This window comes from Providencia burhodogranariea DSM 19968, assembly GCF_000314855.2.
GTDB classification, from domain to species: Bacteria; Pseudomonadota; Gammaproteobacteria; order Enterobacterales; family Enterobacteriaceae; genus Providencia; species Providencia burhodogranariea.
The window spans coordinates 1,015,993-1,073,663 of sequence record NZ_KB233222.1 but is presented as its reverse complement, the minus strand read 5'-3'; the positions used below and the strand labels follow the sequence as shown (position 1 = coordinate 1,073,663).

Genomic DNA, 57,671 nt, shown 5'->3' with positions numbered 1-57,671 from the left:
TCGACGCTAAAGCTCGACGATAAAAACCAAAACCAATTAATTCGACCAAATCCTCATCGGTTAAATTTTGTTCATTGCTACTATTTAAATTAAATTCATCTAGGTCACAACGCCAAAAAAGATCTCGTGACAATAATTGTTCTGCTCGTTCACAAAGGCGTTTTGCTTGTACTGATAGTGGTAAAATAGCCATGCCTGTGTAGCAACCGCTACTCGCTTCTAAGTGACTCCCCACTCGAATTAACCTATAGCCTGCTTTTTGCCAAAATCTCAGTAACTCGGGGGTTAACCCAAAACTTACCGATACAAAATCCATTTCTAGTGAAGCTGCCTGCTGTTTTTGTGCTTCAAGTAACTGTAAACCAGCCTTCTGGCGGCGATGCGCTGCGCCAACTGCAATACGCATGGTTCGCAGCGATTTCATCTGAGAGGCAAGTGGAAAATAACTATGAGCAGCGAGAGATTGCACAACTAAATTTCCTCTAGGACGCCGAATACCCGCCCAAATTTGCCAGCTTAGTGTGTTATCCAATTCACCTTCTTCAACCATCCATAATGCTCCTATCAACTGAGAAGCAGATTTTACCATCATAAATTGCTGGCGGCTTGCATCGAGTAAACGGCGTAAATCAAGGGGAGATGTTCGATAATGAGCACTAGTGAGAAGTCCATAAAAATCATTTAGCTGTATCGGGTCATTCACCAATGTTAGCTGAGTAACAGGTAAAACTTGCCATGATGTATGATTGTCGTTAACCATTTCTGGTTCTTGCAGCAGCAATGCCTGATTGAGCCAATTCTCTAGTGGGTCGTTAACTGCCCATCGAATAGGCTCAATCAAATCAATCGCTGTAAAATCATTAAGTTGAGCACAAAATTTGTTAACAAAACCACGTCCAGTTCCCTCATAGCCATCAACTGTCGTCGTCAATAAAACACGCGGAAAATAATCGATCATCTGCCGTAAAATATAAGTTGGTATTACAGCGGCTTCATCAATAATTAGCCAATCTGCTGTAACCTCTCCACCATTCTTACAATGACGTAATAATTCGTCTGGTGCCCAAAATGTAATTGGTTGACCTACATGTCTTTCGAGAATTTCTGTCGCCGCTTTAGCTGGTGCGCTACACCAGCATTCACCTTGCCACTGCTTAACTAACATACCCGCAAGTGTCGACTTCCCACGACCTCGTGGCGCTATTACCCCCCAAACACCCTTTTTTGCGGATAATAATTGATTTAACGCGTGTTGTTGAGCGACCGTGGCCATCCCTGTTGGAGGCTGCCAATACGGAGGGGCAGGCATGAGTGAAAACTGTGGATTATGGTTTTGTTGCCAAACTAAAACATCAGATTGTGCTTGAATAATTCGTTGTAGGTGGTGCACAAAGTTTGGTGTCGGAATAATGCCATGCTGTTCATTCCAACGTGCACTATCAGTATCGGGTTGTTGTGCCCATAAACTTTGGGGAGGCGTGCATAAAATAAGTAAACTACCCGCCTTTAATGTGCCCGCCAGCATCGCTAACGCTTCGCTATGAAACCCTTCTCTTGCGTCAAAAATAGCATGCAAAAACTCTCGACCTAATAATAAATGCGCTTTATTAGCAGGTATTGCTCCCGTAAGTGTCGTCGATAACGTCAGCCAGTCACCTGAAATATCTGATTGAATATAATCAAGTCTATTTTCTATCCATCGGCTTTCACCGGATAAAACCAATAAGCGTCGATAACCAGAATCACTTAATTGAGCGCATATTTCAGGAAGTGAATTATTCATATATTCGCTAAGATTTACCAATCAATAATGATAAGATCCCCGCAGCGATAAGTGGCCCAACTGGCACACCGCGAAATAAGGCGACTCCAATCACAGTACCAACAAGTAGACCTGCCACCGTTGAAGGCTGATGCGACATTAATGTAACACCACGACTTCCAAGCCAAGAAACGGCAATACCAATAACAATAGCAAGTATTGATTTCCAATTTAGAAATGAGCTTAATACGTCATGTGCTGAAATTTTGCCACTCGCGATAGGTGCCATCACGCCTATCGTTAATATGAGAATACCAACCGTTAATCCATATTTTTCTACCCATGGAAAATAATTATTTAATGGCGTAATTCGGACCACTAGCAAAAATAGCATTGCTAAAGTCACTGTCATATTATGACTAATTATTCCAAGACCAGCTAAAACCAGTAAAATTATCAAGGTCGGATCGACTTGACTCATAGCATATTCCCTGTACAACACGCTGTCTTACTTACACAATCAGCGAAAATAAAATAATTATGGCTCATCTTATTGGCTCACTGCGTAAGAAGCAAACCTAACCGCTTTCTATTACTCAAATATTCTACAAATAATCTCTCAGCTTATTTGCTAAAGAAATCAAAACCACTATTACTTAACAAACTTGAAAATTTTGATTAGCATAAGGTAAGCAATAAATTGATTTTTATTAATCTTATGGTTCACTTAATACAATGCTATCTCCCAATCCTCAAACGGTGGTTCGATTTTGAATGATGCATCACAATAAGCTCGAATATAATCTGTTGCCCTTTTTTGTGCATGAATAAAATTTAATACATTTCCATCACTATCGAGTTCCAATGTATTGATAAATATTGCATATCCCTGTTCAATAGCACTCGGTTCATCGCCATAGAGAGAGAGATAATCAATACCTTCCAGCATATAATGTGAACCACTTGCCATAAAATAACTAAACGTTCGTATTGCACTGCTAACACTATGACTCAATTGCATTATCTAACCTTTAATTCTAATTTTTAGCAGTAAACGTATTACAGCTGTTTAAATCGCCTGTTTCAAAGCCTTTTTTAAACCAAAAATAACGCTGCTGTGAAGTTCCATGTGTAAAACTATCTGGGATGACTCGCCCTTGGCTTTGCTGCTGTAATCTATCATCACCAATAGCTTGAGCGGCATTTAATGCCGATTGAAGATCACCGTCATCTAAAATACCTTCTTTGTTCATGTTGTATCCCCAAACGCCAGCAAAGCAGTCAGCCTGTAATTCCAATTTCACTGAGAGCTTATTAGCATCTTTTTGACTCATACCTTGCTGCTGCCTTCTCACTTGTTGCTCAATACCTAACAAGTGCTGAACATGATGACCAATTTCGTGAGCCACGACATAACCTTGTGCAAATTCACCACCAGCACCAAGCTTTGTTTTCATATCGTTATAAAAAGAGAGATCGATATACACTTTACTGTCTGCGGGACAATAAAATGGTCCCATAAATGCTTTACCTTGCCCACAAGCCGTTGTCGTTCCGTTGCGGTAAATAACCAGTGTCGGTTGCTGATACTTCTTACCTAATTTATTAAACTCTGACTGCCAAACATCCTCTGTTGAGGCAAGCATCACGGAGGTAAAATCAGCAAGTTGTTCGTCTTGTGGGCTAAGCTGTCTATTTTGAGTTTGTTGTTGGTTTGTTGTACCAATGGGCTCTCCAGTTACTAGACCTGTAAGATCAATACCATAATAACCTGCAACAACAATCACTATTAGGATCACGACTCCACTTTTACCTCGTAGAGGAATACGCATTCCGCCTCTCGATCTACCAAAACCATTTGATGAATCATCAGATCGTCTATCTTCTATATTGTCGCTACGGCGACGATTTTGCCAACGCATGCCCTCCCCCCTTCATGAGTAAATAAGTGACTCGTATGTATCTTGAGCTATTCAAGGTTCATCGCAGTTTAAGTCTAAAGTCTGTAAAATTTGGTTAATCATTTTTATTCAGATATCGCCTTTAGTTACTCATAAGCGACATTACATCATTTTGCCAAATTGACTAATAACCATTATCGATATTTATTCCTTACCTATTAAGTAGATAACTTGCTTATGACTAACTCCGTGTCGATAAATAGAAATAGCGTGTAATTTTAATCGAATAATCAATAGAAAACACTTCATCAATGATATCTCTATTATTGTCACTTACAATAATAGAGATTAATCTATATAAAATTACTATAACTTATTACTTCACAGCATTTCTACCAATGGATAAGCCGTGTCATATTCAACTCACTAATAATTTTAGGATAATAAGAATGAGTTTACCTTTACTTCCCACCTCGAATGCTCGCTATCTAGCCCTTCGTTTACGCCCAGGTGAAGATGTTATTCCAACACTGCGAAAATATGTTGAACAAAATAATTTACAGGCTGCATTTATTGCTGGATGTGTTGGCAGCTTAACTCAGGTAAGCCTACGCTTTGCTGGCCGTGAAGATACTCAAGAAATAGTGGGTAAATATGAAATAGTGTCACTCATTGGTACATTAGATCCTAAAGGTGAACATTTACATCTGGCAATTTCTGATGAAAACGGCCATATGCAAGGTGGCCATATGATGGAAGGTTGCACAGTTAGAACGACTCTAGAATTAATCATTGGTGAATTAGACGATATCAGTTTCACTCGTGAGTATTGCGAACTCTCTACCTATGAAGAGCTGGTTCCTACTGCCCGCAATACTAAACAAGCTTAGCTCTCCCGTTTTTATTTACTAAGGATTGACATCGTCATGACAAAATCACCTCTCATTTCCAGTCGTACTTTGGTACTCATTGTATTTTCTATTGCCATTAACATGCTTGGTGGGCAAATAAGCTCTATGATTAAATTGCCCATATTTCTCGATTCTATTGGCACATTAATCTGTGCGCTTTTAGCTGGGCCTTGGGTCGCATTATTTACGGGTTTATTGACCAATTTATTGTGGGGATTACTCAGTGGTCCTATTGCTGCGGCTTTTGCTCCGGTCGCGATGATGATTGGTCTTAGTGCAGGCTTACTTGCTCGTGCGGGTGGTTTTCGCACATTTCCACGAGTCATTCTTTCTGGTGTCGTCATCACCTTTGCACTAATGATAGTCGCGGTCCCTATCCGTACCTATTTATTCGCTGGCACGACAGGTAGTGGTGCTGATTTCTTCGTTGCTTACTTTCATGCGGTTGGTGATAACTTACTTGAATCCGTTGCAATTACCGTATTAGGCGCAAATCTCGCAGACAAAATACTGTCAGCCTTAATTGCATGGCTACTTGTTCGTCGTTTACCACAGCGTGCACAGAGAAACTTCCCGAATATGGCGCAGGTACGATAAGCATGCACCCTTTTACCTCGCTGACGTTATGGTTTTGGCTCAGCGCATCTGTTGTGTTATTACCCTTTGGCTGGCCTTTAATTATCATCGGCCTGGTAACATTTATGGGCCTGCTAACATGGCGGGCCTCACGCTATCGATGGCGTTTTGTGGCTTGGTTTATGCTACCAATGGCGGCAGGACTTTGGCTTATTCATAGTGGCTGGTTAGCTTATTGGATTACTGGAGAGGTCTCTATCCATACTCAACAAGAAAAAGCGCTGGCCTTGTGGTTTCGGTTATTAACTATCATCAGTGGTGCTCAGTTATGGCTGCAATTTGTCCCGACAGGAAAATTTATTCGAGCACTGTTAGCAAGTCGATTACCCTTAAGTTTTTCCTACCTATTAGCAGGACCTTTATTGTTTTTGGAACAACTACGTCAGCAATTAAATAGTATCAAAGAAGCACAACTTGCTAGAGGTGTCCCCTTTGATGGAAATATTTGGCAAAGATTCATCTCATTACCTGCACTATTTTTACCTCTCGCTACACAGGCGTTGAGTGATCTCACCATTCGAGGTGCTGCACTTGATATGCGTGGTTTCCGCACAGCGGCTAAACGAACAACGTTAGATGCCCCAAAGGACACGCGCTTTCAGGCTATTTTACGTTACAGCATTTTAATCGTAATTTTAATCGAAGGAGGGATCCGCTGGTGGTGGTGAATTTTCAGCAAATGGGATTCACACCAAAAGGTGCTGAATCCACGTCACTTGGCCCAATTGACGTCCAATTAGCCGCTGGAGAATGGCTAACTGTGTTAGGTGGTAATGGCAGTGGTAAAAGTACTCTCGCACAACTATTGTGTGGCTGGTTTCCCGAACTATTGATGGGGCAATTAGATGGTATAGCCGAGGTATTTTCTCAACCTATATCCGAAGAGACACTTGCCACACTGAGTGCCCATCGTCAACTAGTACAACAATCTCCCCAACTTCAACTCTCTGGATGTACTTTTAGTGTTGAGCATGAAGTCGCTTTTGGTCCCGAAAACCTCGGATTACCCGAAGAGGAAATTATACAACGAGTTAATGATGCAATCACCTTGACGAACTGTGAAAAATTGCGTCATCGACATCCTGTGACACTTTCTGGTGGAGAAGCACAACGAGTTGTATTAGCCAGCGCACTTGCTATGCGCCCTAATCTATTATTATTAGATGAAGCGTTCAGTCGCCTTACCCCCAAAGCAACTCATACACTGCTAATTCAACTCAAACAATATTCACAACAAACAGGTTGTTGCGTAATTTTATTTGAACGCAACCTTCTCCCTGCAATCAGCTTTTGTGACAAACTAATGTTACTTAACGCTGGAAAAATTATTGCTAGTGGTGATAGAACAACGATATTTCCATCAACTCAGACAAGCATCAACATGCCTGATGCTTGGCGAGCGCTTGGCCACTTAGTGAGCCAAAACAATTGGAAAGCTGCCATTCCAAGTGATGACAATGCCTTGCTTCAAGCATTTAAGGATAATCATGCTACACCTCGATAATATTTCCTACCATTGGCCTAATGCTGCTCAAGAGACTATTTCTCAGCTTTCATTGAATATCGCTACGGGTGAATGGGTTGCTCTAGTTGGCGATAATGGTGCGGGTAAGTCGACGCTGTTACGCCTTACTGCGGGTTTATTACATCCAACTCACGGCAACGTCAAGCTTAATGGAAATAAGCTTTCTCAGTATAAAGCGGCACAACGGGCTAGTCATATTGGTGTGTTGTTTCAAGAAGTTGAAAAACAAGTTTTTTATAGCAGCGTAAAGGATGAAGTCGCATTTGGTCTTCGCCGTCAAAAACTACCTCCTCATGAGATTGAGCAGCGGACATTAGACGCGCTTGAAATCTGTAATTTGCTTGATGCTGCTGACACACATCCTCTTGATTTAAATACCGGTCAACGACGAATGGTTGCAGTAGCCAGTCTCAGCGCTATTGCGCCTAAAATTTTACTACTTGATGAGCCTAGCCGTGATTTTGATGCATATTGGTTGGAATGCTTTGAGCATTGGCTAGAAATGCAACGAGCAGCGGGTACAGCTATATTGGCTATCAGCCATGACCTTGATTTTGTTGCCCGCCATTTCGAGCGTGTTATTCATTTATCGGCAGGAAAACTGATTGATGATGGCGCGCCTGAAACCGTTTTGCTACATCCTGATTTACAGCCTGACTCCGTACTACCTGCCCCCACTCTCTATTCATTAAGTCATGCACTTAATCTTGAATTAGAACATGATCCTAAACGGTGGGCTGAAAAGTTTATAATTTAGTTGCTTTAATTCCACATAATTAACCGCAAAGATATCCCGAATTACATAAAATACGATGCGTATTCGGGGTATCTAAGAAGCGACAACATTATGGGTTCACTTCACTAAAGGACGGGGTTTTACAACCCACCGGATAAGGGATAACTTAAAGCTGTAAATATATAAGAGCATGTTCAATCAAGGTTAATAATCACTCAATAAAATAACTAATAGAAAGATGCAACTTTCCTTTTTACTGTATTATCTTATACTTGTAAAAAGTGTAAATTTAAAAGAGCTTCAAATGACAACAATGAGAGAACAACTCACATTACCTGCAAATGCTGATAAACTACTCCTTCATTCATGCTGTGCCCCATGCTCTGGTGAAGTAATGGAAGCACTCCAAGAATCAGGCGTTAATTATACAATTTTTTTCTATAATCCAAATATTCATCCTAAAAGAGAATATTTAATCCGCAAAGAAGAAAATATACGCTTCGCTAAGAAACACAATATTCCTTTTGTTGACGCTGATTATGATACTGATAATTGGTTTGATAGAGCAAAAGGCATGGAGCAAGAACCAGAACGTGGAATTCGCTGTACTATGTGCTTCGATATGCGTTTTGAACGCACTGCCTTATATGCCGCTGAGAATGGTTTCTCTGTAATATCCAGTTCGCTTGGTATTTCTCGTTGGAAAAATATGCAACAAATTAATGACTGTGGAACTCGAGCTGTTGCGCCTTATCCTAATATGGTTTATTGGGAATATAATTGGCGAAAAAAAGGCGGTTCAGCGCGAATGATTGAGATCAGCAAACGTGAGCAGTTTTACCAACAAGAATATTGTGGCTGTATTTATTCATTAAGGGATACCAATAAACATCGTAAATCCCAAGGTCGAGATTTAATTAAAATAGGTGTTCAGTACTATACGCCTTAGCCATCAACAATCCCCTCTTTCAAGCCATCCTTTTCATGATGGCTTTTTTATTGAATTCTCATTTATATTATGACTCGAATTCAATAAAAAAACGGGAACACAACGTTTCCCGCTTCATCTTAACACTAAAAAAATTAGTCTAAATTCACACCAATACGACGGGCAACTTCTTCATAAGCTTCAATTAAACCACCTAAGCTTTGACGGAAACGATCTTTATCCATTTTATTCATCGTTTCTTTATCCCATAGGCGGCTGCCATCTGGAGAAAATTCATCGCCAAGAACTACTTTGCCATTAAATAGACCAAACTCGAGTTTAAAATCGACTAAAATTAACCCAGCATCCGCAAAAATTTTCGATAGCACTTCGTTTGCTTTATAACTTAAACGCTTCATTTCAGATAAGTTTTCTTTGTTTACCCAACCAAACGTTTCACAATACGATTCGTTAACCATTGGGTCGTGTTTTGCATCATCTTTTAAAAATAAATCGAACAAAGGTGGGTTTAAAATTAGCCCTTCTTCAACACCTAGGCGTTTAACCAAAGAACCTGCCGCACGGTTACGAATAACGCATTCTACAGGCACCATCTCCAGTTTTTTGACTAATGCTTCAGTATCAGATAACAATGCTTCCATTTGTGTTGGAATACCTGCTTCTTCTAACTTACTCATAATAAAATGGTTAAACTTATTGTTTACCATCCCTTTACGGTCGAATTGCTCGATGCGCTCGCCATCGAGTGCTGATGTATCATTACGGAATTCCAGAATCAAACGGTCAGGATCCTCTGTGGTATAAACTGTTTTTGCTTTACCACGATACAACTCAGCTTTCTTTTGCATCTTACACACTCCAGAGATGTGATTATTCAATTAGGATATCAATCTGCAAAATGACAACAGCAGATTCAGATAAGTAACAGTAGAGCCCTAAAATCGGCGGTTCATTGTTACTTTTCTGCTCTGTTTCAGTAAGTTACTCTAACATTGAACTTGAAAGGCTAACTGACTGATATTCAATATTTTATCTATTATCGCTAATTATGATAATAAAATTTACGCGCAGACGCAAACGATTACTTAATCATGTGCAATGATTTTTTTTTCATTAATTTAGAAAACTTTCTATTGTTTTTTTGCAATCATCATTAAGCGTTCAAATCATTTTGGATATGGATAGTATGTTATTTTAAATCATAAAAAAGCCATATATTGAAGTGACCGCAATATTTGGATAACCAATTACTGGGGTCTTTTTATATCAAAACAAAACTGTGATTTAAAAATTATCATTGCAAACTAATATCTAGCAGAGGAAGCATCCTGAAAGCCTTCAAAAATAACAATTAACTCATTCACTATCGTTCGTATCTCGATAGCGAATGAGTAGAAAGTCTATCCACTCACCATTATTTACTTATATAATCAATTAGTTATAAACCTCAAGGTCACTAAAAATGCACATGTAACTTTAGTCACCTAAATGCTAGAGAATGAGATGTTTTGATTAACAAAAGCGCAAAAAAAACGTTACATAGTGACCAAGGCTGGCAATACCGAAATTGTCATTATCAGAAATGTATCATGGCTACCATTTCAAGATGCCGATGAATTGATGGATAAAATTGAAGAATATATAAAGTATTAAAACATCAAACAGATTAAAGCCAAATTAAAAGGCCTGACTCCGATTGAATATCGAAATCAGGCCTCACAAGCCGATTAACTAAAAGTGTCCAATTATTAAGGGCACTTCAATTTTTTAGAACAGCGGCTTCTTTTATAATCAAACGATTATTTTTTACTAACTTTACTGAAAGCGGCTTTCAATACAGCAACCATATCATCATTTTGTTTTTGAGTTAATGGTACGCCTTTAGTGTTAATAAACTGTAAGCTACTACGGTTATTCAAATCACCCACTTGAACTTTATAATCCGCTTCAGGAATTGATGGGTCATCAATGCCTAAATCTTGCCACTCAGAACTGCTTAAGCCTTTATAAGTGACCACAACAGAACCCGTTGAACGGCTACGGTCACCAACTTTCATTCCCACACTTTCAAACGTATGTGGTAAACGTTCCCACACAGCATCAAATGGCGCACGAACGATAACAACTGGCAAGCCTGTCGAATCACTACCGGTCTGAACATCAATGATGCCATACGCGTTCTGAATGCTATTTTTATTAGAGGTATCACGCAGCGCATACAAACTATCGGTTAATTCGTTTAACAGTAATTTGTTATAACGCTGAATTTCAGCTTGATCGGTAATTGTTTCAGTACCTTGACGTAAGCCTAAATTAGTTACTGTCAGTGCAATCATGCCTGCTTGCGGCTGTACAGTCACTTTATGCCGACTTTCTAGTGGGACATCTTCATCGGCACGATCCCATTTAACCCAGTCAGTTTCAATCGAACGTGAACCGTCATCTTTAGATGAAACAGGAATATTACGCTGTTCCAAAATCATCGCCACTTGAGACCACAGTGCACTATTTTCAGGTGTATTATCAAGCAACAAACGGCTTGCTTCTGCGCTATCTTCAGTACGTGAACCCGCTAATTGCGAGATAGTGAGTACTGGAGGACGAATATCTAGTGCTTTACCTACCGCACCTGATGAGGTGATTTTAGGGATTTCATACTCACCATTTTGCAGTGGTAATGTCATTCCCTGAGGTATATTCAACACTTTCAATGGCGCGGCATCGAGATATTCTTCGTTACCGCTGACCTGACGTTTATAGCGCTGATCGCTGGAGCAGGCTGCCAGTAACACAACAAGTGACAGGCCAGCAACCTTCATAACCTTCGATTTTTGCAATAATGTTGCCATTAAAATTCCCTAAATTTTACAGTAGCCCAGCGAGTTTTAGGGCCTCTTCCACTTTTTGTTGGCCTGATACTGTTAACGGTGTCATTGGTAACCGTAATGTATCGTCGGAGATCAGACCAAGGCGGTGGCAAGCCCATTTCGCTGGAATTGGATTAGGCTCAACAAATAACTGCTGATGCAAACCCATCAGGAGTTTGTTTAATTCACGAGCCTCAGTATATTTGCCCGCAAGCGCTAAGTCACACATTTTTACCATTTGTGCGGCAGCAACGTTAGAAGTTACTGAAATTACACCTTTTCCACCCAATTGCATGAAGTCGAGTGCGGTTGCATCATCACCTGTGAGCAGAACAAAATTATCATCAACCAGTTCTTTGATTTGGTGAACCCTTGCTAAGTTCCCCGTTGCTTCTTTAATTGCAACAATATTCGCCAATTTAGCTAAACGACCTACCGTTTCAGGTAGCAAATCACAACCAGTACGTGATGGTACATTATAGAGAATTTGAGGCAAGCTTGTGTTTTCTGAAATTGCTTTAAAATGTTGATATAACCCTTCTTGTGATGGCCTATTATAATAAGGTGTCACTGTCAGGCAACCAACAACGCCTGAGTTTTCAAATTCTTTCGTTAGCGATATCGCTTCTGCGGTTGCATTCGCACCCGCACCCGCAATAATTGGAATACGTCCATTAGCCAGTTCAAGCGTCTCATGAACCACATCAATATGTTCTTTATGATTTAAAGTGGCTGATTCACCCGTTGTCCCAACAGACACAATAGCAGAGGTACCGCTTTCAATATGGTACTCGACCAACTTTTTCAAGCTTTGCTTATCCAAACGCCCTTTTGAATCCATTGGTGTGATGACAGCGACAATACTGCCTGTTAAAAATTCTTTATAATTTGTGTTTGAATGAGACATACCAATACCCCTTAAATTATGTAGACTCCATGGTACGTTTTCATTTCAAAGAAGAAAACCACCCAAACGCAGGTTTTTAATGAATTTTGTTAATACCACCATGATTAACTTAAATAGAAGTAATAATTCTCAATCATTCTTCTCAAGAGTGAATCAGCGCACTTGGCAGAATCTCATTTTTATGTTTTCCTTACCAATATCAGCAAGCAGATTTTCATGCTTGAATTATTTAAGTTACAGAGTGAATCTGCACAATAAGAAAAAGGAATAGACTTTGCTTAAGACAGAACAGCAATTTCTTGTAATTACTGCACTGGGAACAGATCGCCCTGGCATTGTAAATACAATTACACGTCTTGTGAGCGAATGCGATTGTAATATCGAAGACAGCCGTTTAGCCATGTTTGGTAAAGAGTTCACTTTCATCATGATGCTTTCAGGAAGCTGGAACTCGATTGCACAGATAGAAGCGACTCTACCTCTAAAGGGCGCAGAACTTGAGCTACTTATCGTAATGAAACGTACTCAAAGTGTCCAAACATTAGATTACCCATCAACAATAACCGTCAATGTAATGGTAGATGATGCACCTCGCATCGTAGAACAATTTACTAACTTATTCACCACCCAACATTGTAACATTGCCGAACTAATCTCAAAGACACAACCAGCAAAACATGACATGCCCGCCCAGCTTGAAATTCAAATCACTGCGCATCATCCTCTGGATGATAATGGCATAATTATAAAGAATAAATTTCAACAACTATGTACAATACTCAACGCCACAGGCAACATAAGTATTGTTAATAATCCAAAAATGCAAAGTTAACGGAGATATATGTAATGAACCCATTGAAAGCCGGTGATAAGGCACCTCAATTCAGCCTTTCTGATCAAGATGGTGAAATCATCAATCTTTCAGATTATCAGGGTCAACGCGTATTAGTTTACTTTTACCCTAAAGCTATGACCCCAGGATGTACCGTTCAGGCATGTGGCCTGCGCGATGAAATGGATACTCTCAAGCAAAAGGGGGTTGAAGTTTTAGGTATTAGCACAGATAAACCAGAAAAACTGGCTCGTTTCGCTGAAAAGGAAATGTTGAACTTCACGCTTTTATCAGATGAAGATCACCACGTTTGCGAGCAATTTGGTATTTGGGGCGAAAAACAATTCATGGGTAAAACTTATGACGGTATCCACCGCATCAGTTTCCTTATCGATGCTAATGGAAATATTGAACATGTGTTTGATAATTTCAAAACCAGCAATCACCATGAAATAGTGCTTGAGTACTTAAATTCTCACGCTTAAGTTAATTTGATAGGGTTGTTTTGTTTAACACAACCCTTTCTATCTTTGCTCTCCATTAATCGTTTAAAAACAGACTTACTCACAATTTGTGACCTCATGACATTATTTTATTTAGCCGTAATATATAAAATATTCAACACTATCTATTGTGGCACCTCAATAGCACCTCGACAAACATGAATTTAACTCAATCAAAAAAATAAGCAATGCCCTGCTTTCTATTCTATAAATTAAAGTTCATTAAATGATTTATAACCTTGTGCACTTTCTGCCGTACAAACTCCGCGAAGCACTGCTCGAGCAACAACTTCTGCGGCTAAGAGTCCTACAATATTAACGGTTGATTTGACGCCTCCGACAGTTGCAGCAAAGAGAGTATCTCCATCACTTGTTGTGTGGATAGGGTAAATTGTTCGGGCTAGACCATCATGTGCCATTTGTGCAACTTTCGTCATCTCAGCCTTAGTCAACTCGGCATTTGTACAAATTATTCCAATCGTTGTATTTGCTAATTTTGTTTGCAGACTCTCACTTGACTCAATCATCTCAGCCTGAATATCCAACAAATTTCCAGCGGCATCACAAGCGCCTGCAATAACTTTTCCATTTAAAGGATCACGAATTTCACCTACCGCATTAACGACTATCATGGCTGATACTATTAGGCCATTTGACAAGCTAACCGTGGCTGTACCCAATCCTCCTTTCATTGCTTTATCAAACCCACAAATTTTACCAATCGTCGCACCTGTTCCAGCACCAGTATTGCCATTTATGGTTGGGGAATTGGAAGCATTCTTTGCTGCTAAATATCCCATATGATGATCAGGTCTGATTTTAGGATCACCAAAGTTGAGATCAAAAATAATTGCTGCTGGTACAATCGGTACTTTCACAAAATCGAGATCATACCCTTTTCCACATTCCTCAAGATACTGCATAACCCCACCCGATGCGTTAAGCCCATATGCAGAGCCACCACTGAGCATTATCGCATGCACTTGTTGAACAGCATTTTCGGGTCTTAGTAGGTCTATTTCTCGAGTTCCCGGCGCACCGCCACGAACATCAACACCGCAAATAGCACCATTTTCGAATATGGCAACGCTACACCCAGTCATTTTTTCTTGATCCTGAGCATGTCCTACTGTGATACCAGGAATATCAGTCAGACTTCCTTCACTGTAAGAGAAAGTAACTTTAGTTTTATTGTTCATGACAGACTCTTTTCATAAAATAATTTAGGAGCGAATTTTTCTTGCAAATTCTATTTACTGTGCGCAACGAATACGCCCCTATTCGACATAGGTTACTAAAATTTTGTTCACAATCGCTGCGCAAAATATCTTCTTTAATATAATGAGGCTGGTAATTAGAATTAATAGCAATTCAAATTTTCACGTAATTCAAACACATATTCAATATACCAACGAAACATCGTTTTTTGAATCAACATTGTTTCATATTAATATATGACATTGGGTTACTTGATAAACAATAAAAGGAAGACATGACCACCAAATTTGATTAATACCTTTGGCGAGCAAAATAAATTTAGGTTATGATTGGGCATCAAAAGAAAAAAGAACTATTGTTGAAATTACTAATAATTCCCAATCCATTAACACAGTACTAATGATAACTCGCAGATAGTAATAAATATAACTTCAAGTTAAACGGATATATAAATATTTGTATGGAGAATAAATTTTGCCATCTATGCCTAAAGAAAATAGCAAAGTAATCGATAATAGTAAAAGTTTAAATAAATATTGTTTTGCAATAGCTCACCCATCAAAATTAGATAATAACCACCAACGTTTATCTTGTCATTTAAATAATGTTTCGAGATTAACGGCTCGTTTTTCTACTAAATGTGGTAATTCATCCGCAGGTGAAATCATCGGCTTACTACATGACTTCGGTAAATATAGTTCCGCATTTCAACAATATATGCAGTTGATTATTTCTGAAAATAACAATAACTATAATCCAGATAAAGATGAGGTTGATTCGAAAAGTTTAAAGGGGAAAATAGACCATTCAACTGCTGGAGCACAATGGCTTACCGGTCAATTAGGTAAAATTCGGCATGAAGAATTTAAACATGATAAAAAATTATCCGAAGCTGCATTGGTTAGTATTAAAATATTATTTTTGTGCATTGCATCGCATCATAGTGGATTAATAGATAACTTACCCGAATTAAATGCATCATCAAGTGATTTTCATAAAAGGATTCAAAAAGGTGATGCGGAAACACATTTAACTGAATGTACAAAGAATATTGATGATGAAGTATTACTGTTAGCTAACCAAATTATTCATGACAATTTTTTAACACAACAAGCAGAATATATTTATCAACTGTGGAATCAACATAACTTAAGCGATATTGAACGAGATTTTTATATTGGAATGTATACTAAGTTTTTATTTAGTTGCTTAATTGATGCTGACCGAATTGACAGTGCAGATTTTGACATCCCTGAAAATAAGCAATATCGACATCAGCAACCAGATTGGTCAATTGCATGTGAACGTGTCGAGTCATTTATTTCTAGTCTTAAAATAAGAAATAATATAGACACTATCCGAGCGAAAATATCTGACAATTGCCTTAATCGCTCAACAGATAGCCGAGGAATTTACAGTTTAACCGTTCCAACGGGTGGCGGGAAAACTTATGCCAGCTTACGTTTTGCCGTGAATCATGCGAAAACACATCAACTTGATCGAATTTTTTATATTATTCCTTATACCTCGATTATTGAACAAAATGCGGATGCCATTCGCAAAATATTAGAACGAGATAGCGATGCTGCCCCTTGGATTTTAGAACATCATTCAAATTTAGAACCTGAAATTCAAACATGGCGAAGTAAGCTTGCTAGTGAAAACTGGGATGCTCCGATTGTATTAACAACCATGGTTCAATTTTTAGAATCGTTATTTGGTAGCGGTACACGCGGGGTTCGCCGTTTGCATCAATTAGCGAATTCAGTGTTAATTTTTGACGAAATACAAACACTTCCAATACGGTGTGTTAATTTATTTAATAATGCGATTAATTATCTTACTCGGCATTGTGGCGCGACCGCGGTTATGTGTACGGCCACTCAACCGTTATTACATCACTTACCTGAAGAAAAAATATCTTTTGGTCAGTTGGCATTAGACGATGAAAATGAACTAACACCGAATATACAAGCGTTATATCAAGAGCTTGAACGCGTTAATCTTAAGAATTGTGTTAAAGATAAAGGTTGGAATGTTCAAGAACTTAGTGTGTTGATAAAACAAAAAACCATAGAAAAAACAAATTGTTTAGTTATTGTTAATACAAAAAAATGGGCGAAAAATTTATTTCAAGAAGCAAAAAAAATATTACCTAATAATTATGGAATTTACCATTTGAGCACAAGCCAGTGCCCTGCTCATAGAAAAAAATTATTAGATGAAATTAGAGCGCGACTCGATAATAATTTACCAACATTGTGTGTTAGTACTCAATTAATTGAAGCGGGTGTTGATATCGATTTTAATTGTGTTATCCGCTTTAAAGCTGGATTAGACTCAATCGCGCAAGCCGCTGGGCGTTGTAATCGCAATGGGCGCTTAGATAAAGCCGAGGTATTGATAGTCAATCCCGATAATGAAAACCTCAATATGTTGCAAGATATAAAGTCAGGTATTGCTGCAACTGAGAGAATATTAAATGAGTTTCCAGAAAACAAATTATTATCACCAGAGGCAATGACACAGTATTTTGCGTATTATTTTTATGACCGACATAATCTAATGCATTACCCAACAAAAGAAAATTCATTAATATCAATGTTAAGTTCAAATAAGTTCAATATTAGCGCATTAAACCATGCACAAATTCAGCAAAAATTTATTGCCAAAAACATTCTACCCATTCAATTAAATCAGTCATTTATGACCGCATCAAAAATATTTAAAGCCATTGATGCTCCCACTCAAGCCATTATTGTACCTTATAATGAAGAAGCAAAATCTATTATTGAGGATCTATTAGCTTTAGATAAAAAATTTGATAGTCAGGAATATCGACAATTATTAAAACAGAGTCAAAAATACAGCGTCAATTTATTTCCCAATGTATGGCAGTCATTATTTAATAATCAAGCCATTTATCCGATATCAGATGATGAAGCCGTTTATTGCCTTCATAACGAATATTACAGTCAAGATTTTGGTGTCAGTGCAGAAAGGTGTGGAGATCAAGAGTTTTATATAGCGTAAAAATATTGCTTTTTGATAGCTGAAAATATAGCAAGGAGATTCAGTGAAAAATTCAATCAGTTTTCGATTATGGGGGCGATATGCATTATTTACTGACCCTATTACTCGAATCGGGGGAGAGAAATGTTCTTATCATCTCCCAACGTATGAAGCGATAAAAGGAGTATTAAAATCAATCTATTGGAAACCCACTTTAATTTGGTATGTTGATCGTGTCCGTGTGATCAAGCCCTTACAAACTCAGACTAAAGGCACTAAACCAATTAATTGGAATGGTGGAAACTCGCTCGCTTATTACACGTTTTTACATGATGTTGAATATCAAATAGAAGCGCATTTTGAGTGGAATGAACATCGCCCTGAATTAGCAAAAGATCGCGTTGATGGTAAGCATTTTTCTATCGCTAAACGCATGTTAGAAAAAGGCGGTCGACAAGATATCTTTTTAGGCACCCGTGATTGCCAAGGATATGTCGAGCCGTGTGAATTTGGTTCCGGCTCCGGTGCTTATGACCATATTGATGAGCTTGGCTTTGGGTTAATGTTCCATGGATTTGATTATCCCGATGAGACAGGCAAAAATGAATTATCCGCCCGTTTTTGGCGAGCTGAAATGCGAAATGGCATCATTGAATATCCGACCCCGAGTCATTGCGAAGTAAATCGTTTTATTCGTGATATGACAGCGAAAACATTTGAACTTGATGTTAACCAACAATCCGTTGACCAGACGGAGGGCATGCTATGAGTTGGATAGCAAAATTATATGAAACTTATGAACACGCTCAGGAACGCTATGCGGATTTACCGATTGATGAGCAAGTAATGCCTGTCAGCCATACCATACAAAATGCCCATATCCATGTCATTCTAGATGGTAATGGAAATTTTATTAATGCTGAGGTGATTGATAAAAAACCGATCATTATTCCTGCAACAGAATCTTCTGCGGGCCGAGCGAGTGGATTAAGTGCACATGCGCTTGCGGACAAGCTACAATATGTCGCTGGTGACTATGCGAAATTTGGTGGTATAAAAAAATCGGGTTTTGACCTCTATCAAGCACAGTTAACAGAATGGGTAAACTCAGGTGATAGCCCTAATGCTGTAAAATCTATCCTTACCTATATCAATAAACGTAGTTTAATTTATGATCTTATTGAAAAACACATTCTATATGTGAAAGATGGTGTGTTATTAACTCAATGGGAGTCAGATGAAGAACAACCCAATTTATTTAAACAATTACCAAAAGAAAAAGGCATTTTAGATCAAGGAGCTGCACTTGTTTGTTGGAGTGTTCAAGTTAAAGGTATCCCTCAGTCAAAAACTTGGTTAGATCGAAAAATTCAGCAAAGTTGGATTGACTTCGATAGTAAAATAGGTGGTGGCATTGATGTTTGTTATGTTTCGGGTCAGTCATTACCTAAAGCGACGAACCATCCTGCAAAATTACGCCATAGTGGTGATAAAGCAAAATTAGTTTCAGCCAATGATACCAGTGGTTTTACGTTTCGTGGGCGTTTTGCAAATAGCGAACAAGCGAATAATGTGAGTTTTGAAGTGACTCAAAAAGCACATAATGCATTGCGGTGGCTAATTAATCGTCAAGGCTTTCGAACAGATGAGCAAATTTATGTTGCTTGGGCTGTTTCAGGAAAAGAAATCGCTGAACCAAAACTGGAAGAAACTGAAGAGTTTGATTTTAATTCAATGTTTGATAACAGTAATGATGACAATTCAGTCAATCACCTTAACGATCTGGGTGCAACTTATGCAAGTGAACTAAACAAATATTTTTCCGGTTATTTCTCTATTGATGGTTTAGACACACATGAACAAATCGCCATCATTGGATTAGATTCTGCAACGCCAGGCCGTATGAGTATTATTTATTATCGAGAAACAATAGCCCAAGAATTTATTGATAGATTACATAAATGGCAATTAGATCTAGGGTGGTGGCAGCGAAAAAAAGCAGAGGATATCAATAATAAAGGTAAGACCCAATTAACATGGTCATGCCATGCCCCTGCATTATTCAAAATATTAAATGCAGTTTATGGTGATGTTTTAAAATCATCCACATCATTGAAAAAAAATCTTATTTCTCGTCTTTACCCCTGCATTGTAGAAGGTCGCCCCCTTCCCATTGATATTGTCAATTATGCATTTGAACGAGCCATTAATCGGGTTGCTTATAAATCGGATGAAACATGGTTGTGGCAACAAAATATCGGTATTGCGTGTTCGCTTTATAAAGGATATTGCAAACGAACCGCAAATAAACAACAAAATAGGGATTATGATATGGCATTAAATACAACTTATCGTTCACGTGATTATCTATTTGGTCGTTTGTTAGCTGTAGCAAATAAAATAGAACAATTTGCTCTATCAATTGGTGAAGGAAACCGATTAACAACAGCCGAACGCTATATGACTCGATTTGTAAACAAACCCGCACAAACATGGTTAGCCATAGTCAATGCATTACAACCTTATCAACAGCGATTACATGCAAAATATCCTAGCTACGATAATGCATACAAATCACTATTATCTGAAATAACAGATCTTTTTGAGATTGATGATTTTAAATTAGATAAGAAATTAACACCTGAATTCTTATTAGGTTTTCATAGCCAAATGCTATGGCTTGAACAACATAAATTATCTGAAGGCAAATGGATAATAAAAAATAAAGAATCAAATTCCGAATCACAAACAGTATCAGACACTATTTAATTGAGAGATAACCATGAGCTTAGAAAATAAAATTGATTTTGCGATTATTTTTGACGTCCGTAATGCTAATCCGAATGGTGACCCACTAAATGGTAATCGCCCACGTACTGATTATGATGGATACGGTGAAATTACGGATGTTTGTCTTAAACGTAAAATTCGTGACCGTTTACAAGATGACGGCGAGGCTATTTTTATCCAATCCGATGAAAAGAAAATTGATGGAATGCCTAGTTTACGAGAGCGAGCAATCTCCGATGAGTTTGGTTTAGGTAAGAATGTTTTTGATACCAAAAAAACATCCATTGAAGATGCAGCAAAATTAGCCTGTGAAAAATGGTTAGATGTGCGCACATTTGGTCAATTATTTGCATTTAAAGGAACTGGCAAGGATGGCGTTTCTATTGCTATTCGAGGTCCGGTCACATTACAAAGTGCTTTTAGCATTGAGCCGATAAATATAACAAGCACACAAATTACAAAGAGTGTAAGTGGTGAAGGTGATGGCACTAAAAAAGGTTCTGATACCATGGGAATGAAACACCGTGTTGATAATGCAACTTACGTTACATATGGTGCAATATCGCCACAATTAGCAGAAAAAACAGGGTTTAACGATGACGATGCTGACAAAATCAAACAGGTATTAGTTCGCTTATTTGAAGGTGATGCCTCATCCGCTCGTCCTGAAGGCTCAATGCGAGTCACACATTTGGTTTGGTGGCCACATAATTCGAAATCAGGTCAATATTCCTCAGCCAAAGTACATCAAACACTACGTGATCATATAGAAAAGAATCTCCCACTAGAAACTAACGCATTAAATGAAAGCTTAATTAATGCATTAAACGGGTTAACCGTTGAAATAATAGAAGGATTCTAAAATATGATTGAGGATCGCCTTATCGCTATTTCGGCTTTACAGCATTATTTGTTTTGTCCTCGTCAATGCGGGTTAATTCATTTAGAGCAGATATGGCAGGAAAACTTTTTAACGGCTCACGGCAGGCAACTGCATGAGCGTGTTGATAATGGCGATCCTGAAACACGGAAAGGTATTCGTTTTGAGCGAGGGATCTCTGTTAGTGCCCCTGAAATAGGGCTAACAGGGAAACTTGATTTGCTAGAATTTGATATAAAAAATAAGCGCTATTGCCCTGTTGAATATAAACGAGGAAAACCAAAAGCAACTGATGTTGATAAAGTTCAGTTATGTGCCCAAGCACTTTGTATTGAGGAAATGACACAAACAAAGGTGGAAATTGGCGCATTATGGTATTGGCAAACACGTAAGCGATTGGATGTTCCCATTGATAATGTGTTAAGAAATAAAACAACATTATTAATAGGTAAAATTAATATCATGTTATTAAATGGAAAAACACCGGAACCTATCTATGGAAAGCATTGTACCGCTTGCTCACTCAATGAAATTTGCCAACCTGAGTTAATCACGAATGAACATTCTCTTCGCTATCAAAAGGCGCTTTATGATCTGAGAAATGATGAATGAAAAAATTACAGAATTGTTTATATATCACCAAAGATGGCGCTTATTTACATAAAAAACGTGAAACGCTACTGATTGAACAGATTGTTGAAGGTGAACGCGAAAAACTTTTACAAATACCTATACACTCGATTGGTAGTATCTTCTGTTTTGGTAATATTATGGTTTCCCCACAATTATTAGGTTTTTGTGGGGAAAGTGGAACACACCTTTCTTTCTTTGACCGCTATGGCAAGTTTTTAGCAAACGTTGTGGGTAAACAATCAGGTAATGTTTTATTACGCCGTCAACAATATCGCGTTGCTGATGAGCAATCCATTTTTATTGCTAGAAATATAATTGTCGCTAAAATTCGCTCATCAAGAGTTTTATTACAGCGTCATGGACGTAATCACGGAAAAACACCAACTCTCTTATTTGCGATTAATCGATTGAAGCAAATAATTGAGCAATTAGCTGCACAAACGGAATATGAGAAAATATTAGGATTAGAAGGTGAAGCAGCACAGCATTATTTTTCAGCATTTACTAATATGATAAAACCAAATACAGATAAATCATTGTTTAATGGACGAAGTCGTCGACCACCCAAAGACCCAGCTAATGCGGTGCTATCACTACTTTACTCAGTACTTGGAAATGAAATTAGTGGTGCACTGCAAGGTGTTGGCTTAGATCCCCAAGTGGGCTTCTTGCATAAGGAACGCCCCGGCCGTAATAGCTTAGCACTTGATCTGTTAGAAGAGTTTAGAAGCTTTATCATTGATAATTTAGTCTTGAATTTGTTTAATCGTAAACAGTTATCGCATCGCGATTTTGATACGAATTGTTTGGGTGGCGTCACTTTAAAAGATGATGCACGTAAACGTGTTTTTCAAGCCTATCAAGAAAGAAAGCAAGAAGAAATAACGCATGATTTTTTAAATGAAACGATTCAAATTGGTCTACTACCACATGTACAGGCGATGTTACTTGCTCGACATATTCGTGGTGATATTCAGAATTACCCCCCTTTTTATTTGAGAAAGTAATCATGATGATATTAGTTGCTTATGATGTTTCATTCGATTCTGAAGATGGCCCTAAGAGACTCAGGCAATTAGCAAATGTTTGTTTAGATTATGGAGTAAGAGTGCAATACTCTATTTTTGAATGTGAAATCGACCCTACTCAATGGATTAGTTTTAAATCAAGATTATTATCCATATTCGATTCAGAAGTAGATAGCTTACGTTTTTATAAGCTTGGTAAAAATTGGCAAAGTAAAGTGGAACATCACGGAGCAAAAGCAGCAATTGATATTTTTCGTGATCCATTAATATTATAGCGCTAATCTGTTGTTCTCATGATTTTCCCGCTAGGTTAGCGCGTTCTTAACTAATTAAAATATAATACTAAATTTTTTAGCATTTATTATTAGCTATAACATATTCCGTGTTATAAACCGATTAGCGATTTGAGGTAAATATTGCTAAGCTGTATGCGCCTGTACAAGCAGGCAGTCGCACCTCACGCAGGTGCGTGGATTGAAACATCTAAAGCTATAAACATAAAACCATTTTTGTAAGTCGCACCTCACGCAGGTGCGTGGATTGAAACTGCGCTGATCCATTTGAGCAAGTTTGATGGCTTGTCGCACCTCACGCAGGTGCGTGGATTGAAACTGAATCGCACTACTTGATACTTTGTAGTGATTCGTCGCACCTCACGCAGGTGCGTGGATTGAAACCCTGCATTAGATGCCTCCCGTTGGCTTTTTGCTGGTCGCACCTCACGCAGGTGCGTGGATTGAAACCAGTACCAAAAGCGTATCAGAAAAAATATGGAGTCGCACCTCACGCAGGTGCGTGGATTGAAACTTCATAAAGCTAGCTGGTGGCTCAGGATCTACGGTCGCACCTCACGCAGGTGCGTGGATTGAAACCAGTTTACACCGAATCGTAGTTTAACTCCTAATTCGTCGCACCTCACGCAGGTGCGTGGATTGAAACATTTTAAAGCCCTCTCGTTTGGTGTATGCGTATAGTCGCACCTCACGCAGGTGCGTGGATTGAAACGTAAAAGACGTGTTTCCTAAATTTGCATCAACAGTCGCACCTCACGCAGGTGCGTGGATTGAAACGCAATACCTCTGACATGTATGATAATGATGTATGTCGCACCTCACGCAGGTGCGTGGATTGAAACGAGTTAGCTATCTAATGAAAAGGACTCGTTAATGGTCGCACCTCACGCAGGTGCGTGGATTGAAACAATCAAAGATGAAGTTATACATGAGTTATTGCCGTCGCACCTCACGCAGGTGCGTGGATTGAAACTCTCGCCACTCGCTCAGCCTCTTCTTTTGCATGGTCGCACCTCACGCAGGTGCGTGGATTGAAACGGCTGAAAGTAATACATCTGAAGCTGAAGAGGCGTCGCACCTCACGCAGGTGCGTGGATTGAAACTAGACTTGCAGTTTCAATGATGGATCATGAAAAGGTCGCACCTCACGCAGGTGCGTGGATTGAAACTGCGTACATCTATCAAGCCAATGGTACGAGCGCAGTCGCACCTCACGCAGGTGCGTGGATTGAAACAATTCCATTGAATAACATGCAATATGGCGCGGCATGTCGCACCTCACGCAGGTGCGTGGATTGAAACGCTTACTGGGAAAATGCTTGAGCTAATCGGTATGTCGCACCTCACGCAGGTGCGTGGATTGAAACTCAGTAAGTATCTAGATAGATTTACTCTCGCTCTGTCGCACCTCACGCAGGTGCGTGGATTGAAACAAGAAAGATTGGTACAACGCCATTGTGCGTGATGTCGCACCTCACGCAGGTGCGTGGATTGAAACTTTTATATTGAGCATCATCATCTCCGCAATCTTGTCGCACCTCACGCAGGTATGTAGGTTACTGGCATAGATTACAGAATGCATGAATTCAGGCTCAGCTTATTTGCTGAGCCTGTTAATTTTACTGATACCCTGAAAAATTAGGCTAAAATTGCAATTGTTGTTGGTAAAGATGATAGTTTTCGTCATCAAAGCAGACAAAAATCACTGTCTTGGGTAGTGCATTATCAGCTAAATAATGCATCACAGTTTCACATGCAACTTGTGCGGCCAACGCTTTTGGAAAATGATAAATGCCAGTACTAATATTAGGAAATGCGATAGTTTCAACTTGATTCTGACTGGCTAACTTTAAACTAGACAAATAGGCTTTCTTTAGTATTTCTGTTTCATTATGAGCACCATCCTGCCAAACAGGCCCCACTGTATGAATCACATATTTTGCAGGCAATTTTCCACCCGTGGTAATAACCGCATCACCCGGATGGCAACCACCCTGCCTTGCTCTAATTTGGCGGCATTCATCAAGAATTGCAGCCCCACCAGATCGGTGGATTGCCCCATCAACACCACCGCCTCCTAAAAGTGAACTATTGGCGGCATTGACAATAGCATCAACTTCTACTTTAGTAATATCACCTCGTTGAAGCTCAATTCTTGTTTGCATATGATCTCCACTATTACGATGAAACATTATTATCAGTGATATCTTCCGGCCAAGCATTAATCACAGCTTTAATCAATGTTGCCAACGGGATAGCGAAAAAGACGCCCCAAAAACCCCATAAACCACCGAAGATTACGACAGATAAAATAATGACAAGTGGGTGAAGATTAACCGCTTCAGAAAATAGTAATGGAACAATCACATTACTATCCAAGCCTTGAATAATAAGATAAACAATAATTAATGACCAAAAATCACTACCAATTCCCCATTGAAACAGTGCTACGATGACAACAGGAATCGTAACAGCCACAGCACCAATATACGGAATTAATACAGATATCCCCACTAATACTGCTAATAATACAGAATACCGTAAATCAAAATAGGCAAAGCCTGCATAAGTAAAGATACCTACAATAACCATTTCAATGATCTTACCGCGCAAATAATTAGTAATTTGCTGGTTCATTTCCAGCCAAACTTTTCCTACCAATAAACGATTTCTTGGTAATAGCTTTTGCACACTGCGAATAATTTTTTGTTTATCTTTAAGTAAGAAAAACATCATTAATGGCACAAGAACGACATAGATAGCCAACGTAAATATGCCGATCAATGAAGCAACTGACATTTTAACAACCGATTCCGCCATTGTTGATAAACGGCTACGCAAATTATCAGCCATCATATCGATAATACCCGCGTCCACTAATGCGGGATAACGTTCTGGTAATTTTTGGGCGAACTCATTAAATCGATTAACCATGCTTGGTAAATCAGAAACAAGGTTTAACCCCTGCTGCCATGCTGTTGGTGCAATAATTAAAATAACCATGGCACTTATTCCAGCAAACAAGGTCAAAATGATACTTACTGCAACAACACGCGAACATCCAAGGCGTTCAAGTAAATGAGTTGGCCATTCAAGTAAATAGGCCAAGACAATAGCCATCAATAAGGGAGCTAATATATTGCTGAAAAAAAAGATGATACAGAATCCGGCGATAAGCAAAGTAAACAGTGCAACAGCCTGTGGGTCAGCAAAACGTCGTCGATACCATTGTAATAACATATCCAGCATTTATGCGCTCCTTGAAAATTAATGCTTTAAAGACAGTTCCTAAATTAACGAAAATTATACCGAATAAAAGACTTTACGGTAGCTTTTGCTATCATGGATTGATCTCAAAATTAATCGTTGTACGGGATGCAATTGTTTCATGAATAAAAAACTGAAAAATCCACTTCTGGTTTTGTTGATAGCAGCGTGCTTCAATGTCGCTGTATTTCCCGCATATAGTGCAGTTGAAGATACCCTGCCGGATATTGGCACAACTGCGGGCGGTACTTTGAGCATTAATCAAGAAATCATCATGGGTGATGCTATCACTCGGCAAATTCGTGCCAGTACACCATTGATTTATGACCCACTTCTCAATCAATACATCAATAAACTTGGGATGCGGCTGGTTAAAAATGCCGATTCGGTCAAAACTCCCTTTAAATTTTATTTAGTCAATAACCCAAATATTAACGCTTATGCCTACTTTGGCGGTAACGTAGTGCTTCACTCTGCCCTATTCCGTTATAGCCAAAATGAGAGCCAATTGGCTTCTGTTATGGCACACGAAATATCCCACGTTACTCAGCGCCATCTAGCTCGTATGATGGAAGACCAGAAAAGCACAACACCGCTTGCAATTGCTGGTACGATTGGTTCTTTATTATTGGTGATGGCAAACCCACAAGCTGGTTTTGCAGCATTAACAGGGACTTTCGCAGGTGTTCAACAAGGCAGAATTAGCTTTACTCAAGCCAATGAACAAGAAGCTGACCGAATAGGGCTTCAAACCCTTAGGAAATCCGGTTTTGACCCACATGCCATGTCTGATTTTATGCAAGTTATGTCAGATCAGACTCGGTATATGTCAAAGCCTCCTGAAATATTGCTGACTCACCCACTACCCGATAGCCGTTTAGCTGATGCACGTAACCGCTCTTATCAGTACCCTAAAGTCGTCGCGCCTTCTTCTGAAGATTTTATGCTAGCGAGAGTGCGTATTCTATCAATGTATACCACTGGACAACAGCATGTATTAGACCAGATCATTGAAAACTATAGCAAAGGTACCGTTCAAGAACGAATTGCCGCAGATTATGGCCGAGCCTTACAACTTTCACAAGATAAAAAATATGCCGAAGCGAGTAAAATAGTCTCTAGCTTGCTTGAAAAACAACCAAATAATCCTTGGTTTATTGATAGCATGACCGATTTAGATATTGAACAAAATCGTGTTGGTAAAGCAGTTACTCGTTTGCAGAACGCGCTGAAAAAATCACCGAATGATCCTGTATTACAAATTAACCTTGCTAATGCGTTAATAAACAATAATCAGTACTCAGAAGCTAGTTCATTACTCAACAGGTATACCTTTAATTATCCTGACGATTTAAATGGCTGGAATTTGTTGGCAGAATCATCAGCCAAACAAGGTAAGCGGGCTGAAGAGATAGCGGCGTACGCAGAGGCCATGGCACTTCGAGCTGATTATGATAACGCCATTAATTATCTCAGTGACGCGAGCCGACAAAGTCGTTTAGGCAGTTATGAACAACTGCGTTATGACGCGCGTATTGATGAGCTAAGAAAACTACAAATAAGAGACAGCAATGCAAAGCCATAAGGAGCAATAGCCATGACGGACACAATTACGATTTATCATAATCCGCGCTGTTCCAAAAGCAGGGAAACACTCGCCCTACTTGAATCGAAAGGGATAAATCCCACTATTGTCGAATATTTGAAAAACCCACCAAGCATCACTGATATTAAGCAACTTTTAAAATCATTAGGATTCAACGATGCCCGTCAATTAATGCGTACTAAGGAGGAACTCTACAAGGAATTAAACCTTGAGGATAACAAATTAACGCAAGATCAGTTGATTAACGCGATGCATGATAACCCCAAACTTATTGAACGCCCGATTGTTGTTAAAAATGATAAAGCAAAATTAGGTCGTCCACCTGAACAGGTGCTTGAAATTATTTAAATCGGCTTGTATAGAAAATAATTTGAGATATTTTTAGGCAACAAGTAATACCGGCTATCCGAGGAGCATAGACAAATGATGTGATCCGGGTTTTTAAAGCCAATCAATAACGCCAAATTTGATGTTTTAATATTGAAAAATGGCAGTTTAACTGCCATTTTTTACAATTTAAGAATATCTTTCACAAAGGGGATCGTGAGTTTACGTTGTGCCACGATAGATGCGTGATCTAATTTGTTCAAAATATCAAATAAGGTGCCCATTTTTCTATCGAGTCGTTTTAACACAAAGCGGCAAACATCTTCAGGTAATTCAAATCCACGCATCCGTGCGCGCAGCTGTAATGCACAAATTTTATCTTCATCACTCAAAGGATGCAGTTTGTAGATCTGGCCCCAATCAAGCCGAGAAGCCAAATCAGGAAGCGTTAAATCAATTTGACGTGGTGGCCTATCGCCAGTAATCAATAAACACGTCCGCCCTATTTCTAAGATACGATTATACAGATTAAAAATTGCCATTTCCCATTCAGGATCGCCAGCAATACATTGAATATTATCGATACAAACAAGAGAAAGGTGTTCCATGCCGTCAAGAACTTCAGGAACAAAATAGGCTCGTTTATCTAGGGGGACATAGCCTACCGCCATATCTTGCTCAGCTAGTTCAGTACAGGCCGCATGTAATAGATGGCTTTTACCGCCCCCTTCGCGAGACCAATAATAGATATAACTGCCGTGTGGTTGATTAATGGCGAGTTTAATTGCAGATAACAACGCCTGATTTTCCCCTGCATAGAAGCTGGAAAAAATTTCGTCATCGGGCAGATAAAGTGGTAGTGAAAGCTGCGATGGTGTGTTCAGAAGCACCTCTGGCTGTGCAAATCAATTATCACCTGTAAGTTTACCATAAATTACAAGGTTAGATGAACAGGAAGAAATCCAACTGCCGGAGCTTTCACCACTCTGGCAATAATTTATACCCGCAGACACGAGTTCAAGCGGGTATATTGAGGTTAATTATTTCTTAGAATTATGTGTATCAACTTCTTCAAGTTCTGAAGTGATATACTGTTTCTCTGGACGAACGAAGGTAATAAAGTGGAAAAATAATGCCATTCCAATACCGACGATTGTCGCTAATGCCATTCCTTTTAACTCAGCTTGACCGATATGAATAACAGCACCACTAACACCAATAATCAAAATCACTGAAGTGAGTATCAGGTTTTGCGGTTTGTTATAATCCACTTTAGAGTCAATAAGAACACGAATACCGGATGCTCCGATAACGCCGTAAAGTAACAATGAAACCCCACCCATAACAGGTACTGGCACTAACTGAATAGCCGCTGCTAATTTACCCACACAGGATAATAAAATGGCAATAATTGCTGCGCCACCAATCACCCATGTACTGTAGACTTTAGTGATTGCCATTACACCAATATTTTCGCCGTAAGTGGTATTAGGCGTTGAACCAAAAAACCCAGAAATAACAGTGGAGAAACCGTTTGCGAACATAGAACGATGCAAGCCAGGATTTTTCATCAAATCACGCTCAACAATATTCGCTGTAACCACAAGGTGACCAACGTGTTCAGCAATAACGACTAATGCGGCTGGTAGGATAGTTAAAATCGCAAACCATTCAAAACGAGGTGTATAAAAAGTAGGAACAGCAAACCATGGTGCTTCAATAACTGGGGTGAAGTCCACGATACCCATGAAATAAGATAATGCATAACCGGCTAAGAAGCCGATTAAAATGGGGATAATAGAGAGAAAGCCACGAAACACAACAGCACAAACAATCGTCACAGACAATGTGGTGATAGAGATGATAAGTGTTGATGAATCGACAGGTGCCCCTTCTTTAGGGAGTAAACCCGCCATACTGGCTGCGGTTTGGGCCAATTCCAAACCAATGACGGCAACAATCGCTCCCATTGCTGCTGGAGGAAAGATAACGTTAATCCAACCTCGCCCTGCGACCTTCACAATCAATGCCACAACACAAAACAGCACACCACAGATAATAAATCCCCCAAGTGCGAGTTCATAACCCAATGGGAGTAAAATCATAACAGGTGAAATAAACGCAAAACTTGACCCTAAATAAGCGGGTATTTTGCCCTTACAAATAAAGAGATATAACAATGTCCCAATACCATTAAATAATAAAATGGTTGCAGGGTTAACACCAAACAAAATCGGTACGATAACTGTTGCCCCAAACATAGCAAACAGATGTTGAAAACTAAGCGGTATGGTTTGTAGTAGTGGTGGCCTTTCTTCAACACTGATCGTGCGACGTGTCATTTTAATTCATCCCCTTAATGCGTTTTTTAATTAAAAAAAAGCCGACTTCTAAGTCGGCTAATTATTATTTTGTACCAAATATTTTATCGCCAGCATCACCTAGCCCTGGAACGATGTACCCGTCTTCATTTAAATATTGATCAATAGACGCGGTATACAGTTCGACATCTGGGTGTGCTTCTTCTAATGCAGCAATCCCTTCTGGAGCAGCAACCAGAACTAATACTTTAATTGATTTACAACCTGCATTTTTCAGCAAATCGATAGTTGCAATCATTGAACCACCTGTTGCTAACATTGGATCAACAACAAGAGCCATACGCTCATCAAGATTTGAAACTAATTTTTGGAAATAGGAAACAGGCTTAAAGGTTTCTTCATCACGATAAACACCCACAACGCTAATACGCGCACTTGGAATGCTATCAAGAACACCATTCATCATGCCGATACCTGCTCGCAGAATTGGAACAACGGTGATTTTTTTCCCTTTAATTTGCTCTATTTCTACAGGGCCACACCAACCTTCGATAGTGACTTTTTCAGTTTCTAGATCAGCGGTTGCTTCATAAGTCAGTAGGCTACCAACCTCTGATGCCAGCTCACGAAAGCGTTTGGTGCTTATATCATGGTCTCGCATCAAGCCGAGTTTATGTTTAACGAGAGGGTGTTTTACCTCAACGATCTTCATGGAATTCTCCTACTAGTTTAGATGCCAGCGCAAAAAAAAATCGCGAGATTATACCTCTTTTTATATAGCTTGCCACTAGAATCGGTTTGATTGATGTCAAAACAATCAGAAATAACTCATTTTTATGTTAGATCTATTTCATTCACAAAGCTATCGCAAACGTTTGCTTTGCCTGTTAGAATAGTCATCATTGAAGTTTATTTTTCCGAAAAGCAATCGCCTTGGGGGCCGCAGTGACTGATAAAACCTCTCTCAGCTATAAAGATGCCGGTGTTGACATTGATGCAGGTAACGCATTGGTTGAACGAATTAAAGGTGTGGTGAAAGAGACTCGCCGCCCAGAAGTAATGGGAGGATTAGGAGGGTTTGGTGCGTTATGTTCCCTGCCACAAAAGTATCGTGAACCTGTCTTAGTTTCTGGTACTGATGGTGTTGGTACTAAATTACGCCTCGCGATGGATTTAAAACGTCATGATACTATCGGTATCGACTTAGTTGCGATGTGTGTTAATGACTTGATTGTACAAGGTGCTGAGCCTCTATTTTTCTTAGATTACTATGCAACGGGTAAATTAGATGTCGATACTGCGGCTAGTGTAATAACTGGAATTGCAGAAGGCTGCAAGCAATCAGGCTGTGCATTAGTTGGCGGTGAGACGGCTGAAATGCCCGGCATGTATCATGGTGAAGACTATGATGTTGCTGGCTTTTGTGTTGGTGTCGTTGAGCGTTCTGAAATCATTGATGGCAGTAAAGTTAGTGCTGGCGATGCCCTAATAGCGCTTGCTTCAAGTGGTCCCCACTCAAACGGCTATTCATTAATTCGCAAAATACTTGAAGTCAGTAAAGTAGACCCGAATGCGACTCAACTTGAGGGTAAATCACTTGCTGACCACCTTCTTGCACCAACGCGTATTTATGTGAAAAATGTGCTCGAACTGATCGAAAAATCAAATATTCATGCCATAGCACATATCACTGGCGGTGGTTTCTGGGAAAACATTCCTCGCGTATTGCCTGAAAATACTCAAGCGCAAATAAATGAAAAGAGCTGGCAATGGCCCGCTATCTTTGATTGGTTACAACAAGCAGGTAGCGTGACAAGTCACGAAATGTACCGCACTTTTAACTGTGGGGTCGGTATTCTTATTGCGCTACCTCAAAGTGAAGTGGAGTCTGCATTAGCGCTACTTAACTCTCTGGGTGAAACGGCATGGCAAATCGGTTCTATTGCTGAGCAGCCAACAGGTGAAGAGCAGGTTGTTATCCGCTAATGAAGAAGATTGTTGTTCTCATTTCTGGCAGTGGTAGTAATTTACACTCACTGATTGAAGCGACTAAACAGGATCTTCAGGCACAAATTGTTGCTGTAATCAGCAACCAGCCCGATGCTTATGGGCTGGTTCGTGCACAACAAGCAGAGATCCCTGCTTTATCATTGAGCGCCAAACCTTTTGCCAGCCGTGAAGAATATGATGGCGCACTGATGGCATTAATAGATGAGTATCAACCTGATTTAGTAGTACTTGCGGGTTTTATGCGCATCTTAACTGCGGATTTAGTCAAACACTATGCTGGAAAAATGCTGAACATTCACCCTTCTCTATTACCTAAGTATCCAGGGTTACATACTCACAGCAAAGCGATAAAAAATGGTGATATTGAACACGGCACCTCAGTCCATTTTGTCACTGAAGAACTTGATGGTGGCCCTGTCATTTTGCAGGCCAAAGTACCAATACATGCAAATGATACAGAAGATGAAGTGATTGAGCGTGTTAAAGCACAAGAGCACATCATCTACCCAATCGTAGTGCAATGGTTTATCAGTGAACGCCTTGTGATGAGTAACAATCATGCTTATTTAGATGGAGTATGCTTAGCACCACAAGGCTATATAAATGAATAGTCCGCGATAGCACATTAATTCTTTTAAGGGCAAAGAGAAATCTTTGCCCTTTTTATCGATTCTTTATTAAGAATAAACCGTATTAATCTTCACCAGTTAGAAAAACTCTCTGCTTTGAGTCATTATTTTATTGCAAATAAGTGGTATCCTTATTTATTGAGTTAACTAATAAATCGACTGAATTTTATTAGCTCGCTAAAGGTCACAGCGCCTATAAATCTGTATATTGACTAAACAACATTGAGGTGTTTTATGACAACCGGGCAAACACAAGTATTTAGATTACGCCCACTTGAACGTGAAGATTTACCTTTTATCCATCAACTCGATAATAATGCCAGCGTGATGCGCTACTGGTTCGAAGAACCTTATGAAGCCTTTGTCGAATTGAGTGATCTTTACGATAAGCATATTCACGACCAATCTGAAAGGCGTTTTATTGTAGAAAACGATAGCCAAAAAGTCGGCTTAGTTGAATTGGTCGAAATTGATTATATTCACCGCCGTTCTGAGTTTCAGATAATAATTGCACCAAACCATCAAGGCCATGGTTATGCGTCACGGGCTGCAAAATTGGCAATGGATTATGCATTCTCAGTACTCAATTTATATAAACTTTACCTAATCGTAGATAAAGAAAATATCAAAGCTATCCATATTTATAATAAACTAGGCTTTCATACGGAAGGTGAACTCATTGATGAGTTTTTCGTCAATGGTCGCTACCATACAGCGATTCGCATGTGCGTTTTTCAGCATCAGTATTTTGCAAGTAAAGCACAGGCAACAAATCCTGAAAGTGTAGTGAGTGCGCATGCAACGATTAAGCAACAAGTTTAGTAAAAGGTAGATTATTCATCCTTAAATAAGTTAATTGGTACAATATGGAGCAACAATGTCGCAAGAACGTCTCTACCATGAAAAAGAGCTAAGCTGGCTTGCTTTTAACGAACGCGTTTTGCAAGAAGCCGCAGATAAGCGAAATCCTCTTATTGAACGTATGCGTTTTTTGGGCATTTACTCCAATAATTTAGATGAATTCTACAAAGTCCGTTTTGCTGATGTGAAACGGCGTATCTTAATTAATGAAGAGCGCGGTTCAGCCAGTGGCTCCCGTCATCTTCTTAAGCGCATCCAAAATAAAGTCGCCAAACAAGAGCAAGAGTTCGATATTTTGTATAATGACCTCTTGCTTGAAATGGCACGTAACCAAATATTCCTGATTAATGAGCGACAAATATCACCTCGCCAGCAAATTTGGCTGCGTCAGTATTTTCGGCAAAACTTGCGCCAGCACATTACCCCGATTCTAATTAATCCAGATACCAATCTGGTGGAATTCTTAAAAGATGATTACACCTATCTGGCCGTTGAAATTATTAATGGAAGCAATGTTCAATATGCCTTGTTAGAAATCCCTTCCGATAAAGTGCCGCGATTCGTTAACTTGCCGCCAGAAATGCCAAAGCGCCGTAAATCCATGGTGCTGATTGATAATATCCTGCGTTATACCCTTGATGAAATTTTTAAAGGTTTCTTTGATTACGACAAGTTAAATGCCTATTCCATGAAAATGACTCGTGATGCGGAATATGATATCGCCACGGAAATGGAATCTAGTTTACTTGAAATTATGTCTTCCACATTGAAACAACGTTTGACGGCTGAGCCAGTCCGTTTTGTTTATCAACGAGATATGCCAGATGAAATGGTGGCAGTACTACGTGAAAAACTCGGTTTATCTAATGATGACTCCGTAATCGCGGGTGGGCGTTATCATAACTTTAAAGATTTTATTAATTTTCCAAATGAAGGGAATAAAAATCTACTTAATAAACCGCTTCCACGCTTACGTCACCGCTGGTTTGACAATTTCCGGAACGGGTTTGATGCAATTCGTGAACGAGATGTATTGCTCTATTACCCTTATTACACCTTTGAACACACCTTAGAGTTACTCAGACAAGCGTCATTTGATCCGAATGTACTGTCTATCAAAATTAATATTTATCGTGTTGCCAAAGATTCTCGCATTATTGACTCGGTGATCCATGCAGCTCATAACGGTAAAAAAGTCACCGTAGTTGTTGAATTACAAGCTCGATTTGACGAAGAAGCCAATATTCATTGGGCTAAACGGCTCACGGAAGCGGGCGTACATGTTATTTTCTCTGCGCCAGGTCTGAAAATTCACGCTAAATTATTTATTATTTCACGAATGGAAGACGGTCAAATTGTTCGTTACGCACATATCGGAACGGGTAATTTTAATGAAAAAACAGCCCGCCTTTATACTGACTATTCTTTGCTCACTGCAAATGAACAAATGACCAATGAAGTTCGTCGAGTATTCAGCTTTATTGAAAATCCATACCGCCCTGTCACTTTCGATAATTTGATGGTTTCTCCGCAAAATACACGAACCAAACTTAATGAGTTAATAGATAAAGAAATTACCAATGCGCTTGCTGGCTTACCGAGTGGGATCACCTTAAAAATTAATAACTTGGTGGATAAAGAACTGACCGATAAACTTTATGATGCCTCCAATGCTGGCGTAAAAATTCGATTATTAATTAGAGGAATGTGCTCATTAGTTGCAGGTCAACCGGGTTACAGTGAAAACATTCAAGTGACGAGTATCGTCGACCGCTTTCTGGAACATGATCGTGTATATGTATTTGCGAACGCAGGGGATGAAGAAGTGTTTATTTCCTCTGCGGATTGGATGACACGAAACATCGACTATCGAATTGAAGTTGCGGTACGTCTAGTCGATAGTCGACTTAAACAACTTGTTTTAAATATCCTCGAATTACAATTTAACGATACCGTCAAGGCTCGCTATGTTGACAAAGATCTCAGTAATCATTATGTTCCCCGCGGTAACAAGCGCAAAATCCGTTCGCAGCTTGCCGTATATGACTATTTGAAATCACTAGAAACGCCTGAGACAAGGTCCTAATACTATGCCATTAACTCATACATCGACGCCTAGACCCCAAGAAATTGCGGCTATCGACCTCGGTTCCAATAGCTTTCATATGGTTATTGCCCGAATTGTTAACGGTGCCCTACAAGTGCTCACACGTTTAAAGCAACGAGTACACCTTGCTGATGGTTTAAGTGATACCAATGAGCTTAGTGAAGAAGCAATGGAGCGCGGGTTAGCCTGTTTAGCCCTATTTGCTGAACGGCTTCAAGGTTTTACCGAAGAAAACGTCTGTATCGTCGGAACTCACTCCTTACGTGTCGCCACCAATGTCGAAGAATTTTTAGAACGTGCTAAAAAAATCATTCCTTACCCAATCGAAATTATCTCAGGGCAAGAAGAAGCACGACTTATTTTTATGGGTGTCGAACATACTCAGCCTGAGAAAGGTCGCAAGCTGGTTATCGATATTGGTGGAGGCTCTACAGAATTAGTCATTGGTGAAAAATTTGAGCCGCTATTGATCGAAAGTCGTCGAATGGGTTGTGTTAGCTTTGCGCGTACTTATTTCCCCAATGAAACGATTTCGTCTGAAAATTTCAACCGTGCTTATCTATCTGCTTGTTTGAAACTAGAACATATCGCTACAAAATTTAAAAAATTGCAGTGGGATGTCGCCATGGGAGCATCAGGCACAATTAAAGCCTCACATTCAGTAATCGCCGAAATGGGTGATCGCGATGGTATTATCACTCGCGAACGTCTTGAAAAAATCAAACAAATGGCGTTGAAATATAAGACCTTCTCTGACGTCGATATTCCCGGTTTATCAACAGACCGCAAATATGTCTTTGTGCCCGGTCTTGCCATATTATGTGCCGTGTTTGATTCATTAAATATTCAAGAATTACGACTTTCTGATGGCGCACTGCGTGAGGGTGTACTGTATGAAATGGAAGGCCGTTTTCGCCACCAAGATATCCGTCAACGCACTGCCCTAAGTCTTGCTGAACATTATAATATTGATAGAGAGCAAGCAAAGCGTGTTCTGAAGACCATGGAAGAACTGTACCACCAATGGGGCCAGCAAAACCCAAAACTGGTTAACCCACAACTTGAAGCTATTTTGATCTGGGCGGTTATGCTGCATGAGGTTGGCTTGCATATTAACCAAAGCGGTTTACATCGCCATTCTGCCTATATCCTGCAAAATACGAATTTACCGGGATTTAATCAGGAGCAACAACTGTTGCTGGCTACCCTAGTGCGCAATCATCGCCGTGCGATTAAATTTGATGATATTCCGAAATTTAATCTATACAAAAGAAAACAGTTTTTACCGTTAATAAAAATTTTACGGCTATCGATACTATTAAATAACCAACGTCAATCAACCACTACCCCCTCATCATTGCGTTTAGAAACTGATGATGAACATTGGACACTTTATCTCCCAGCGCAGTATCTATCGCAAAATGCACTGATGCTACTTGACCTCGAAAAAGAGAGCGCCTATTGGGAAGATGTACCGGGCTGGAACTTGAATATACGTGAAGAACCCAATTAGTTTTACGATGAGTATTGCGTGCAATTTTGCTATTTTTCGTAAGGGATTAGTCGGCTTCATGCTTGTTTGCTATGGATTATTGAGATTTATTTGGGTCAATGACCAATAAATGGCAAAATAGGCGTGTTTCTTCATAGACGGATTAAATAAAGGTGTTGTAAACACCTGTCATTGCTTTAAGGATTAAAATGTCACAACCTGCTTTCTCAACCGATGCGGCACCAACTGTCAATCCGCACTCTCAAAAATTAGCCTATATTCGCCAGCAAATCCTAACGCTATTTTTGGATGATGAAGAGTTTGTCCAAACCCTTGTTGAGCATGATCAACACGTCAGTATGAATGACAAAGCATTAAGTGAAAAAATTCATGCAGTCAAGGAGCTGCTGGTTGATTTACATGCTGCTGATATCGCCGATATTTTGGAAATGTTACCTTATGATGAGCGTCTAGCACTGTGGCGTTTGGTCGATAATACCGAACGTGGTGAAGTGTTAGTTGAAGCCTCTGTCGCTGTTTGGGACAGCCTCATTAAGGATATGTCTGACCGAGAACTACTTCGCGCTGTTGCTAATCTTCATGTCGATGAACAAGCGTATATTGCAGAGCATTTACCGCAAGATACCATGCGTAGGCTCTTAACCTATCTTGACCCGAGCTTACGTAGCCGTATACGTGAAGTTCTGCAATATGCTAAAGACAGCGTTGGCCAGATGATGGACTTTGAATTTGTCACTGTCCGTCCACATATTCCACTAAAAACAGTTCAACGCTACTTGCGTCAGCGCGGTAAACTTCCCGAAGCAACTGATAAGATTTTCGTTGTCGACAGTAATAATTATTTACAAGGTGAATTACCTCTTACTACGATTTTGACTAAATCACCTGAATCGATTGTCGCTGATGTGATGAAAACAGACACAGTGACCTTCTTACCTGATGAAAAAGGTGAAGATGCAGCAAGTGCGTTCGAACGTTATGACTTAATCTCTGCTGCCGTTGTGGATAGTAACGGTCTACTGATGGGCCGTCTGACAGTTGAAGATATCGTTGATAATTTAAACGAAGAAAACGACAATAGCATCCGTCGTATGGGGGGGTTAAGCCCAGAAGAGGATGTTTTCGCCCCCGTCGGTCAAGCAGTGAAAACACGTTGGACTTGGCTTGCTATCAACCTTTGTACCGCTTTTGTCGCTTCTCGTGTTATCGGGCTATTTGAAGACACTATTTCTCAACTCGTCGCCTTAGCCACTTTAATGCCTATCGTTGCCGGTATTGGCGGGAACACAGGTAACCAAACAATCACCATGATTGTACGCGCTATCGCCCTGCATCAAATTCAGAATGGTAGTTTCTCTTTCTTGTTAGTTAGGGAGCTAGGGGTCGCCTTTATAAATGGTATTGTTTGGGGCGGTATTATGGGTGTTGTCACTTACCTACTCTATGGCGATATTGCGATGGGCGCAGTCATGACTTTAGCAATGGTGTTAAACTTACTGATGGCTGCAATTATGGGGGTTCTAATCCCTCTAATTATGATCAAAGTCGGCAAAGATCCTGCGATTGGTTCTAGCGTGATGATCACGGCAATTACAGATACTGGTGGCTTCTTTATCTTCTTAGGCCTAGCGACTCTGTTCTTGGTTTAATTTATCTTACAACCGACGACTAAAATCAGTGGGTTATTAAGGCAGCTTTATTTTACGGAAAAAATCTTAAACAGTGCTTTGGTCTTGATACCAGACAGCCAAGATACAAAAGCCATCAAGCACCAAAGCTAACGATAGTCATTAGCGAAAATTGAAGTGAAAGCTGAAAAGATTCACCGAAAAATAACTTTTCCTAAATCTAATACATAAATTGCATCTTTAAAATAGAAGGCCATTACTGATTTATACAGCAATGGTCTTTATTATCATCCTCTTTTCTCGATATAAAATAACCTTTTTGAATGCACATGCTGATGTAGCTCTCCTTCATGACAATTGATATCACAACTCTAAAAATGAACTAGCCCAATATTTAAAAACACTTCCCTGAATCATTAGCTAAAAGCTAATGATTCATCCGTCTACTTCATTGATGATATTTACTCCGAGTTTTAATCTACGTTTGCTGAACAAAATCACCTCATGTGATGTGCTAACAAATTAAACCGAGGAGGTTTAGGTATGTCGCTTCATCAAGCATCTTCCCGTGACTGGAACACTCGACGCACTGAAAAGCAGCGTCGTATTGATAGTGTGAAGTCAGAGGTTCAAGGTAAAGTTATTCCGACTCAGGATATTCTTGCTGCCCTTGAAAAATTAATCGCCCCTAACGACCGAGTCGTGATGGAAGGCAATAATCAGAAACAAGCTGATTTTCTTTCTCGTAGCCTTGCCGCCGTTAATCCCAAAAAACTCCACGACCTACACATGATCATGCCTAGCGTTGGCAGATCTGAGCATTTGGATATTTTCGAAAAAGGTATCGCTCGTAAACTTGATTTTTCTTTTTCTGGTACGCAGAGTCTGCGTATCTCACAACTACTGGAGGATGGTTTATTAGAAATCGGAGCCATCCATACTTATATTGAACTTTATGCACGACTTTTCGTCGATTTGGTGCCAAACGTTGCGTTAGTTGCTGGTTTTAAAGCCGATCGTAACGGTAATCTGTATACTGGTCCCAGTACAGAAGATACTCCCGCATTGGTAGAAGCTACCGCATTTAAAAACGGCATCGTTATCGCTCAAGTTAACGAACTGGTGGACGAAGAATGTGACTTACCACGCATAGATATTCCTGGTTCATGGATTGATTTCGTGGTAGTGGCTGACAAACCTTTCTTTATTGAACCGTTATTTACCCGTGATCCACGCCTGATTAAACCTATTCATATTTTAATGGGTATGATGGCGATTAAAGGTATTTATGCCAAACATCAGGTTCAATCACTAAATCACGGCATTGGCTTTAACACGGCAGCTATCGAACTACTCCTGCCTACCTACGGTGAAAAACTAGGACTAAAAGGCAAAATATGTAAGCACTGGACGCTGAACCCACATCCAACCTTAATCCCTGCCATTGAAAGCGGTTGGGTTGAGACCGTACATTGTTTCGGCGGTGAACTTGGTATGGAAAAATATATTGCAGCCCGTCCCGATGTATTTTTCACTGGGCACGATGGTTCAATGCGTTCTAACCGCGCTTTCTGTCAAATGGCAGGACAATACGCAGTAGACATGTTCATTGGTTCAACATTACAGGTTGATGGATTAGCTAACTCCTCTACCGTCACTAAAGGTCGCCTCTCCGGCTTTGGCGGAGCACCAAATATGGGCCATGACCCACACGGTCGGCGCCATGCTACGCCAGCGTGGTTGGATATGATAGAAGAAGAAGATCCAATGGCTCGCGGTCGCAAGCTAGTTGTACAAATGGTAGAAACCTTTCAAGCAGGTTCTAAGCCAACCTTTATGGAAAAACTAGAGGCTGTTGACGTTGCTAAAGAGTCTAATATGCCGTTGGCTCCCGTCATGATCTACGGTGATGACGTTACTCATGTACTGACTGAAGAAGGTATTGCCTATCTATATCGTGGCAAAACATTAGAGGAACGCCGTGCAATGGTCGCAGCTGTTGCAGGTATCACAGATATTGGTCTGGGGGTTGATCCTAAACGGGTCGCTCAACTGCGCCGTGAAGGTAAGGTCGCGTTTCCAGAAGATATGGGTATTCAACGTACTGATGCCAGCCGTTCGCTGCTCGCGGCAAGTAGCGTTGCCGACCTAGTTGACTGGTCCGGCGGTCTATACAATCCACCAGCAAAATTTCGGAGCTGGTAATGAAACTTCACACCTGCTCTTTCGATAATCAGGTCAATACGATTGCCGCACGCTTAGCCCAACACGCCACTCAAGCACTCTTAGATGAAGTGCATCTAAGCCCAAAACCCGGTCTGGTTGATAGGCGCGGTTCGGGGGCACACAAAGATTTGACGTTAGCGTTGATGGAATGCTCTGCCCACAGTCTGACCCCTACCTTTCACGCATTAGTATTGCGAGGATGGCAAAGCGCTATGGATATCGCCCTTAGACAGGAAGTTGGAAGACTAGGTCGTGAAGGTGAACGTCAAATGATGGCTGCCACAGGGGGGGTCAACACTCATCGAGGTGCAATTTGGGCGCTAGGTTTACTCGTCACGGCCATGGCGGTCAGCGGTGCAACCGCAAAGATAGAAGATACTGTTCAGTATGCCGCTAATCTAGCTAGTTTACCCGATGATGTCAGCCCAATCATGTTCAGTAAGGGGCGGCACGCAACTCAGCGTTACCGCGTACCGGGCGCTCGAGAAGAGGCTCAACAAGGTTTTCCGCACATTATGCAGTTGGCTCTACCTCAATTAAGGCTTAGTCGGCTACAGGGGGCTAAAGAGAAAGAAGCTCGCCTTGATGCTCTAATCGCAATCATGACCTCGCTAAGTGATACCTGCGTACTGACCCGCGGAGGTATGCCAGCATTGATAGCTATGCAACAAGGAGCCAAGGCAGTACTTCAAGCTGGTGGCATGAGCCAACGTGCAGGAAGAGAGGCTTTCTTTCAATTGGAACAACGCATGCTAACGGATAATGCTTCCCCCGGAGGCGCAGCAGATCTGCTGGCAGCCACACTATTCCTCGACCGGGTCGCGCGATCCGATGAACAAGATATAAGAGGGTATTATGGAACGAATTGAACTAAATTATCTAGCAACAGATATGTTGCCGAACCGTGCTCTAGCCGGCGTCGTCGGCTCTGGCGATATGGAAGCTTTATTTGAGCCAGACAACAGCAAAACGTTAACCATCATCATTAAAACCTCTGTGGACGGTAGCGCTCAACGCTGGCAACACTTGTTTGAACGCATCAGTACACAGCGGGCTATACCTTCCGGCAACCTACAAATTGATGATTTTGGTGCAACACCAGGCGTTGCCCGCTTAAGAATAGAACAAGTCTTTGAGGGAGCGCGCTTAGAAGGGGGTAATCATGCGTAACGACATCAGTTTTATCGAGCTTAATGCACGGGATCGAGCACGTAACCTACTAGATAACGGTACTTTTCGCGAATTATTAGGACCGTTTGAACAAATCAGATCGCCGTGGCTAGAGCCACAGGGCATTGTTACTCAAGCCGATGACGGTATGGTGGTAGCAAAAGGAACTATCAACGGAAAACCCGCCGTTGTTGTCGCCGTTGAAGGTGCATTTCAAGGCGGTAGTATGGGGGAAGTCTCTGGCGCTAAAATGGCGTCCGCTTTAGAACTGGCAGCAGAAGATAACCGTAATGGCATACCTACACAAGCTGTTTTGCTACTGGAAACCGGAGGCGTTCGCCTGCAAGAGGCCAACCTTGGATTGGCTGCCATCGCCGATATTCACGCCGCTATCGTCGATTTGCGCCGCTACACCCCTGTCGTTGGCATTACGACGGGAACAGTTGGTTGTTTCGGTGGTATGTCCATCGCTGCTGGACTATGTAGCTATCTGATAGTGACCCGTGAAGCTCGTTTAGGGCTAAATGGCCCACAAGTAATAGAGCAAGAAGCAGGTATTGAGGAATACGACTCCCGCGATCGTCCCTTTATATGGAGTATGACTGGAGGAGAGGCTCGTTACCGTAGTGGTTTAGTTGACTACATGGTGAATGATTCTCTACACGACGTAAAAGCAGCAATGAGCACATGCTTGAAGCTTGGTGTTCCTGCTAAAAAACGCTCAGATAACTTTGATTATTACCTACAGAAGCTGACGCAGTTCGATACTCATCAGCAGGCAACCGCTGATTTAGTTACCACACTGTACTCACAGGAGGATCGCACATGAGCAAAACGCCTTTAAACCGAGGAGATTATTGGTTCTCCCTCTTAACAGACAAAACAACACCAGTTCACGGTTTATGCGCATCAGTCAAGGCCGCAGATGGTCAGATAAATGGTTATCCCACTCGATTCATTGCCGTAGTACCTGATGCCAATAACCATTACCCGCGAGCGACGCAAGGTGAAGTCGGACTACTGGAAGGTTGGACTCTAGCGAAGGTAGTAAATCAGGTGATATCGGAAGATGCAAATAAACCACAAAAACGTGCCATCGTTGCCGTAATTGATGTACCAAGCCAAGCCTATGGACGTCGAGAAGAAGCTTTCGGTATTCATCAGGCGCTAGCTGGAGCCGCTGGCGCATATGCTGAAGCTCGGCTCGCAGGACACCCGATAATCGGGTTGATCGTTGGTAAGGCAATGTCTGGGGCTTTTCTGGCTCACGGCTATCAAGCCAACAGCCTAATAGCATTCAATAACGCTGGCGTTATGATCCATGCGATGGGCAAAGAGTCTGCAGCACGTATTACCTTACGCTCTGTTGAATCGCTGGAAAAATTGGCGTCTTCTATTCCTCCTATGGCCTATGATATTGCTAACTATAGCACGCTGGGCTTATTAGACCGGTTAATGAATATTGATGACCCCGATAACGCCAAACCTTTCGATGTTACTCAGGTACGAGAAGCTATTGCAGAATCCATTGAGAAAAATCAGCAACAAGGCAACGATTTGAGTCATCGTCTTGGGGCTGCTAACCGTCAAAGTTCATCGCAGGTTCGCGAACGCATGCGCGCTGAATGGTAAAAATTTGCGAGAAGCAAAATAAATATGCACGGCAGATACCATCTAAGGCTCGTCTAGCAAGAAGACGCTAGTCGAGCCTCATTTTGATGTTAAAAACGGAAACAATATCCGTCATGTCTGTGCAATTTCCACATTATTTTTATTTAACAGGTAATTTTATGACATACATGATAATTCATGCTCTGGCACCCATTTTCGTGATCATGTTGCTCGGTTTTTATGCGGGTAAAGCTAAGATGGTCGATAACCAGAACGTCTCGTTACTAAATATTTTTGTGATGGACTTTGCTCTGCCGGCCGCCTTATTCACTGCCACTGTTCAAACACCGTGGGCAGGCATCGTTCAACAATCTCCGCTGATCGTCATCCTAGTGCTATCCATGTGGATAATCTATGCCGCCATCTACTTCATCTCCATAGGCGTATTTGGTAAATCTCCGCAAGATGCTGCTGTCCTTACGTTGACCGTCGCTCTTCCTAACTATGCCGCATTGGGCTTGCCTATACTCGGTAGCGTACTGGGCGAATCCTCAAGCACCTCACTCTCGGTAGCCGTATCTATCGCCTGTGGCTCGGTTCTGATGACACCTTTTTGCCTGCTAATTCTAGAGCGTGAAAAGGCCAAAGCCGCGGGAGCAATGCATGGTTCCAGCCTTTCTATGCTCCCAGTGCTAATGTGGCGCTCTGTTCAAAAGCCCATCGTTTGGGGACCACTATTGGGGGTTGTTCTGTCTGCGATTGGTATCCGTATTCCAGATATCATTCTAGCATCGATTAAACCATTAGGTTTGTCCGCAACCGCTACAGCACTGTTTTTGACCGGTATTATTTTGTCTGCTCGCAAATTAAAAATTAACGGTGCCGTTATCCTATCCACTGTGACTAAACTGATTATTCAACCATTTATCGCTTGGGGTATCCTTCTCGCTATGGGTGTGCACGGTGACGTAGCAATTACCGCAATCCTAATGATAGCGTTGTCCGCTGGCTTCTTTGGTGTCGTGTTTGGCAATCGTTTTGGCGTGCAATCTCCGGATGCCGAAGCAACACTGCTGCTAACTTCCATCCTATGTATCTTTACACTACCGCTGTTTATTTCTTTAACAGTCGGTTTGTAGAATAGTCCGTATCGCCTGATGAGTTAGCGAAAAAAAACACTCATCGGGTTATTTCACTTTCATAGTGGGATTATAAGGGTAAGGAAGTTTACATATGTATTGTTTGGGGCAGCATAAAAATACTAAGGAGGCACCATTGGATATATTACGTCCGCACGACTTGCTATGGGTAGATGAGAGCTTATCTTTGTTTCATCCTCAAGGGCTGCCTGAATGGGTATCCTGTCACTGGCACCCTGCTTTACCGCTAGTTGTTCGCAGAGATGAAGATACTCTTAGCAATATTCCTGTAGGAATACGAGGTTCTCGCCGTTGCCAGCGAGCAGCGGCTTGGATAAAACAAGATGCTATCGTCAAAGTCGTTACACCAGAGTCTCTGATTGCCGACATTGCGGCACTTCAACGCTCTCCCTTTGCTCACTATTCGCCCATTCTAACGCTGATACAGCTACATCGTGATCTTAGCGCTTGGCGCTGGGGTATCACCGGCAGTTGTGGCTATGCGCTAGCAACTGGTATTGACGTAATGCATCAAGATAGTGACTTGGATCTCGTCATCTTCTGCCCACATCCCGTTTTACCATCAATTTATCACTCATTATCCCAGCGGTTACAACAGTTTTCCTGTCGGGTTGATGTACAAATAGAAACACCATTCGGCGCTTTCGCTCTCAATGAATGGCTACGTGATGGATGTGCCATGCTAAAAACATCCAGAGGTCCACGACTGACCGATAACCCTTGGCATCCGCTTCAGGAGACTCCATGAAAATAGCATTCACTTTTCCGGGACAGGGATCTCAAGTACCAAATATGTTACATCAATTGCCAAGAACAGTGACGAGCGCTCGCCTGCTGGAACAAGCTTGCGATGTCCTACATGAAGATGTTTTGACGTTGGATAGCGCCACTACGCTGAAAAAAACTCGGGCAGTTCAGCTTTGCCTGCTAATTGCTGGTGTCGCCTATGCACGTGAATTGGAAGAGCACGGCGTAACACCGCATTTCACTAGCGGACTATCAATCGGTGCCTATCCCGCTGCCGTTATCGCTGGTGCGTTAGAATATACCGATGCCGTACAACTCGTTTCTCTGCGGGGTGAATTGATGGAGAACGCCTATCCTAAGGGATACGGACTATCGGTAATTATTGGCTTACCTCAAAGGGTTATTGAAACATTAATTGAGCAAGTCAATACTCCCCAAATGCCTGTTTATCTCGCAAATATTAACTCAGAAGATCAGTTAGTCATCGCTGGAAGCGACGAATCAATGCAGAAAGTGATGCTGCTAGCTAAACAGAAAGGTGCGCATAAAACCCATCAACTCGCTGTAAGCGTTCCCTCTCATTGTGCGCTTTTGACGGAACCAGCTCATGAGCTTGCTCAGGCAATGCTCAAGGTTATACTACGCCGCCCCGATATTGCTTATCTGAGCGGTAGTTCTGCACGAGTTCTATGGCAGCCGGAGAAGATTGCAGACGATCTAGCATTCAATATGTCACGCACTGTACACTGGCACGATACCATGGTAGCAGCTTACGAACGAGAAATTCGCCTATCGATTGAAATGCCACCCGGTACTGTTTTAACCGGACTAACTAAAAAAGTGATGGAACAAGGGGAAGCTATCTCCCTTGAACAAAGTGGGATCGCGTTAGTTATCGCGTTAGCCAAGCGTTTGACACATGACGAACGCTAAAAGTTAATCAAAGTGGCTGAGCATTTTATCTTATTCACCATTCGCGCCTCAATGCTTCTAGCATACATTCGCCCTTCAGCCGCTAACGCTAGCAAGTTGGGGTCGCGTTCACGTTTGTGAGCAAACACTACAGCAATAGTCTGTCTTATCTGGTATTCATCACATAGCGGTATCATTTTGATAGTGTTCTCATAGATTTTTTTCATTCTTCCTGGTGCTAACGAGTAGCCGACACCCGCTTGTACTAAATTTAACATAGAGAAAATATCGTTCACTCTAGCAACAATATCAGGCTCAAAATTGGCTATTTTAAATGCATCATGAGAACTGTGGTTGGTCGCAAAACCTTCGCCTAAAGAGATAAATTTCTGCCCTTTAAAATTGCGTAAATCAGCACACCCTTCAGTGATAAGTGGAGATGTTATCGGCGCAGCGATAAAAATATCATCATTAAATAGAGGGAGAATTTCAAACTGAGTCGTATCTATCTGACTATCAGTAACCGATATTATGATCGCATCCAACCGCCGATCCACTAACTGGGTCAGTAGATCCTGATTAGATCCCATCGTTAGGTCGATTTGTACATCAGGTCGCCTCAGCTTAATCCCCATGATAATTTGAGGAAGAGTTTCCAACGTGAGGGAATACATACTCCCAATTTTCATTCGACCCTGCCCAACACCAGCCACCTGACGAGTAACATCGATACAGTGTTCTGTCAGTTCGAGAATGTCCCGAGCATACTTTGCCAAAGTATAAGCGGCAGGTAGCGCCTGTAAATTACGTCCATTCTGCACAAATAACTGGCAATTCATGCCTTCCTCTAGCGTATGCAAAGCACGATGAACGCTAACATTGCTCAGTTCAAGCTGTTCGGCAGCTCGACCAATGTTTCCTTTTTCCATAAAAGCGAGAAATATTTCAAGTTTACGGAAGGTAATCTCACTATTAATCATATGGCTAATCTTCATTATTTGAGGATATTTGATTTTGTAATAGTCAACTAATTCTGTAGAGGGTCTAAGTGGCTTTGTTAATATGCCATTATCCCTTTAGGCACACTTAAATTGCATTTTTAATTCTTAGAACCGTGACTGTCATGGGTTAACACTTTTGATTTTACGGCTATCCCCTCCGTTTAGTTCCGTAAGATATAAATTTCTAGGAAATTTATTAGGCCATTACAATCTTATCCATATATTTTAATTGCCTAATTACTGAGGCTGTTGATACCCATTGCTTATTTTTCTCCATAAAATGGTTGCAAATAACAGCAGTGGAACTATGTCATATATTTAGGTGACGATGAAATATTATTTCATACAACCAACATTATAAATCAAAAACGCCACTCATATTCGATTATGCGTAATTTTTAGCTGAGCTACACAATGTAACTCTGTTGACAGCAAATCACTCGTAGTACTTGTTTCTATCTTAAGCATGATAGAACTAAAATTGGCCGCTAAAGACCAATAATACCGAGTTAACACCTCATTAATTCAATTTTTAGTGACTATCACTAAATACTCCTTTGTTGCAACTTATTATTCAACTCAGGTTATTACGGCTATATTTCATTTTTATCTGATTTTATTTCTGTTTACGATTGTAGGGGTATTACATTTTAATAATTAAATTAATATTTGGTTACTTTATCGATGATTTAATCAGCGAAATGCGTCATGAATTACAAATTAATGGCTAAATTTTAAAATATAAATATATGATCTCCTGCAAATAATCATTTATTAACATCATATAATGTTATTGTTTAACGAAACGGGCCATAGATTCACCCAAAGATATCTAAACAGAATATTCATCTTGTTTTGAGAGTTGCAGTTTACAAAATATGGAATTTCCTGCTATAAATTAGCACATGCAATAAGATACAGAGTATTAACTAGGTTCTTCCATCCAACGTTTTATACCATTTATCTGCACACACTTAATATTTCTGCTGTTTAATTATCAGTAACTTTAGCTTGTCATTCCGAATTAAAAATAAAAAATACATTCGGTATTTTAAAAGGATAGTATTATGACATCGCAAACAACCAGCCAGCCCTCGGCTAGGCCATTGAGAAAAGAAGATTATAAGACTTTAGGATTGTCCTCTTTAGGTGGAACCCTCGAGTTTTATGATTTCGTTATTTTCGTATTTTACGCGAAAATTATTTCTCAACTCTTTTTCCCTGGTGACAATGAATTTTTGGCACTCATGGCAACACTTGGTTTGTTTGCAGCAGGTTATCTTGCTCGCCCTCTAGGCGGCATTATTATGGCGCATTTTGGTGACAAAGTTGGCCGTAAGAAAATGTTCACCCTCAGTATTTTCTTGATGGCATTTCCGACTTTCGTGATTGGTTTCCTACCAACTTACGCCACAATCGGCGCAGCAGCCCCCTTATTACTGCTGTTAATGCGTATTATGCAAGGTGCTGCAATTGGTGGTGAAATGCCAGGTGCTTGGGTATTTATCGCCGAACACACACCAAAACAACGTTATGGTCTTGGCGTGGGCACATTAACCTCAGGCATCACGGGTGGTATTTTACTGGGCTCGATTGTTGCTATCATTATCGAACGCAGCTACACCTCACAAGAAGTGCATGATTTTGCATGGCGTATTCCTTTCATTCTAGGTGGTGTTTTTGGCTTTATTTCAGTTTATTTACGCAAATTCTTAGAAGAGACGCCTATATTCAAAGAATTAGCAGCGAAAAAAGCATTAGCACAAGAATTGCCGGTTAAAACGGTCATTAAATCACACAAGCAAGCTTGTATGATCACAGCAGCACTGACTTGGTCACTCTCAACAGCCATTGTTGTGACTATTTTAATGACACCTGATGTTGTTCTGAAAGGTATCTATAACATTGATCGTAATATCGCATTACAAGCTAACTGTGTAGCAACACTGACATTGACCTTAGGCTGTATCTTCTGGGGATGGTTAGGCGATAAAACTGGCACTCGCCTTTCTATGACTGTGTCATGGGGTGGATTAGCGGTCACTGCATTGTATTTTTACTCGTCGTTATCGTCAGATATTTCAGCAGCAACGCTAACCTTTAACTATGGCTTAATGGGCTTCTTCGTTGGCGCCATTGCAACAACACCAATTATCAGTACTCGTACTTTCCCACCTGAAATTCGTTTTTCAGGGCTGTCTTTCGCATATAACGTGGCCTACGCTATCTTTGGTGGTCTGACCCCAATCTTAACAGGTGCATGGTTACAGCAATCACATATGGCACCCGCTTATTATGTTGCAGGCGTATCTTTACTGGCTGTAGCTGTTGCATTTATCCCATTAGCTTGGAAAGGGTGGACGCCAGAATCTGCTCAAGAAAAAGATGCTTTAGCGAGATTAAAAACCAGCACGACACGTTAACAAGTAATAATCTTTTATTACATTCGCTTATGATGACCTGTGGTTTTTCTTACCGCAGGTTTTTTTATTGCCTATTTGTCATGTTAATCTATTTATTCTGCACGCTAGTTGACATTTTTTTCATATTTCCTCCATTTTTTCATCCCACCTCCAAGTTAAACTATTAACATACGCAACTGACTAATTTTTAATATATAATTAATCAATATTTATTATTCTCGATCATCGTAAATTGATGTTTCTCTCGACTGTGAGCTAAGCGAAAACATAAAAATGAATAAACAAAAGCGCCGTACTACACTGACTCGTTCAGCCATTTTCGTTGCCATCATTGTCGCTGCAGGTGCAGGCTGGTATTTTTATTCACAAAATAGCCAACCTGAAACTACTCAAAAGGGCCCTTCCACTAATCGCCCTGCGCGTCCAGGAGGAATGCCACCACGCGTTTTAGCCCCTGTCCAATTTGCCAATACCCAAGAGAAAGTCGTTCCTCGTTATTTAACTGGTCTTGGTACTGTACAAGCAGCTAATGTTGTTACAGTTACAAGCCGTGTTGAAGGGCAATTGATGTCTCTTCATTTCAATGAAGGGCAGCATGTTAAAGCGGGCGACTTGTTAGCAGAAATCGATCCTCGCCCTTTCGCTGTACAATTAGCTCAAGCTGAAGGGCAACTTGCTAAAGATAAAGCAACACTCACTAACGCAAAATTAGATTTAAGCCGCTATCAAAAATTAGCGGGCACAAAAGTCATTTCGCAACAAGAACTGGATAATCAACGATCTCTTGTTTTACAGGCTGAAGGTAGTATAAAAGTTGACCAAGCGGCTATAGATAGCGCAAAACTACAGTTAACCTATAGCAAGATCACCGCACCTATTTCAGGGCGAGTTGGCTTAAAACAAGTCGATGTTGGCAACTTTATTTCTGCGGGAACCTCCACTCCGATCGTGGTTCTCACCCAAACTCAGCCTGCTGATGTGTTATTCGCCCTGCCTGAAGGTGATATTCCATCGGTTCAAAAAGCACAGGCATCTAGCCAGCAAGTGAAAGTTGAAGCATGGGATCGTAATAATATCGCCATGATTACTGAAGGTTATCTATTAAGTACAGATAATCAAATTGATGCTGCAACAGGAACTTTAAAAATGAAGGCTCGATTTACCAATGAGCTAGACAGTTTGTTCCCTAACCAATTCGTTAATATAAAAATGCAAGTTGAAACATTGCAAAATGCGGTTGTTATCCCTACAGCAGCTCTTCAAATGGGTAATGAAGGTCACTATGTTTGGGTATTAAGCGATGATGATCGTGTCAGTAAACAGTTAGTTACCGTCGGTATGCAAGATAGTCAAGAAGTCGTTATTGAAAGCGGCCTAGCAGCAAATACTAAAGTCATTACTGATGGCGTCGATCGTTTAACTGATGGAACCAAAGTCGAAGTCGTCGGTAAAGACACCCTCGAAAAATCAGCCAAACCTCAAAAGAATAGAAAGTCAGCGGAGAAAGTTTAATGCAACCGGGAATTCATAAAGGTGGCGGCCCTTCTCGCTTATTTATCTTACGCCCTGTTGCGACCACCTTGTTTATGGTGGCTATTCTTCTTGCGGGGATTATTGGCTATCGTTTTTTACCTGTTTCCGCGCTACCTGAAGTCGATTATCCGACCATTCAGATAGTCACGCTTTATCCGGGCGCAAGCCCTGAAGTGATGACTTCAGCAGTTACCGCACCTCTGGAAACGCAATTCGGACAAATGTCGGGATTGAAACAAATGTCATCGCAAAGTTCAGGAGGCGCCTCTGTTATCACGCTGATGTTCCAACTGACGTTGCCATTAGAAGTTGCTGAACAAGAGGTACAAGCTGCCATAAACTCAGCATCAAGCTTATTACCTTCTGATTTACCTTATCCACCGATATACAATAAAGTAAATCCCGCGGATCCGCCTATTCTGACATTAGCGGTCACCTCTGATGCAATGCCATTAATCCAAGTTCAAGATATTATTGAAAACCGGATTGCCCAAAAAATATCCCAAGTTAATGGCGTTGGTCTTGTTACCCTTGCGGGTGGGCAGCGCCCTGCGGTACGCGTTAATCTTAACCCACAATCTATGGCCGCCAAAGGGTTGGATAGTGAAACTATTCGTGCCGCAATAAATAACGCCAACGTTAACTCAGCAAAAGGGAGTTTTGATGGGCCAACTCGCGCTGTCACCCTATCTGCTAACGACCAAATGAAATCATTGGAAGACTATCGCCGTTTAGTGGTTGCCTTCCAAAATGGTGCTCCAGTGCGCCTTGGTGATATAGCGACTGTCGAACAAGCAGCAGAAAATGCCTATTTAGGTGCATGGGCAAATACCGAACAAGCTATTGTCATTAATATCCAACGCCAGCCGGGCGCTAACGTTATCGAAACGACAGATACTATTCGGAACCTGCTCCCTGAATTAATTGAAACACTGCCTAAATCCGTCAAAGTTGAGATTTTAACGGATAGAACTAGCACCATTCGTGCTTCAGTGAGTGATGTGCAATTTGAATTGATGCTTGCTATCGCCTTGGTTGTGATGGTGATTTATCTTTTCTTAAGAAACGGCATTGCCACCCTTATACCGGGTATCGCTGTACCTCTCTCTCTTGTCGGTACTTTTGCTGTGATGTACTTTTGCGGTTTTTCCGTCAATAACCTCACCTTAATGGCATTGACTATTGCCACTGGTTTTGTCGTCGATGATGCAATTGTTGTAATCGAAAATATTTCTCGTTACCTTGAACAGGGTGATAAGCCACTGGTTGCGGCCTTAAAAGGCGCGGGGGAAATTGGATTTACCATCATTTCATTGACCTTCTCATTGGTTGCCGTACTGATCCCGCTGCTGTTTATGGGGGATATTGTCGGGCGGTTGTTTAGAGAGTTTGCGATCACGCTTGCTGTCGCCATATTAATTTCAGCTGTCGTTTCATTAACACTCACGCCAATGATGTGTGCTCGCTTATTGAAACCTGAATCTGAACATAAGCATAATCGTTTCGAATTGGCTTGCGCACGCTTCTTTGATGGCATGATTGCAGTCTATGCTATTTGGCTAAAGCGGGTATTAAATCACCGTTGGTTAACATTATCTGTTGCACTAGGAACCATGGTGTTAACTGTTTTGCTGTACATGTGGATCCCAAAAGGCTTCTTTCCGATACAAGATAACGGCATTATTCAAGGCACGATTGAAAGTCGCCAATCGATTTCATTTGCAGCTATGTCGCAGAAACAGCAACAAGTTGCTGAAAAATTATTAGCTGACCCCGCGGTTGATAATATCACCACTTATGTGGGAGTCGACGGTACTAACCCAACATTGAATAATGGTCGAATTCAAATCACGTTAAAACCTTTAGATCAACGCCCTGATCGCGTTAATGCAATTATTCCGCGTCTACAACAAGCTGCTGATTCAGTAGCAGGTGTTAATTTATACCTTCAACCGATGCAAGATCTTACTATCGATACTCAACTTGCTCGTACTCAGTATCAATTCACTCTCCAAGCCACCACTTTGGATGAGCTAACGCTTTGGGTACCAAAGTTGTTGGATACCCTTAGACAGCAACCAGAACTTATTGATGTGAGCAGTGACTGGCAAGACAAAGGCCTCGTCGCTTATGTGAATGTTGACAGAGATACGGCGAGCCGTTTTGGTATTACTATGTCTGCTATCGATAATGCATTATACAATGCATTTGGTCAGCGGATGATCTCAACCATTTACACTCAATCAAACCAATATCGCGTTATTATTGAACATAATACACAAACACGTGATGGCATTAGTGCTTTAAATGATGTTCGCCTTAAAGGAACTGATGGTGCAATTGTTCCACTCAGCACTTTAGTAAATATTCAAGAAGGTTATGGCCCACTCGCCATCAATCATCTCGATCAGTTTCCTGCTGCCACTTTCTCATTCAACCTCGCTGAAGGTGCATCGTTAGAATCCGCAGTAAATGCAGTCAAAAATGCCGAAGCGCAAATTGAAATGCCAAAATCGATCACCACTCAGTTCCAAGGTGCAACATTAGCGTTTGAGGCGGCATTAAGCAGTACAATTTGGTTGATTGCTGCCGCGATTGTTGCCATGTATATCGTGCTAGGTATTTTGTATGAAAGCTTTATCCACCCAATTACTATACTGTCAACGCTACCTACCGCAGGGGTTGGCGCACTATTAGCCTTGATGATGGCTGGAAGTGAATTAGATGTTATTGCCGTTATTGGTATCATTTTGCTGATCGGGATAGTTAAAAAGAACGCTATCATGATGATTGACTTTGCCCTTGCGGCTGAACGAGAACAAGGTATGTCGCCTCGCGATGCTATCTATCAAGCCTGTTTATTACGTTTCAGACCGATATTAATGACAACAATGGCCGCTCTTTTGGGTGCATTGCCATTGATGTTAAGTACTGGGGTCGGTGCTGAACTGCGCCAGCCGTTAGGTATTTGTATGGTTGGCGGGCTAATTATGAGCCAAATACTGACACTGTTTACGACGCCGGTGATTTATTTATTATTTGATAGCTTGTCAAATAACATCAAAAACCGCCGTCAAAACCGCCAGAAACAGGTGTCATAATGAACCGCTTCTTCGCCTTATTTGTTAGCCGGCCTGTCGCAACGACGCTGATTAGTGTTGCCATCACACTGTGTGGCGCACTGAGTTTCATATTTTTACCTGTTGCACCGTTACCACAAGTTGATTACCCAGTGATAAACGTGACAGCGTCACTACCCGGAGCGTCACCTGAAACCATGGCGTCATCGATTGCAACGCCACTGGAGCGCTCATTGGGTAGCATTGCTGGTATCAGTGAAATGACGTCAAGCAGCGCACTTGGGCGCACCACGATCACACTTGAATTTAATCTTGATAAAGATATCAACAATGCAGCACGTGAAGTACAAGCAGCAATCAATGCGGCTCAAAGCCTGCTGCCAAGTGGTATGCCAAGCCGTCCTCGCTACTATAAATCCAACCCATCTGATGCCCCAATCATGATTTTGACATTAACGTCAAAAAGCATGAGTACCGGAGAAATTTATGATATTGCATCAACGCGTTTATCCCAGCGTATTGCACAAATTGAAGGGGTTAGTGAGGTTTCTGTTGGAGGAGGCTCACTGCCTGCTGTTCGTGTGGAACTAAACCCAACCGCCCTGTTTAACCAAGGTGTTTCTTTGGACAAAGTACGTTCCGCTATCAGCAGTTCCAACGTACGACAACCACAAGGTTACATCAATGATGATGATGCACGCTGGCAAATTCAAACTAATGATGAACTAAAAAAAGCGGCAGATTATCGCCCTATCATTGTTCATTATAAGAATGGCAATGCCGTAAAACTCAGTGATGTTGCTAACGTAAAAGATTCCGTACAAGATGTGCGTGCTGCTGGCATGTCCGGAGGTAAACCTGCTGTATTGATTGTCATCCGCCGTGAAGCTGGCGCAAACATTATTGAAACAGTTAACCGCATTCGTGCCGAGTTACCTGAATTTCAAGAAATGATCCCAGCCGCTATCGATTTAAAAGTTGCACAAGATAGAACACCTACTATTCGAGCATCTCTCGCTGAAGTCGAACGTGCATTGATGATTGCTATTGCCTTAGTTATCTTGGTGGTATTACTGTTTCTGCGTTCAGGTCGTGCAACCTTAATTCCAGCTATTGCTGTCCCAGTCTCTTTAATTGGTACGTTCACCGCAATGTATCTTTGCGGCTTTAGTTTGAATAATCTCTCATTAATGGCTCTCACTGTGGCAACCGGTTTTGTGGTTGATGATGCCATTGTTGTACTCGAAAACATATCTCGGCATATTGAAAATGGCCGTAAGCCATTTATTGCAGCAGTTAAAGGTGTCAGCGAGGTAGGCTTTACTGTCGTTTCAATGAGTATTTCGTTGGTCGCTGTGTTTATCCCATTGTTATTAATGGATGGATTAGTCGGGCGTTTATTCCGTGAGTTTGCGATTACGCTCGCTACTGCGATTGGGATATCTTTAATTATCTCACTAACATTAACGCCAATGATGTGTGCTTACCTCCTTAAAAAGCGTAATCCGAAAAAGACGGATAAACCAAGCAATACAGGTCGCCTCTTTCAACGACTCCAGGAAAGTTACGGCGTCACGTTAAACTGGATGTTATCTCACAAGCGAAGTGTCCTAGCTATCTTATTTGCTACGATTGGATTGAATATTTATTTGTATATTTCGATCCCTAAAGCTTTTTTCCCGGAGCAAGATACGGGTCGTTTATTAGGCTTTGTCCGTGCGGACCAAAGTATTTCTTTCCAAGCCATGAAAGAAAAAATGACACGCTTTATGCAACAAGTAACCGCAGACCCAGCCGTCGATAACGTGACTGGTTTTACTGGTGGAAGCCGAGTCAATAGTGGTTCGATGTTTATCTCCTTGAAGCCACTCGATGAACGTAAAGAAAGCTCTAATGCCGTGATTAATCGACTCAGAGCCCAATTAGCCCATGAGCCTGGTGCTAATTTATTTATGATGCCAGTACAAGATATTCGTGTTGGTGGTCGACAAGCTAACGCTAACTATCAATTCACCCTCCTCGCTGATGAGTTAGATGCACTACGCGACTGGGAACCCGCAATACGCAAAGCAGTAGGCGACCTTCCTCAGTTAACCGATGTTAACTCTGATAAGGAAGATAAAGGCGCTGAAATGGCAATCACTTATGATAGGGAT

At 40.9% G+C, this 57,671-nt stretch carries 49 protein-coding genes and 1 CRISPR repeat array (2 of these 50 only partly in view); of the genes, 35 read left to right on the top strand and 14 right to left on the bottom strand.

Going from position 1 to position 57,671, the window contains the following annotated elements:
- The 4 genes from OOA_RS04495 to ypfJ all read right to left on the bottom strand — a co-directional run.
- Positions 1–1,783, bottom strand: the 5' portion of a protein-coding gene (locus OOA_RS04495) for a tRNA(Met) cytidine acetyltransferase TmcA (protein WP_008910942.1). The gene continues 230 nt to the left of window position 1, outside the view; the window shows 1,783 of its 2,013 coding nt (coding positions 1–1,783); its start codon is at positions 1,781–1,783; its stop codon lies beyond the left edge, outside the window.
- Positions 1,784–1,790: 7 nt separating this feature from the next.
- Complete coding sequence (locus OOA_RS04490) at positions 1,791–2,243, bottom strand: DUF441 domain-containing protein (protein WP_008910941.1); 453 nt, start codon at positions 2,241–2,243, stop codon at positions 1,791–1,793.
- 246 nt (positions 2,244–2,489) lie between these two features.
- Positions 2,490–2,783 carry a DUF7677 family protein gene (locus OOA_RS04485; protein WP_008910940.1) on the bottom strand — a complete coding sequence of 98 codons (294 nt, stop codon included), beginning with the start codon at positions 2,781–2,783 and terminating at the stop codon, positions 2,490–2,492.
- Positions 2,784–2,799: 16 nt separating this feature from the next.
- Positions 2,800–3,684 carry a KPN_02809 family neutral zinc metallopeptidase gene (gene ypfJ, locus OOA_RS04480; protein ID WP_008910939.1) on the bottom strand — a complete coding sequence of 295 codons (885 nt, stop codon included), beginning with the start codon at positions 3,682–3,684 and terminating at the stop codon, positions 2,800–2,802.
- 428 nt (positions 3,685–4,112) lie between these two features.
- Here ypfJ and OOA_RS04475 point away from each other — a divergent pair, with 428 nt between their 5' ends.
- The 6 genes from OOA_RS04475 to OOA_RS04450 all read left to right on the top strand — a co-directional run bounded on the left by OOA_RS04475 (position 4,113) and on the right by OOA_RS04450 (position 8,420).
- On the top strand, positions 4,113–4,553 hold the full coding sequence (locus OOA_RS04475) for a PPC domain-containing DNA-binding protein (RefSeq protein ID WP_008910938.1): 441 nt from the start codon (positions 4,113–4,115) through the stop codon (positions 4,551–4,553).
- A gap of 36 nt (positions 4,554–4,589) precedes the next feature.
- Positions 4,590–5,171 (top strand): hypothetical protein, encoded by a 582-nt coding sequence (locus OOA_RS04470; protein WP_008910937.1) that lies wholly within the window; start codon positions 4,590–4,592, stop codon positions 5,169–5,171.
- A 2-nt stretch (positions 5,172–5,173) separates the two neighbouring features.
- Positions 5,174–5,878, top strand: coding sequence for an energy-coupling factor transporter transmembrane component T (locus tag OOA_RS04465; RefSeq protein ID WP_008910936.1), 705 nt, complete (start codon positions 5,174–5,176; stop codon positions 5,876–5,878).
- Positions 5,869–6,714: an energy-coupling factor ABC transporter ATP-binding protein gene (locus tag OOA_RS04460; RefSeq protein ID WP_008910935.1), complete on the top strand. Its 846-nt coding sequence runs from the start codon at positions 5,869–5,871 to the stop codon at positions 6,712–6,714. Before OOA_RS04465 ends, OOA_RS04460 begins: the two co-directional genes overlap by 10 nt.
- Entirely contained in the window at positions 6,698–7,492 is a 795-nt protein-coding gene (locus OOA_RS04455; protein WP_008910934.1) for an energy-coupling factor ABC transporter ATP-binding protein, read from the top strand. The genes OOA_RS04460 and OOA_RS04455 overlap by 17 nt, the downstream gene beginning before the upstream one ends.
- A 292-nt stretch (positions 7,493–7,784) precedes the next feature.
- The gene (locus tag OOA_RS04450; RefSeq protein WP_008910933.1) at positions 7,785–8,420 is read left to right on the top strand and encodes an epoxyqueuosine reductase QueH; all 636 of its coding nucleotides are present in this window, start codon (positions 7,785–7,787) and stop codon (positions 8,418–8,420) included.
- Positions 8,421–8,554: 134 nt separating this feature from the next.
- Here OOA_RS04450 and purC read toward each other — a convergent pair whose 3' ends face one another.
- The 3 genes from purC to dapA form a co-directional block, all read right to left on the bottom strand.
- A complete protein-coding gene (gene purC / locus OOA_RS04445) occupies positions 8,555–9,268 on the bottom strand; it encodes a phosphoribosylaminoimidazolesuccinocarboxamide synthase (protein WP_008910932.1) in 714 nt (237 codons plus the stop codon).
- A 951-nt stretch (positions 9,269–10,219) separates the two neighbouring features.
- Positions 10,220–11,269, bottom strand: coding sequence for an outer membrane protein assembly factor BamC (bamC, locus tag OOA_RS04440; RefSeq protein ID WP_008910931.1), 1,050 nt, complete (start codon positions 11,267–11,269; stop codon positions 10,220–10,222).
- 16 nt (positions 11,270–11,285) lie between these two features.
- Positions 11,286–12,194, bottom strand: a complete 909-nt coding sequence (dapA, locus tag OOA_RS04435) for a 4-hydroxy-tetrahydrodipicolinate synthase (RefSeq protein WP_008910930.1) — start codon at positions 12,192–12,194, stop codon at positions 11,286–11,288.
- Between the two features lie 274 nt (positions 12,195–12,468).
- Here dapA and OOA_RS04430 point away from each other — a divergent pair, with 274 nt between their 5' ends.
- On the top strand, positions 12,469–13,026 hold the full coding sequence (locus OOA_RS04430; RefSeq protein WP_008910929.1) for a glycine cleavage system transcriptional repressor: 558 nt from the start codon (positions 12,469–12,471) through the stop codon (positions 13,024–13,026).
- A gap of 14 nt (positions 13,027–13,040) precedes the next feature.
- Positions 13,041–13,511, top strand: a complete 471-nt coding sequence (bcp, locus tag OOA_RS04425) for a thioredoxin-dependent thiol peroxidase (RefSeq protein WP_008910928.1) — start codon at positions 13,041–13,043, stop codon at positions 13,509–13,511.
- Between the two features lie 230 nt (positions 13,512–13,741).
- Here bcp and OOA_RS04420 read toward each other — a convergent pair whose 3' ends face one another.
- A complete protein-coding gene (locus OOA_RS04420; RefSeq protein ID WP_008910927.1) occupies positions 13,742–14,728 on the bottom strand; it encodes a P1 family peptidase in 987 nt (328 codons plus the stop codon).
- Positions 14,729–15,230: 502 nt separating this feature from the next.
- On the opposite strand from OOA_RS04420, the gene OOA_RS04415 reads away from it, so the two are divergent.
- From OOA_RS04415 to cas2, 7 genes are read left to right on the top strand one after another with little or no spacing between them, the layout of a single operon-like run.
- Complete coding sequence (locus OOA_RS04415; protein ID WP_008910926.1) at positions 15,231–17,780, top strand: CRISPR-associated helicase/endonuclease Cas3; 2,550 nt, start codon at positions 15,231–15,233, stop codon at positions 17,778–17,780.
- Between the two features lie 43 nt (positions 17,781–17,823).
- Positions 17,824–18,528 carry a type I-C CRISPR-associated protein Cas5c gene (gene cas5c, locus OOA_RS04410; protein WP_008910925.1) on the top strand — a complete coding sequence of 235 codons (705 nt, stop codon included), beginning with the start codon at positions 17,824–17,826 and terminating at the stop codon, positions 18,526–18,528.
- Complete coding sequence (cas8c, locus tag OOA_RS04405; RefSeq protein WP_008910924.1) at positions 18,525–20,528, top strand: type I-C CRISPR-associated protein Cas8c/Csd1; 2,004 nt, start codon at positions 18,525–18,527, stop codon at positions 20,526–20,528. Before cas5c ends, cas8c begins: the two co-directional genes overlap by 4 nt.
- Before the next feature lie 13 nt (positions 20,529–20,541).
- A complete protein-coding gene (cas7c, locus tag OOA_RS04400) occupies positions 20,542–21,411 on the top strand; it encodes a type I-C CRISPR-associated protein Cas7/Csd2 (protein WP_008910923.1) in 870 nt (289 codons plus the stop codon).
- Positions 21,412–21,414: 3 nt separating this feature from the next.
- The gene (cas4, locus tag OOA_RS04395; protein ID WP_008910922.1) at positions 21,415–22,041 is read left to right on the top strand and encodes a CRISPR-associated protein Cas4; all 627 of its coding nucleotides are present in this window, start codon (positions 21,415–21,417) and stop codon (positions 22,039–22,041) included.
- Positions 22,038–23,069, top strand: coding sequence for a type I-C CRISPR-associated endonuclease Cas1c (gene cas1c / locus OOA_RS04390; RefSeq protein ID WP_008910921.1), 1,032 nt, complete (start codon positions 22,038–22,040; stop codon positions 23,067–23,069). The genes cas4 and cas1c overlap by 4 nt, the downstream gene beginning before the upstream one ends.
- Positions 23,070–23,071: 2 nt before the next feature.
- Complete coding sequence (gene cas2 / locus OOA_RS04385) at positions 23,072–23,365, top strand: CRISPR-associated endonuclease Cas2 (protein WP_008910920.1); 294 nt, start codon at positions 23,072–23,074, stop codon at positions 23,363–23,365.
- Positions 23,366–23,539: 174 nt separating this feature from the next.
- A CRISPR array of direct repeats spans positions 23,540–24,881; the repeat unit is 32 nt; unit sequence GTCGCACCTCACGCAGGTGCGTGGATTGAAAC.
- Positions 24,882–25,026: 145 nt separating this feature from the next.
- Here cas2 and OOA_RS04380 read toward each other — a convergent pair.
- Together OOA_RS04380 and OOA_RS04375 are read right to left on the bottom strand one after the other, a co-directional pair.
- Positions 25,027–25,548: an O-acetyl-ADP-ribose deacetylase gene (locus OOA_RS04380; RefSeq protein WP_040690785.1), complete on the bottom strand. Its 522-nt coding sequence runs from the start codon at positions 25,546–25,548 to the stop codon at positions 25,027–25,029.
- A 13-nt stretch (positions 25,549–25,561) separates the two neighbouring features.
- Positions 25,562–26,632: an AI-2E family transporter gene (locus OOA_RS04375; protein ID WP_008910917.1), complete on the bottom strand. Its 1,071-nt coding sequence runs from the start codon at positions 26,630–26,632 to the stop codon at positions 25,562–25,564.
- 139 nt (positions 26,633–26,771) lie between these two features.
- On the opposite strand from OOA_RS04375, the gene bepA reads away from it, so the two are divergent.
- Positions 26,772–28,235: a beta-barrel assembly-enhancing protease gene (gene bepA, locus OOA_RS04370; protein WP_008910916.1), complete on the top strand. Its 1,464-nt coding sequence runs from the start codon at positions 26,772–26,774 to the stop codon at positions 28,233–28,235.
- Positions 28,236–28,247: 12 nt separating this feature from the next.
- Positions 28,248–28,604 (top strand): arsenate reductase (glutaredoxin), encoded by a 357-nt coding sequence (arsC, locus tag OOA_RS04365; RefSeq protein WP_008910915.1) that lies wholly within the window; start codon positions 28,248–28,250, stop codon positions 28,602–28,604.
- Between the two features lie 161 nt (positions 28,605–28,765).
- Here arsC and hda read toward each other — a convergent pair whose 3' ends face one another.
- The 3 genes from hda to upp all read right to left on the bottom strand — a co-directional run bounded on the left by hda (position 28,766) and on the right by upp (position 31,616).
- Positions 28,766–29,473 carry a DnaA inactivator Hda gene (hda, locus tag OOA_RS04360; RefSeq protein ID WP_008910914.1) on the bottom strand — a complete coding sequence of 236 codons (708 nt, stop codon included), beginning with the start codon at positions 29,471–29,473 and terminating at the stop codon, positions 28,766–28,768.
- Positions 29,474–29,623: 150 nt separating this feature from the next.
- On the bottom strand, positions 29,624–30,925 hold the full coding sequence (gene uraA, locus OOA_RS04355; RefSeq protein ID WP_008910913.1) for a uracil permease: 1,302 nt from the start codon (positions 30,923–30,925) through the stop codon (positions 29,624–29,626).
- Between the two features lie 64 nt (positions 30,926–30,989).
- Positions 30,990–31,616 carry a uracil phosphoribosyltransferase gene (gene upp, locus OOA_RS04350; RefSeq protein ID WP_008910912.1) on the bottom strand — a complete coding sequence of 209 codons (627 nt, stop codon included), beginning with the start codon at positions 31,614–31,616 and terminating at the stop codon, positions 30,990–30,992.
- A 233-nt stretch (positions 31,617–31,849) separates the two neighbouring features.
- Between upp and purM the strand changes: the two genes are divergently transcribed.
- From purM to mdcH, 14 genes are all read left to right on the top strand, one after another.
- Entirely contained in the window at positions 31,850–32,890 is a 1,041-nt protein-coding gene (gene purM, locus OOA_RS04345; RefSeq protein ID WP_008910911.1) for a phosphoribosylformylglycinamidine cyclo-ligase, read from the top strand.
- The gene (gene purN / locus OOA_RS04340; protein ID WP_008910910.1) at positions 32,890–33,525 is read left to right on the top strand and encodes a phosphoribosylglycinamide formyltransferase; all 636 of its coding nucleotides are present in this window, start codon (positions 32,890–32,892) and stop codon (positions 33,523–33,525) included. The genes purM and purN overlap by 1 nt, the downstream gene beginning before the upstream one ends.
- Before the next feature lie 252 nt (positions 33,526–33,777).
- Positions 33,778–34,365: a spermidine N1-acetyltransferase gene (gene speG / locus OOA_RS04335; RefSeq protein ID WP_008910909.1), complete on the top strand. Its 588-nt coding sequence runs from the start codon at positions 33,778–33,780 to the stop codon at positions 34,363–34,365.
- Positions 34,366–34,420: 55 nt separating this feature from the next.
- Positions 34,421–36,490: a polyphosphate kinase 1 gene (gene ppk1, locus OOA_RS04330; RefSeq protein ID WP_008910908.1), complete on the top strand. Its 2,070-nt coding sequence runs from the start codon at positions 34,421–34,423 to the stop codon at positions 36,488–36,490.
- 4 nt (positions 36,491–36,494) lie between these two features.
- The gene (gene ppx / locus OOA_RS04325) at positions 36,495–38,024 is read left to right on the top strand and encodes an exopolyphosphatase (protein WP_008910907.1); all 1,530 of its coding nucleotides are present in this window, start codon (positions 36,495–36,497) and stop codon (positions 38,022–38,024) included.
- A gap of 188 nt (positions 38,025–38,212) precedes the next feature.
- Positions 38,213–39,673, top strand: coding sequence for a magnesium transporter (gene mgtE / locus OOA_RS04320; RefSeq protein WP_008910906.1), 1,461 nt, complete (start codon positions 38,213–38,215; stop codon positions 39,671–39,673).
- Positions 39,674–40,195: 522 nt separating this feature from the next.
- On the top strand, positions 40,196–41,857 hold the full coding sequence (gene mdcA, locus OOA_RS04315) for a malonate decarboxylase subunit alpha (protein WP_008910905.1): 1,662 nt from the start codon (positions 40,196–40,198) through the stop codon (positions 41,855–41,857).
- Positions 41,857–42,747, top strand: a complete 891-nt coding sequence (locus tag OOA_RS04310; RefSeq protein WP_008910904.1) for a triphosphoribosyl-dephospho-CoA synthase — start codon at positions 41,857–41,859, stop codon at positions 42,745–42,747. The genes mdcA and OOA_RS04310 overlap by 1 nt, the downstream gene beginning before the upstream one ends.
- Complete coding sequence (gene mdcC, locus OOA_RS04305) at positions 42,734–43,048, top strand: malonate decarboxylase acyl carrier protein (RefSeq protein WP_008910903.1); 315 nt, start codon at positions 42,734–42,736, stop codon at positions 43,046–43,048. Before OOA_RS04310 ends, mdcC begins: the two co-directional genes overlap by 14 nt.
- Entirely contained in the window at positions 43,041–43,877 is an 837-nt protein-coding gene (locus OOA_RS04300) for a biotin-independent malonate decarboxylase subunit beta (RefSeq protein ID WP_008910902.1), read from the top strand. Before mdcC ends, OOA_RS04300 begins: the two co-directional genes overlap by 8 nt.
- Positions 43,874–44,680 carry a biotin-independent malonate decarboxylase subunit gamma gene (gene mdcE, locus OOA_RS04295; protein ID WP_008910901.1) on the top strand — a complete coding sequence of 269 codons (807 nt, stop codon included), beginning with the start codon at positions 43,874–43,876 and terminating at the stop codon, positions 44,678–44,680. Before OOA_RS04300 ends, mdcE begins: the two co-directional genes overlap by 4 nt.
- 158 nt (positions 44,681–44,838) lie before the next feature.
- A complete protein-coding gene (locus OOA_RS04290; protein ID WP_008910900.1) occupies positions 44,839–45,798 on the top strand; it encodes an AEC family transporter in 960 nt (319 codons plus the stop codon).
- Between the two features lie 94 nt (positions 45,799–45,892).
- Positions 45,893–46,567: a malonate decarboxylase holo-ACP synthase gene (locus OOA_RS04285; RefSeq protein WP_008910899.1), complete on the top strand. Its 675-nt coding sequence runs from the start codon at positions 45,893–45,895 to the stop codon at positions 46,565–46,567.
- Complete coding sequence (gene mdcH, locus OOA_RS04280; RefSeq protein WP_008910898.1) at positions 46,564–47,499, top strand: malonate decarboxylase subunit epsilon; 936 nt, start codon at positions 46,564–46,566, stop codon at positions 47,497–47,499. Before OOA_RS04285 ends, mdcH begins: the two co-directional genes overlap by 4 nt.
- Here the strand turns inward: mdcH and OOA_RS04275 are convergent.
- The gene (locus tag OOA_RS04275) at positions 47,496–48,458 is read right to left on the bottom strand and encodes a LysR substrate-binding domain-containing protein (RefSeq protein ID WP_008910897.1); all 963 of its coding nucleotides are present in this window, start codon (positions 48,456–48,458) and stop codon (positions 47,496–47,498) included. The two genes, mdcH and OOA_RS04275, sit on opposite strands and share 4 nt — an antisense overlap.
- Before the next feature lie 1,088 nt (positions 48,459–49,546).
- On the opposite strand from OOA_RS04275, the gene OOA_RS04270 reads away from it, so the two are divergent.
- From OOA_RS04270 to mdtC, 4 genes are all read left to right on the top strand, one after another.
- A complete protein-coding gene (locus OOA_RS04270; RefSeq protein ID WP_008910896.1) occupies positions 49,547–50,902 on the top strand; it encodes an MFS transporter in 1,356 nt (451 codons plus the stop codon).
- A 273-nt stretch (positions 50,903–51,175) separates the two neighbouring features.
- Positions 51,176–52,414: an MdtA/MuxA family multidrug efflux RND transporter periplasmic adaptor subunit gene (locus OOA_RS04265; protein WP_008910895.1), complete on the top strand. Its 1,239-nt coding sequence runs from the start codon at positions 51,176–51,178 to the stop codon at positions 52,412–52,414.
- Entirely contained in the window at positions 52,414–55,536 is a 3,123-nt protein-coding gene (locus tag OOA_RS04260) for an MdtB/MuxB family multidrug efflux RND transporter permease subunit (protein WP_008910894.1), read from the top strand. Before OOA_RS04265 ends, OOA_RS04260 begins: the two co-directional genes overlap by 1 nt.
- Positions 55,536–57,671, top strand: the 5' portion of a protein-coding gene (gene mdtC / locus OOA_RS04255; protein WP_008910893.1) for a multidrug efflux RND transporter permease subunit MdtC. Its footprint extends 942 nt past the window's final position; 2,136 of the gene's 3,078 nt are visible here — the first part of the coding sequence; it begins with the start codon at positions 55,536–55,538; its stop codon lies off the right edge, out of view. The genes OOA_RS04260 and mdtC overlap by 1 nt, the downstream gene beginning before the upstream one ends.

Excerpts from the sequence above, each read along its gene's own strand:
- mdcE (WP_008910901.1), top strand. The coding sequence starts at position 43,874 with ATGAGCAAAACGCCTTTAAACCGAGGAGATTATTGGTTCTCCCTCTTA.
- mdcH (WP_008910898.1), top strand. The coding sequence starts at position 46,564 with ATGAAAATAGCATTCACTTTTCCGGGACAGGGATCTCAAGTACCAAAT.
- OOA_RS04415 (WP_008910926.1), top strand. The coding sequence starts at position 15,231 with ATGCCTAAAGAAAATAGCAAAGTAATCGATAATAGTAAAAGTTTAAAT.
- cas8c (WP_008910924.1), top strand. The coding sequence starts at position 18,525 with ATGAGTTGGATAGCAAAATTATATGAAACTTATGAACACGCTCAGGAA.
- OOA_RS04450 (WP_008910933.1), top strand. The coding sequence starts at position 7,785 with ATGAGAGAACAACTCACATTACCTGCAAATGCTGATAAACTACTCCTT.
- OOA_RS04490 (WP_008910941.1), bottom strand. The coding sequence starts at position 2,243 with ATGAGTCAAGTCGATCCGACCTTGATAATTTTACTGGTTTTAGCTGGT.
- mdcA (WP_008910905.1), top strand. The coding sequence starts at position 40,196 with ATGTCGCTTCATCAAGCATCTTCCCGTGACTGGAACACTCGACGCACT.
- cas2 (WP_008910920.1), top strand. The coding sequence starts at position 23,072 with ATGATGATATTAGTTGCTTATGATGTTTCATTCGATTCTGAAGATGGC.
- OOA_RS04475 (WP_008910938.1), top strand. The coding sequence starts at position 4,113 with ATGAGTTTACCTTTACTTCCCACCTCGAATGCTCGCTATCTAGCCCTT.
- mdcC (WP_008910903.1), top strand. The coding sequence starts at position 42,734 with ATGGAACGAATTGAACTAAATTATCTAGCAACAGATATGTTGCCGAAC.
- OOA_RS04470 (WP_008910937.1), top strand. The coding sequence starts at position 4,590 with ATGACAAAATCACCTCTCATTTCCAGTCGTACTTTGGTACTCATTGTA.
- cas4 (WP_008910922.1), top strand. The coding sequence starts at position 21,415 with ATGATTGAGGATCGCCTTATCGCTATTTCGGCTTTACAGCATTATTTG.
- bcp (WP_008910928.1), top strand. The coding sequence starts at position 13,041 with ATGAACCCATTGAAAGCCGGTGATAAGGCACCTCAATTCAGCCTTTCT.
- OOA_RS04270 (WP_008910896.1), top strand. The coding sequence starts at position 49,547 with ATGACATCGCAAACAACCAGCCAGCCCTCGGCTAGGCCATTGAGAAAA.
- upp (WP_008910912.1), bottom strand. The coding sequence starts at position 31,616 with ATGAAGATCGTTGAGGTAAAACACCCTCTCGTTAAACATAAACTCGGC.
- ypfJ (WP_008910939.1), bottom strand. The coding sequence starts at position 3,684 with ATGCGTTGGCAAAATCGTCGCCGTAGCGACAATATAGAAGATAGACGA.
- bamC (WP_008910931.1), bottom strand. The coding sequence starts at position 11,269 with ATGGCAACATTATTGCAAAAATCGAAGGTTATGAAGGTTGCTGGCCTG.
- OOA_RS04300 (WP_008910902.1), top strand. The coding sequence starts at position 43,041 with ATGCGTAACGACATCAGTTTTATCGAGCTTAATGCACGGGATCGAGCA.
- OOA_RS04465 (WP_008910936.1), top strand. The coding sequence starts at position 5,174 with ATGCACCCTTTTACCTCGCTGACGTTATGGTTTTGGCTCAGCGCATCT.
- cas7c (WP_008910923.1), top strand. The coding sequence starts at position 20,542 with ATGAGCTTAGAAAATAAAATTGATTTTGCGATTATTTTTGACGTCCGT.
- OOA_RS04485 (WP_008910940.1), bottom strand. The coding sequence starts at position 2,783 with ATGCAATTGAGTCATAGTGTTAGCAGTGCAATACGAACGTTTAGTTAT.
- OOA_RS04285 (WP_008910899.1), top strand. The coding sequence starts at position 45,893 with ATGTATTGTTTGGGGCAGCATAAAAATACTAAGGAGGCACCATTGGAT.
- bepA (WP_008910916.1), top strand. The coding sequence starts at position 26,772 with ATGAATAAAAAACTGAAAAATCCACTTCTGGTTTTGTTGATAGCAGCG.
- dapA (WP_008910930.1), bottom strand. The coding sequence starts at position 12,194 with ATGTCTCATTCAAACACAAATTATAAAGAATTTTTAACAGGCAGTATT.
- OOA_RS04290 (WP_008910900.1), top strand. The coding sequence starts at position 44,839 with ATGACATACATGATAATTCATGCTCTGGCACCCATTTTCGTGATCATG.
- OOA_RS04260 (WP_008910894.1), top strand. The coding sequence starts at position 52,414 with ATGCAACCGGGAATTCATAAAGGTGGCGGCCCTTCTCGCTTATTTATC.
- purN (WP_008910910.1), top strand. The coding sequence starts at position 32,890 with ATGAAGAAGATTGTTGTTCTCATTTCTGGCAGTGGTAGTAATTTACAC.
- OOA_RS04265 (WP_008910895.1), top strand. The coding sequence starts at position 51,176 with ATGAATAAACAAAAGCGCCGTACTACACTGACTCGTTCAGCCATTTTC.
- OOA_RS04455 (WP_008910934.1), top strand. The coding sequence starts at position 6,698 with ATGCTACACCTCGATAATATTTCCTACCATTGGCCTAATGCTGCTCAA.
- arsC (WP_008910915.1), top strand. The coding sequence starts at position 28,248 with ATGACGGACACAATTACGATTTATCATAATCCGCGCTGTTCCAAAAGC.
- mgtE (WP_008910906.1), top strand. The coding sequence starts at position 38,213 with ATGTCACAACCTGCTTTCTCAACCGATGCGGCACCAACTGTCAATCCG.
- OOA_RS04375 (WP_008910917.1), bottom strand. The coding sequence starts at position 26,632 with ATGCTGGATATGTTATTACAATGGTATCGACGACGTTTTGCTGACCCA.
- speG (WP_008910909.1), top strand. The coding sequence starts at position 33,778 with ATGACAACCGGGCAAACACAAGTATTTAGATTACGCCCACTTGAACGT.
- purC (WP_008910932.1), bottom strand. The coding sequence starts at position 9,268 with ATGCAAAAGAAAGCTGAGTTGTATCGTGGTAAAGCAAAAACAGTTTAT.
- OOA_RS04420 (WP_008910927.1), bottom strand. The coding sequence starts at position 14,728 with ATGAACAATAAAACTAAAGTTACTTTCTCTTACAGTGAAGGAAGTCTG.
- OOA_RS04380 (WP_040690785.1), bottom strand. The coding sequence starts at position 25,548 with ATGCAAACAAGAATTGAGCTTCAACGAGGTGATATTACTAAAGTAGAA.
- cas1c (WP_008910921.1), top strand. The coding sequence starts at position 22,038 with ATGAAAAAATTACAGAATTGTTTATATATCACCAAAGATGGCGCTTAT.
- ppk1 (WP_008910908.1), top strand. The coding sequence starts at position 34,421 with ATGTCGCAAGAACGTCTCTACCATGAAAAAGAGCTAAGCTGGCTTGCT.
- ppx (WP_008910907.1), top strand. The coding sequence starts at position 36,495 with ATGCCATTAACTCATACATCGACGCCTAGACCCCAAGAAATTGCGGCT.
- OOA_RS04275 (WP_008910897.1), bottom strand. The coding sequence starts at position 48,458 with ATGATTAATAGTGAGATTACCTTCCGTAAACTTGAAATATTTCTCGCT.
- OOA_RS04310 (WP_008910904.1), top strand. The coding sequence starts at position 41,857 with ATGAAACTTCACACCTGCTCTTTCGATAATCAGGTCAATACGATTGCC.
- uraA (WP_008910913.1), bottom strand. The coding sequence starts at position 30,925 with ATGACACGTCGCACGATCAGTGTTGAAGAAAGGCCACCACTACTACAA.